The organism is Salinisphaera japonica YTM-1, assembly GCF_003788585.1.
GTDB lineage: Bacteria > Pseudomonadota > Gammaproteobacteria > Nevskiales > Salinisphaeraceae > Salinisphaera > Salinisphaera japonica.
This window is the reverse complement of sequence record NZ_AYKG01000025.1, coordinates 1-43523: the sequence shown is the minus strand read 5'-3', so window position 1 is coordinate 43523 and position 43523 is coordinate 1. Positions and strand designations below refer to the sequence as shown.

Sequence of the window (43523 nt, the reverse complement as noted above, 5' to 3'; positions counted from 1 at the left end):
GGGCTACGCCTCGTCTTGCCGCAAAACAGCGCTTGGCGCGGACTCGTATGAAACCTCAACAGACCCTAGGCTTTGCCGAGCATTTCATCCGCCCGGCGCCGGGGCGGGTCAGCGGGCACTTTGGCGCACAGCGTATTTATAACGGCACACCCGGATCGGCCCATAGCGGCATGGATATCGCTGCCGGTGCCGGCACGCCGGTCGTCGCCCCGGCGGCCGGGCGCGTGGTCTTCGCCGAGCCGGATCTTTATCTTACCGGTGGTACGGTACTTATCGATCACGGGCACGGCATCGGCTCGAACTTCTTGCACTTGTCGCGTATCGACGTGGCCGTGGGGGAAACGATTGATCAGGGACAGCGGCTTGGCGCGGTTGGCGCCTCCGGCCGCGCGACCGGGGCGCACCTGCATTGGGGGATGACGTGGTATGACGTGCGTATCGATCCGGAACAGGTATTAGCGCGATGAGAATGAGCAGCACGCGCGTGTTTTCCGCGATGGTCGCGATCCTGGCGGGCCTGGTCGTGACGAACACGGCATGGGCATTGAGCGCGGGCGGCGCCAAGGCGGCCGAGGGCTGTGAGCGTGCCTTTATGTTCGACGGCGCACCGGTGAGCGCCCAGGTCATCGCGGCGTTCGAGCCGTTCATCAGTGATCGCTCGCCGTCCATCGTCACGGAGATCAACCTCTCCGCGGCCCGGCACAGCAACGAATACGCCGCCAAGACCCAGCTTGGCCCGCGCGGGCAAGTCGTGGCTGATATGCCCGACACGCACTATGCCTATCACGTGGTGGGCTGTGCCCACGACACCTTCGTGCTGGAGACCGAGCGCGCGCCGACCGGCGGCTCGGCCGTGTTCAAATCCGTCCTGTTCGTACGCCTGGACACGCGCCAGGCTTACGGCGCGGCCGGGCGCCACCTCTCGCGCCAGACGTTTGTTTCCGTCACCCGGCGGATTCCCATGGGCGATCGGGATACCGCTGCGGTCACCCTGCAGGGCGATAAACTGCGTATCGGCAGCTCGCGCTACCGCGACGGGCCGCTCGTCATGCGTGTTGCAGGAGAGACCGAATGAGCCAGATCGTGACCACCGAGGCCGGCTTTCTCGAGCAACTCAAGGTCTTTGAAGGCTTTGCCCGGCATATGTACCTGGACACGCGCGCCAACGTGACCATCGGCACCGGCCTGCTACTGGCCAGTGCCGATGCGGCCGTGGCAGCCGGTCTGGGGTTCACGCAGCGCCAGACCGGCGCGCCGGCCACCGATGCCGCAGTGCGCGATGATTACGACCGCGTGGCAGGCGCACCGCCCGCACGCTATCCACCCAGCGAATACCTGCCCTATACCGATCTGGTGGCCTCGCTGGCGGCCTTGAACGATGAACTGGCCGCGCGGGTCGATACCGCCCGCGATGACGCCCGCGCCTACGACACCCGCTTTGATGATTACCCGGCCAGCGTGCGCTATGGCCTGCTGGATCTGGCCTTCAACCTCGGGCGGCCCGGCCTGCTTGAATATCGCCGCCTGCGCGCGGCCCTGCACGAGCGCGATTGGGCAAGTGCCGCCGAAGAATCCTATCGCTACGGGGTACAGGACACGCGCAATCAAGCCGTCGCCCGCTGGATTCGCGCCGCCACCGGCTGACTTGCAACCCGGGGCAGTTGGCGTGCGTAATTACCAGTGGCCTACGACTAACGAATGACGGGTTGTAGACTAGGGTTTTCGGGCGCAGGTTTAGATAAAGATCTGGAACCGGTTCCGGTGCGTCGCGGACGCAACCGGCGCGGCCCCCCGGGCACACGTTAACGATCAGGACAACGACGATGCAGCTCAGAGAAAGCAATATCGAGAAACTCGCCGAAGGTGAGGTGTACGACACCCTGATCGTGGGCGGTGGCATCAACGGGGCCGTATCGGCCGCCGCCCTGTCGGGCAAGGGCGTGAAGACCGCGCTCATCGACCAGGGCGACTTCGCCGGCATGACCAGCATGTGGTCATCCAACCTCATCTGGGGCGGCATCAAGTACATGGAGTCCTACGACTTCAAACTGGTGCGCGAGCTATGTGTCTCGCGCAACCACCTGATCCGGCATTACCCCTCCACGGTGCAGGAAATTCGGTTTCTGACCACCATCACCAAGGGTTTCCGCTGGCATCCGCTGATGCTATGGGCCGGCACGTGGATCTACTGGCTGTTCGGCAACTGCTTCACGCGACTCCCGCGGTTGCCCTCGCTCAAACAGGTCAATAAAGAAGAGCCGGTCATCGATACGAAGCAGGCCACCGGCAGCTTCGAGTATTCCGATGCCTTCCTGCACGACAACGACGCGCGTTTCGTGTGGAACTTCGTGCGCCTGGCCATGAACAGCGGCTGCTCGGCGGTCAACTATGTGAAATCCACCGGGGCCGAGCGCCGCGACGGCCTCTGGCACGTCGAACTCACCGATCAGATGACCGGGCGCAGCTTCACCGTCAAGACCAAGACACTGGTCAACGCCTGTGGCCCGCTGGCCGATCAATACAACAAGCTCACCGAGGAAAAAACCGAGCACAGCCACGTGCTGTCCAAGGGTATCCATCTCATCGTTGACCAGCTCACGCCGAACAAGCGCGTGCTGGCCTTCTTCGACGAGGACGGGCGCCTGTTCTTCTCGATCCCCATGGGCAACCGCACCTGCGTGGGCACTACCGATACCCGCACCGAAGATCCGCATGCCGCCATCACCGACGACGACATCGACTTCGTGCTCGACAACATCAACGCCCGGCTCACGCTCGACAAGCCGCTGGATCGTGACGACATCATCGCCACCCGCTGCGGTGTACGCCCGCTGGCCGTGGAGAACACCGGCGGCAAGGATCGTGACTTCCTGCAGCTGTCGCGCAAGCACGAGATCGATTCCGATATCGATCAGGGCTTCATCAGCATCTTCGGCGGCAAGCTCACCGACTGCGTCAACGTCGGCGACGAAATCACCGATCTCGTCAAGGAAATGAGCATCAACATCCGCTTCCCGCGGTATCGCTGGTACGGCGAGCCTTCCGACACCGTGCGCGACGAGTTCTTCCATCAGGCCCGCCTGATGAGCCTCGACGACTACACCGACGCCACCGCCTCCGAGCCGTTATCCACACGGCTCTGGCGCCGTTACGCCGGCCATGCCATCGGTATCCTGGAAAACATCCGCGAAGACCCGCGCCAGGCCGAAATCCTCATCGAAGGCACCGAATATATCCGTGCCGAAGTCCGCCAGGCCGCCCGCCGCGAGATGATCACCAAGCTCGAAGACTTCCTGCGCCGGCGCTCCAAGATTAGCCTCGTTTCGCGCCAGGAAACCATCCAGAAATCCGACGGCCTCATGGAAGCCTGCGAAATCCTGTTCGGTGAAGACGCCAAAATGCGCTTCGAGGAATACTTCCGCGAACACCCCGTCGTCAACGGCATCGCCAAAGACCCCGCCGCCGGCGTCATCGACGCCGACGACGCCGCCAACGGCGTGGCCCTGGACGAATCGAGCCAGAACAAGAAGGTTGAGGGTGGGTTTGAGACGTTGAACTGGTAACGATCGAGTTGCCAATTCATGTACATTTTCTGACCAAGAATTGTTAAAAGCCGCCTAGCGATTCTGGCTCTTGTCGGAAATATCCATGTCTAACCAATTACAGCGAGACAAGCTCCTCAAACTGCTTCTGGCGCACAAGCCGTTTTTGATGCGGGAATTTGATGTGCGCGATCTGGCTTGTTTCGGCTCGACCGCGCGCAACGAGGCAAAAGCCGGTAGCGACGTTGACGTTCTCGTATCGTTCGACGGGCCTGCCACGTCGAAACGATATTTTGGCGTGCAGTTCTATCTCGAAGACTTGCTTGGCTGCCGGGTCGATCTTGTAACCGACAAGGCGTTACGACCAGAGCTGAAGCCTTTGATCGAAAACGAAGCGATCCGTGTCGAGTAACCACCGCGAATGGCGATTCTATGTGAGCGACATGATCGGCTTTGCCGAAAGAGCCGGTACTTATACCACTGGCTTAAGCCAAGAAACGTTCATTGCGAACAATCTTGTGTACGACGCGACGCTACGCAATCTCGAGTTGATTGGCGAAGCCGCAACACATGTACCGGCGGATGTCCGAACACAGTATCCAGACGTGCCGTGGCGGCTGATCATCGCAACACGTAATCAACTGATTCACGGCTATCTTGGCATCGACAACGATACGATCTGGAGTATTGTGCAGACGGATTTGCCCCAGTTAATTGAAGCGCTCAAGCAAATCGAGTGAGCCGGCCGCGCGGTCGCCCGCCAGGCCGCCAATCGAATCGTGGCCCGGTCGACCAGCCAGAGCAATACGCTAATTTTCAGCCGTAAGTCAGCGCCACACAGACACCGGAAAATTGCCTGATCTAGCGGCTGCCGACCGGGCAATTTCGCTATACGTGCTCTTTAATTTATAAAATACTCAACCGGCATTACCGCGCGTCCAACACGCGCAGTCAGCGCGTCGATGTTTGGCTCTAGCGCCGACTGGCTCCTCGCTGCATAAACCCGCTTCAACGATTCACGCGAACGATTTAATCTTGCGATCATCTTGGCTTCGAGTGCATCTTGGTTCTGGTATTTGTCGAGGCGAGTAGCCCCGTACCATGCGACCGCCTCTGTGCTTGCGAAAATGACAATGGCACACGGGATGGCCGCTGGCCCGCATCCGGGGCTGACTGCTAAGCGAGGCGCCCGTTTAGCTGCAAAGCGCCCAATCGCCGGCGCATATTTTTTGAGTTTCAAGGCGGCTCCGGGCAGCGATTTGATACTGCTGCCGGCCGCTTTAATTCCGTCTTTGGTCAGCAGTGTTTTTGTGGCGGTTCCCCAGCTCTTGGCGTTGGACCACAAACTTTTACTTGCCTGTTTCCCCGAAGCAAGCATTTTTGACCAAGCGGTTTTCATCGAAAACTTGTTCTTGGGTTTTACTTTTTTGACTGCTTTCTTGCCATTGTTGGGGGGCGTTTTTTCAGCGGCTACTTTCCGACGAGAAATAACTGAGCCGCCTGTCACTGCCACTGCAAAACCTGAAGAGACGGCGAACTCTGTCAATGCGCGGGTTCTGCCCAGCAAATCGTCGATCTGGCTTTTCGCGACGATGGTCTCTGGGCTAAACGGCTGCACGGGCCGCGAGTTATTACGAAGCGCGTGGGATTCGAAACGCTCCAGAGATTGTCGTAGGTTGCGCGACCAGTTGCTGGCCTGCGCGAATCGTTCAAAATCAAGCTGATTGACGTAGCCCTGCTCGATTGATTGGAGCTGTGCATCGAGACCTACGGTTGGGAAAAGTATCGATTCAGCTGTTTTCGCACTCACCTGCGGAAGGGCCGATGCGACAGCCGTAAACTTTCCAGACATAGAAAAGTGCTGATCCGCATACTCCGGCACACGCTTGATTGCTGCGTCGAAAACGTCGTCGATACGCTGATTTGTTTGATCGGTCAGTTCTCCGAGAGCACGATTTTGGGTGATAGTGGTTTTAGCCTGCGCCATCGCCAAGGAGGCTTCGAGATCCTTGGGCGATAGTTGATAGACCTTTCCCGACATCGAGAACGTTATCGTCTGACCGGTCATCCAACCCCATGGGTTAGCGACGGCCTGATCCCAAATGAATCCGAACATCAAGGCGGCGGCTACCAGGCAGCTAGCCGCATTGATCAGATGTTGTGACACGCTAGCCCGCGCATCGCTCTTGTGATCTCGAGACGTCGCACGTTGCGTCGCCCAAACGCTGGCTGCTTGAATCAAAAGCAGGGCAGATATGACGAACGCCAGCATTTTGAAGAGCAAAACTATCCAGGCGCCGAGCGTCAGACCTAGGTTGTCTTGCACCAGCGACATCGTTTGAGCGATCCAAATACAAACATAATCCAGGCCGTTGGATAGGCCAGCCAGGAAGCGTATCCACTCAAACTGCCCGATTGCTTGAGACTGGCCGAAAACGAAAGCCTCGCGTGCGGTCAAATTCGTAAGATCCGGGTGTGGCTCAAAAAAGCCGACTAGCAGCAATCCAAGACTTACGGCACCGACGACAGTCCAGTACGTGAGGCGCTTGGCAAAGTATGGCGCTGCATAGACTTTGGTATTTCGTTCTACGACGCGCGTGGTGGTGGGTTCGATGAATACCCATAAGAGGACCGCAAGAACCAGTGCCACACGGTTCGACAGGCTTACTCCTTGGCTCGCAAAAACGAAGAGCGCTAAAGCCGCCGCGGCCGAGAATATCGCTGACAAAGCAAGCGGTAAGAACCGGCCGCGCAATCGGTTTTTTACCGGCGAGCCTTCTTTCAGGACATGCCATCGTATTATTCGCCTCGAAATGGCGCGCCAATACAAAAAGTACGTCATCGGGAGCCAAAGCGCAGTAAGAACGGCGCCGACAACGAACCGATTTCCAATCGCACCGATATAAGCAGTCACGTGCAGGGCTAGTAGCGCCAGGGCCAACCAGAAAAGATAGACGCCGATGCGCGGGCCTTTCTGTACCCATGTGGCGGTGCGCTCACATACGCGATCCTCGTCCGTTCCATCGTTGGAAACGCTTAATGGCGTCTGCGGCGGCTTTTCTTGCGCCCCCGTTTGTATATCGGTGCTCATGTCCCCCCCTGTGTCTAACAATCAGCCTCGCGTCAACATCAAAATAATGTCGACACGCGTTGGCCTGACCAAGCCGCCCCGCTTGAAGTCATGCCGTTCCAGACCGGCCTGGCGAGTTTGTCACAGAATGCGCTGATACTTTGTCATCGCGTGTTCGAGTTTCGCAAAACGGATCGAGACTTTCTCTGCATCCGCACCGCAGTAAACGCGGCGACCGCCGATATAGCCGTGTTCTGCCCGTTAAGCCAAGCGATCAACCAATAAATCCGATATGCGAATGGCGGTGATTAAGCGCTCGTGCGTCTACTTCCCGGGCCAACGCGTCAATCAGTGTGTCGCGGTTGAGTTCGCCACCGGTGATCCATACGTGTCGAAGTGCGGCCGCATAATCGCCGCCGGTGACCTCCTGCAGGCCGTCAATTCGTGCCGCGGCGCGCTTCGACAGATTCGTGTCGCACTTATTTCCTGACAGCACGACACGCAACATTCGGCGGCGCTGGTCGGCGCGCATTGGTTTGAGCGCGGTTTTTACATCAAAGCGTCGCAACGCCGCCGGATCGAGCGTTTCAAACGCATTGGTTGCAAAGATAACGATTGAGCGGGCGTCTTCGAGGCATTTGAGCAATTCATTCACGTGGCTGGTTTCCCAGGACTGTGTGCCCAGCTGCCGATCGCGCAGGAAGGTGTCGGCCTCGTCAATCAGCAGTACGCGGCGCTGACGTGCGGCTTCGTTAAAGCTTTGCCGAATGCGTTGCTCGGTCTGGCCTACCCATGGGCTCAACCAGTCGGAGGCCTGTACGGTGACCAGCTCGCGATCCAGCCGGTAGGCGATGTGGCGGGCCAGGGCGGTCTTGCCGGTGCCCGGCGGGCCGTGAAAACACAGCCGCGCCTCGTCGAGCCGCCGCAACGAGTCAAGCAGCTGCGATAGATCGAGCTCGCAGTTGATGCAGTCGATGTCGAAAGCAGGCAAGCGATAGCCGGGGCGCGGATCAAGCGCTTGGCGGGCCACGCCACGGCTGCCGTTGGCCAGCACGAGCGCGGCGTCTTCCGCCGGTTGTGCCTGGTCGCCAAGCGCATACAACGCATCTCGTGTTCGGGCAAGCTCTGCCGGCGTGATCGACGGCTGTTCGGCCACCCGGTCTAAAAATGTATCGCACAACGAAAACGGGCCGAGTGCGTCCGCGGCTATGCGCCGCCGTGCTGTGCATGGCGGCACGGTCACGTCGATCACCAAATCAAAACGGCGCAGATACGCGGCATCAACGCTGCCGATACCGTTGGCGATCCAGATACACGGCAGCCGCGCGCGCTCCAGAAACTCGTTGAGCCAGCCTTTCTGGCGTTTTTCCGGCTCTGTCAGCGACGGGGCCGGGGTTAAGACCGCTTCAGCTTCATCGAAAACAAGCAGCGCACGGGCATGGTCGGCCAGTGCACTGTGCGCGATTTTCGCCGCCCGCAGGCGATCAGCTCTTTCATACGGCTCGCCTTTCAGGTTGCCGTCCGCAATGGCGAAGGCGTCTGCGCCGACGGCGGCGGCCAACACGCGCGCAAGCTCGGACTTGCCGGTGCCGGTCATGCCGTGCAATAGCAACTGCGGTGGCCGAATGCCGGCGCAACCGGTGCCGGCCAGAAGCCGCCGCGCCAGATCGATGACCCCGCCGAGCCAATCGTAATCGTGCAGCGTAAGCCGGCTTGAGGGTGCCTTGTTGAAAAACGGCGCAAAAACCCGCTCGAAGTCGAAGCGTGGTGTCAGAAGCGCGCTGGCCAGATCCATCGACAGATTCAGGTCGTCGAGCTCTTTCGGATCATCGCGCGGGTTGATCAGCCCGCTATAGACCAGCTGGCCGCGGGGGTAGATCAGCGCTTGTACCTCGCTCAAGTCGCACCCAAGCAGCCGCTCGAGAAGATGCTGAAAATCCAGGGCACTCTTTTCCAGGCCGTGCTGAATAAAGGGCGATCGAATCTTGAGCAACATCTCATCGCTGCCACTTCGAATGCCGATATCCAGCAGATCAAGCGCGGGCGGCGTGAGCGATAACAAGCGGCCCAGTTCGGCCAGGTTGGCCGAAAGCGCATCGTGCGGTATTGGCTCGCCCAGACGCTGCGAGGCTGCAAAATCACCGAGCGCATTTCGAAAGACACGCCGCTGCCACCCCGCCAGTGCAACGCCGCCTTGTCGAAACGCATGCCGATCGTCTGGCGACATATCGCCCGTCAGCGCATCAACCAACGCGCCGTGGCGGGCAGTGCCCAGCAGCATGGCCACCGGCTCATCGTCATCCAGGACACGTCGGTACGGCAGCTGGCCGAGCGCGGCCGTTGTGTCCAGAAGCCGCACCGCCAGCGCCTGGTTCCGCTGAAGGCTGAGCACGGGGCGATCACTCGGAACATGCGCAATTGCAGACATGGCGGTCTCCACAGGGCAGGGAGACGTACTAGACACCGCCAATGCGACACATCGTGTCGTTGTTATGCAATGGCCCGCGCTACTGGCCAAGGGGCGGCCTGGCGTGTGCGCGCGGGATAGTCAACGCTGAACTAATGCGAAGAAGTGCCGCCTCGAATTATCGTCGAACAGAACTATTGGCTACTTATTCCCGATCGGGAATATTGATGCTTGTCGCAGGCGCGGGCAGCTTCGGCTGTCTTGTTCGGCAAGCCAGGCAGGACGCCGGTTTGCCCCAGGCCCGGCTGGCCAACCGGAGCACGCGGGCCCTATCGGATTTGGACGTAACGGGGTCAGTGACCATGCCACACCAGTCGAACCCCGCGGACGCTGCTGATAACTGAAAGCGTAATGCACAGGGCACCGGTTTGTTTCAATGGCCGTCTGATCGAGCATTTCGAAAAATTGGCCGATCAAGGCTGGCTTCGTTCTATATCCGTGCCAAAGTCTGCCGGTGGGGTTGAGCGGTTGAACTGATGGTCAACCTACCGGTGCAGTCGGTGGCCCGAGCCCCTGGGCCATCATGCCTCTAAAGCAAAGTCGATAACGCCTTCTCGGTCTTTATAGTCGACCACGTTCGCTTCGATATCCGTCAGCAAGCCGCGCGCCTCCTCGAACGCTTTGGCGCGTTTGTCGTTACCGGAAGGACCGTCGATAGCGAATAGAAAACGACCATCAAACAGCCCACGTTTACGCAAGCCAGCTATACGAAACTTCCATCTGTCGGCGTGTTCGAGAATAGCGATCGGCGTTGTTTGATCCAGGCTGAGCGGTTTTACAGCCTTGACCGCTTTGCCGTTCCGCTGCTCAACGAATGGAAGCTTCGGCGTTTCGAATTCTTCGTTGCCCAGACGAGCCGGCGTGAAGCGTTCGCTGATATTGACGTCTCTCAGCCACTGGCCGATGCCGCGCGCCAGTGCGGTTTCGCGATGTTCGGGGGTCACAAAACTTCGGCGTACGTAATAGCGATGCAACGTGTTCAGTTGTTGTGCGGGGTCTTCGGCCAGCACCACGCCAGGTTGGCTAAAGCGCACGATACTTTCGCGCGCTCGGATGAGCTCATCGAACAGTGCTTGGGCGTCCACCCGATCAGAAGCAGACGTGTTTTTCTGGCGTGCGATCAGCGTCTGAATTCGTTCAAGCTCGAGTCCGAGTTCTCTGACGGTCTGGCGATATAAACGACTGTCCATATCGTCAAAGAAATTCGTTACGCGCTTGTAGCGCTGGGTCTCGATCTCGAACCCGAAATAAGATTGATCCGCCGCCAGCAGGATAATACCCACGTTCGCAAACTCGCCCGTCTCAAGAAACGGCGCGAAACGCACGATCGCGTATTGGCAAAGAGTGCGGCTCATCGGATCGCCCAGAAACCCTCGGTTCGAAAAGCGCTCAAAAGCGTTTTCATCGCGACCCAATCGAATGCGACGGAGTCGAGTTCATCAGCGTCATGATAGCGCCATTGCGCGGGTATGGCCGCAGTCGCTGCGTCCAATTGCATTATCGCTGATTCTAGACGTGCAGTGTACTCGGCGCGCATGGCCAAGTCATTGAACACTGTTTCTGCTTCATCGCGGAATACGTGGTCAGCTAGAAACTCATCGCGCATGAGTGTGTCATCCAGCGCCACGTTGTGATCAATGATCACCAACTCTTTACTGTCGGGGGCCCAGAAAAGATTGGGATTGCCACCTCTTTCAGTGAGAGAACGATCGCCGTTCTTGACCCACCAATCGAAAACAAGCACGTCGCGTCTTAACGCCGGCGGGATTTCCGCGGCGGACTGCAGCGTGAGCTCACTTACGCGGCGTTCGCGCGAAGCGAATACCGGCCCGTCGCCAAGATCGTCTAGCTCAAGGCTGGCGGGCCCCGCTATGAGCTCCCCCGGCACCCATGCGATATCGAACGATGCGATGGGCAAGCCAAGCGTTCGACCAAGACAGCCGCAGATCCATTCGCGGATCAAAGCGGCCTTGCCCGCATCTCGTCCCTTGACGAAATAAACCGCGCCGTCATCGCCGCGACAAATGAATGGCCGGGTCATGCCGTGTTCCGAGCGCCGCCTGACCTCGGTGATCTCAAGCGTCACGGAACAGATAGCTCTGGATATCGAAGAAGGCCCCGCGTATGTCCTGGGCTGAACCAAGCCGGCGCTTGGCATCCTGCATACCGCCGTAGCGGATCTGCAGGAAATTACCGATCCGTGCCGGTGCCAGTTCGTCGACGCCGCGTGCCTCGTACGCCTGCAGTATGTAATCGAGAAATTCACGCATCTCTGGTTCGTAGCCGGCCAGGCCGGTTTCACGCGCGTGCTGAGCGCGTTCGCGGCGGGCCAGCGGCGCGAGCGTGAAACGCACGTACGCCAGTACGTCGAAGATATCGCTGTCCGGCGCGTCGATCAGCCGCCGCATGTCGGCCAGGCGCTCGTGGTCGTAATCCATTTCGGCCAGCCGGTCGATGAAGGCCGTGCGCTGCTCCGGATCGCTCCAGATCGCGCGCAGCTGCTCTTCGGAATCGACCAGGCCGGACAAGTCGCCAAACAACTGCGCCATGAACTGCTCGGCGGTGATCGGCGTGCCGTCGTGCGACCAGTAGCTGGTGGTCGTCAGGTACTGGATACGCCGCGCCTTGCCGTCGGCCAGTATCACGATGATTTTTTCCGGCGGTTTGTCATCATCATCGCCCGGCAGGTGGTCGCCATCTCTCACGCCATCCCCGCTAGGTTCCGGCGCGTCGGGATAAGGCGCGGGCTTTGGCGCTGGCACTTCAGGCGGCTCCGGCTCGCCGTCCCATTCCGGGTCGCGGAAGTGTTCGTGGGCCTTTACGAAGTCGTAGACCGTAAAGAAATACTTGCCGTCGAAGACCCGCGTACCGCGCCCGATGATCTGCTTGAACTCGATCATCGAGCGGATCGGGCGCATCAGCACGATGTTGCGTACGTTGAGCGCGTCCACGCCGGTCGAGAGCTTCTGCGACGTGGTCAGAATCGTCGGCAGCGTCTTTTCGTTGTCCTGAAACTGGCGCAGAAACTGCTCGCCGCGGGCCCCGTCGGCGGCCGTCACCCGTACGCAATAGTCTGTGGCGGTGCTGGTTTTCACCTGATTGATGAAATCCCGCACCCGTGCGGCATGGGCCTGGGTGGCACAGAACACCAGTGTCTTCTGGCGCTGGTCGATCTCGGCCATGAAGCGTTCCACGCGGCTCCTCTCGCGGTCCTCGATCTCGATCTTCGTATTGAAGTCGCTCTCGGTATACAGCCGGTCGTAATCGATCTCGCCGGCCAGCACCTCGTCCTCGCCCGAGAACGAATAAGTATCCAGCGTGCTTGCCAACTGGCGCACCTTGAACGGCGTGAGATAGCCATCGTTGATGCCGTCCTTGAGCGCGTAGGTATACAGCGGCTCGCCGAAGTAGGCATAGGTATCGGCGTTGGCATCGCGCTTGGGCGTGGCCGTCAGGCCCAGCTGTACGGCCGGGGCGAAGTGCTTGAGGATCTCGCGCCAGGCGCTTTCATCCCGCGCGCCGCCCCGGTGGCACTCGTCGATGATGATGAAATCGAAGAAATCCGCCGGGTAGCCCTCAAACGTGAACTCACGCTCGCCCGGTGTCTTCCCTTCTGTCATGAAGGTCTGAAAGATCGTGAAGAACACGCTCGCGTTCTTCGGCAACTTGCCCTGCTTGCGAATCTCTGCCGGATTGATACGACACAGCGCATCCGCATCGAAGGCCGAAAACGCGTTGAATGCCTGATCGGCCAGAAAATTGCGATCTGCCAGAAACAGAATCCGCGGCCGCCGCGTGGGCTGGCCCGACAGATTCCAGCTTGCCTGAAACAACGTCCATGCGATTTGGAAGGCGATGCCCGTCTTACCCGTGCCGGTGGCCAACGTCAGCAACATGCGGTCACGGCCTTGGGCGATCGCCTCCAGCACGGCCGTGATCGCGTTGTGCTGGTAATAACGCGGCTGCCACTTGCCGCCCGCGGTATGAAACGGCACCGCGCCAAAGCGCTCGCGCCAGTCGTTGTCTTGGGTAAAACACCGGTTCCAGAGCGCAGTAGGCGAGGGAAACGGCAAGCCGATATCGCCCTCCGCGCCGGTCACCATATCCACGCCGTACCAGCGATGGCCGTTGGTGGCATAGGCAAACCGCGCCTTGAGCCGTCGTGCGTATTCCTTGGCCTGCGCCAGTCCGTCCGTATACCCCAGCCCGGCCCGCTTGGCCTCGATAACCGCCAGATGTCGGCCCTGCCGGCTCAGCACGTAATCGGCCGTCAACGTATTGATCCGCCCGGCCTGTGTGATGCGGCCCTGGGCGATGACGTATTCACGCGAAACCTGCGAACCGCCCGTGCCATCCCAACCCGCGTCACGAAGAACGGAGTCGATACGATTGGCGCGGGTGTCGGCTTCGGTTTCTTTCATCGTGTTGGCGTTATTAAAGTTCGCCTGCGAACGTTTTTTCTAACAATGTTTGCCGTAACTGATCGATCCCACGGAGATTTTGATCGTATTGTTTAGAAAGCTGTCTAGTTCGATCTGCTACTTTCGAACAAGCTGCGGCTATAAATTTCTGTCGCTCTATATTTGGAATCGTATGACTCAACTTCCGTTGGGCGGTAATTGGCACCTGATTTCTGGTCGCTTGCTTCATCACGGCCTCGTACTGTCTTCGAAATTGCGTTCCGCGCATCTCGTGTGCAAGAAACTCAGGATCTATTTGGTTCGGGTCACAACGATAGTAAGTAACTGAGGTGCCGAGAATGACCTTAGTTTCGCAAGTGCGAAGTATTGCTACCGGACCGACCGAAGCATTATGCGCAAAGATAACATCCTCATCATGCGCTACGCCTTTTCTCAGTTTTGCTGCGCGCTTTTCAGAAAGATATTTGGCACGGTTAAAGTCTATTTGGCCATCTATGATGCAGTTCGCGGAAATATATGGCACGCCGGAAGATACAAACTCGTCTTTTCGAGGGTAGTCGCTGCCGTGATTCCCGTCGAGGTGACTTTTAATTGACCCGTCGTCAAGAAGCTGCTGAAGGGTCGCTATGCGGCCTTCCGACTGATCGAGTTGCGATTCGACAAACGACTCGAGCAAAGCTGCCGAATTTCCGAGGTTTTCGAGCTCATGAGCGCGAGCGCGGTCGAGCGCGGCGAAGGCCTGATCGAGCACCGCAACGATTCGCTTCTGCTCGTCTAGCCTTGGCAACGGTAGTTGGAACGTTTTTAGATTGGTCGCTGACAGTTCTTTGAATGTCGTTCCCGTGCCGAGGTCGTTTAGCTGTTGCCGGTTAGCAAAAAGGAAGTAGTAGAGAAATCCGATATCGAGATCAGCGCTTGGCACAATACCTCGACAGCCTTGGTTGAAGGCCATCTCAACATCGTTGACAGCTAGGTGACCGATAGGTGCGCGCGTCGACAGGATCAAAGAGTTTGCTGGCACGAGCCGAGCTGACGATTTCGCCAATCCTGTCTCGGTAATGGTTCGTTCAGTCGCAGCGATATGGCGACCCGCCATGCCGCCCATTTCTTTTGGAGTAAGCCACTGAACATCGCCGCCCCAATAATCCTGAACTTTGGATTTCGGCGTTCCGCCGTTGACGACTTGGGCAACGTCGGCGAGCTGCACCTTCGGCCACTTCGCTCTTGATCCGTACAAAAGGTCAGCTTGAGAGCTCACAACATCCCCCGAATCTCTTCCAGAATCCGCGCGGTTTCGGCATCCCGCGCCAGCATGTCGTCGATGATTTCGGCCGGGCTGCGTAGCGGTGCTTCTTCGGGCACATTAGGGTTTTTGACCGATAGATCCCAGGTCGCCGGGTCAATATCGTCGACGGCGACGGTCCAGCTCTGGCTGCTATCGGCCTTGCGCGGTTGTAATTCGATGAACTCGGCCAGGTCGTTGTCGTTCAGCGGGTTGGTCTTGCCGAGCGAACGCCCGGGGTCGAGCTGGTAGTACCAGATATCGCGGGTCGGCTCGCCCTTGTCGAAGAACAGCACGACGGTTTTCACACCCGCGCCCTGGAAGGTGCCGCCGGGGCAGTCGAGCACGGTGTGCAGGTGGCAGGTTTCCAGCAGTTCCTGGCGCAGGGCGACGCTGGCGTTGTCGGTGTTCGACAGGAAGGTGTTCTTGATGACCACGGCCCCGCGCCCGCCGGCGCGTAGCTTGCGGATGAAGTGCTGCAGGAACAGATAAGCCGTTTCGCCGGTCTTGATGGGGAAGTTGTGCTGTACTTCCTTGCGCTCGCCGCCGCCAAACGGCGGGTTGGCCAGCACCACGTCGTGCCGGTCGGCCTCGCGGATTTCCAGCACGTTCTCGCCCAGCGTGTTGGCATGGCGGATAGCCGGCGTTTCGATGCCGTGCAGGATCATGTTCATGATGCCGATGACATACGCCAGCGATTTCTTCTCCTGCCCGAAAAAAGTCTTGTGCTGAAGCGTGTGCCAGTCGCCGGTCGAGAGATCGTCGCGTTTGAGATAGTCGAAGGCTTCGCATAAGAAGCCGGCCGATCCGCAGGCGCCGTCATAGACCGTCTCGCCCAGCTTGGGGTCTACTACACGGATCATGGCGCGAATAAGCGGGCGGGGCGTGTAGTACTCGCCGCCGTTGCGCCCGGCGTTGCCCATGCGACGGATACGCGTTTCGTACAGATCCGAGAGCTCGTGCTTGGCCTGCTGGCTGTTGAAGGTCAAGGTGTCGATGATCTCGATGGCATCGCGCAGGGCATAGCCCGAGCGGAACTTGCTGATGATCTCGGAAAAGATCTCGCCGATCTTGTATTCCAGCGTGTCCACGCCGGTCGCGCTGTTACGAAATGTCTGCAGGTAGGGGAACAGCTCGTCGTTGACGAAGGCAATCAGGTCTTTGCCGATGCGGCCGGTCTGATGGTCGAAGTTGCCGGCCAGATCCTTCGGCGCGGCCCAGTTTTCCCAGCGGAACTTCTTTTCCAGCACGGGGTAGTAGTCACGGCCTTCGAACAGCGCCTCGTCCTCGCGCTCGGGCTCGCGATCGGCAATGTATTTGAGAAACAGCAGCCACGACGTCTGCTCGGCATAATCCAGCTCGGTGGCCATGCCTTCGTCGTTGCGCAGGGCCTTGTCGATGTTGTTGAAGGCGTTTTCAAACATGCGTGGAGCAGCCTGGACAAGCGATAAACGAAAGCCGGCAGTCTACCGGCACGTAGCGTGACTGACGATGTGCGCGGCGCGTGATTAACGAGCTGCGGCGTGTTCGCTTATCGGTCTTTTCTATACATGTTGCAGGCGACGTGTATGGAAATGACCTGTCTGCTATACACGTTGTTCTCGCGTGCGGCGGATGGGGGCAAGCATCGTGAATGATTCAAGACCGACGTCGATTCGTATCTTTCTGGCGGACGGCACGCCGGACGGCCTGCGGTTGATCGATAAGTCCAACTGGACCGGCCGAGCGGTCGTCGTCAGCCGTTCTGAAATCGAACGGGCGTTGGCGCGCCCGGAGCTGGGGCAACCGGGCGTTTATGTACTTGTTGGCACGGCAGAAGACGGCGCGCCGATGTTGTATGTCGGCGAAGCCGATACGTTGGGCGAGCGGCTCAAGCAGCATGTGGCGGGCAAGGAGTTCTGGACGCGGGTTGTGGCGTTCACCAGCACGAACGAGGGGCTGAACAAGGCCCACGTGCGTTATCTGGAGGCGCGACTGCTGCAACTCGCGCGCCAGGCGAATCAGTGGCTGCTGGAGAACGGCAACAAGCCGACGCCGCCGCCGCTATCGGAACCGGACCGCGCGGACGCGGAATGGTTCTTGGATGAAATGCGGCTGATCTTTCCATTGCTGGGCATTGATGCGTTTGCGGCGGCATCTGGCCAGGCCAGAGCGCACGCCGCCGCCGACACAAGCCGCGACGAGCCGCCCATGTTGTATCTGGCCGAGCGTGGCGGTGAAGGTCGAGGGCGGGAAGTCGCAGACGGCTTTGTTGTGCTCGAAGGGGCGCTCGCCCGGGCGGCAGAAGTCGATTCGATCCATGACCATATGCGGGATATGCGACAACAACTGGTCGATCGCGGCGTGCTTGTCACGGATGAACACGCGCTGCGCTTCACGCAGGATTTCCGGTTCAGTTCCCCGTCGCTGGCGGCCGGCGTACTGGTGGGCGGGAGTGCGAACGGGCGGATCTGCTGGAAAGACCGGGCCGGTCGTACTTTGAAGTCGCTCCAGGATGCGCGCGCCGGTGTGGCGTGATTCTCGAGTGTGGCCAATCGATCTATCACCGATTCTTCGGGCACGGCGTTGTGCGAGGCATCACACGAACGCGTGACCCCGGCTACGATCTGGATCGTCATCACGTTGAGTTTGCAGACGGGACGTATCGCGATGTGATCGGCACGCGGGCGTTCTGTTCGCCCGAAGAGGGGGCGCATCTGTATCCGGAATTCGAGCCGGGAGACAGCGTTCATCATCCGAAGTTTGGCTATGGCACGGTCGTGGCAACCAATTTGTCGCCGGAGCCGGGCGCGCGGCTCGAGCATATGATCGATTTCGATCGCGGCATGGGGCGGCGCCTCATCGTGGCGTTGCCGGGCGGGTTGCGAAGTGCACGCGGGCTCGACCGGGAGCGCCGCCTGGGTGTCAGCCCTCCTGCGACAGGATCAGCGTCTCGCATGAGCCCGGCCGAGCGGCGCGAGCGCTTCGATCATCGGCATGACACGCCGGCGTATATCCAGGCAATGCAGGGCAGCGCGCGATTCGATCTGTATCGCCAGTGGCTGTATCGGCACGTTGCCAGGCCCGGCAGCGCGTTCTTTGATCGGCTGGATCCCGCCGACAGCCCGGCCGTATGGCGTTTCATGGAACGACGCTATCTCGATCGCTACGCGCTTTTGTTAAAGGTCTGTTCGGTACCAAGCTCGGCAGGCCTCTGGCCGATCGACTACCCGGGCGGCGCGCTGCGTACGGGTCGCGGGGTCAAGTTCGAGGACTACGGCATTCCCGCGTCTGTCGTTGACGCGCTGGAACAGTGGAGCTGTTTCAAGGAAGACGTGGAATTCGATCACGCCCACGACGGCGGGCCGCGGCCGGATTTCGACGCCCTGGATCGTCGCGGGTTGGCTCTGGCCGGTGAGGTGAAGCGATACGCCGGCGCGGATGTCTACGTCGAGTTTCGGTCGTTTCGTGAGGTGTTATGGGTCGATGGCGACGTTGTCGAGGCCCCGATGCCCGAGATGATCGCGCGTTGTTCATCCCAGCATGATGCGATGTCATAACGACGGGTTGTATCATCACGTCTGGACCGGCGCATCATTGATTCGTCGGCGATCCGTGGCGGCCCTCACGATCCATTCGAGGCGTTTTCCCCGGCATCGGTCGTCGGCGAGTACTGGGCAAGCGTGGTCTCCAAGGTATCGATGATTCGCCGTCGCAGGCGCTCGGGTTTGAGTACCTCGATCCCGTCGCCCAGCCCCAGTAGCCACCACATCAAGGCATCGGTATCCAGCACCGAGGCGCGAATCTCCACGCTGTTCGCCCGGCCGGTGATGGTCTGGTCGTCGCTGATCGGGCGCTCGGCCAGATGGGCGCCAGTCGCCTCGTTGGCATGTAGAACGAGCTCGACGGTGCCTTCGCCCGTCGGATAATTGAAGCCGCCCTCGGCGTGGATGTAATCGTCGAGGTTGAAATCGGCCGGGCGGTAGACCGATTTGTCCACCGGCTCGAGGGTTTTCACGCGATGCAGGGCCAGTTGCACGACGTTGTCGTATTCCCACAGCGGGCCCACGAGATAGAGCATGCCATCGCGGGAGACCAGACCCAGCGGGCTGAATTCGTACTGTTTGATACGGCCGGCGTCGTCGCTTCGCGGGGCGTAGTCGACGGTCACCCGGCGCTCGTGGAGCAGGGCGTCATACATGGTGCGCTGGATGTCGGTGTCCAGCGTCGGCGCCGCCAGCTGTGGGCCGTGGCCGATGACGCGGATCTTGTTCTGCCAGTGGGTCAGCGGTTTTTGGCTGTCGGCGTCCAGCACGTTACGGGCACGCTCGAAGTAAGGGGTAAGCAGATCGAGCGTCGCCGGCGGTAACAGACGCGATAGGTGCTGCTCGGCCAGCCGGAAGGCGAGTGCGGTGTTGGGCTCCAGGCCCGGGATCTCGACGGCGCCGAAATTTTTTGGCCAGTACCAGTGATTCGTGCGGCCTTCGGTGTCGCAGGTGTAACCGAACAACGTGGCCAGTTTGTCGAGGTCCCGCTCCACGGTGCGCGGGGTGACGCCAAAGCCCTCGTCGGCCAGGCGAGTGACGAGGGCGCTGGTCGTGACACGCTGCGGCGCGCGAGGGATATGTCGCAGCATGGTCCACTGCCGGAAAACGGTGTCCGTCATGGTTTGGATGGTCCTTTTGGTTTCGACAGCCAGCGTCGCATCGCGTGTACCGGGTTGTCGGCCGGCGGTGTCCAAAAGCACTGCGAGCGCAGTGCAAAGGCGTTGGGGCGAGGATGTGACAAGCCTCGGCGCGCGAGTCGGCGCAACGCCACGACAGCCGCGTGATGGAGATTGTCTTTTATGCGACACGATTTGTCGCATGTCACCGCAAGAGTGTCATGGTCAGCTTCGGCAGGCACGCATTTCATTCTTGAAGGGGGAACTCATGACGTTAAGACAAACAAGCCGAAACGGTTTTTATGGCGGCGTTTGTGCCGCACTTGTGGCCGGCCTGCTGGTGACGGGCTGTGGCGATGACGATAACGATGGCGATGACGCGGCCAGTGTCCCGGACACGACGGCACCGTCTGCGCCGGCCGACAACACACCGCCGGTGGCCGTGGCCGGCACCGCGCAGAACGTGAAGACCGGCGCCACGGTCACGCTCGACGGCTCGGCCAGCCGGGACGCCGACGATGACATGCTGGATTACGCCTGGACGCTGACCACGCCCGCTGATAGCCAGGCCACGCTATCTGATACGGAGGCGGCCAAACCGACATTCACGGCGGACCAGGCCGGGCGTTACGAAGCCAGGCTGGTCGTGGACGACGGCGCGGCTGAAAGCGAGGCCGATAGCGTCATCGTCACCGCCGCCACGGCCAACAGCGCGCCGGTGGCCAACGCCGGCGACGACATCAACGCGACCGCCGGCCAATCGGTGACGCTCGACGGCAGTGCCAGCAGCGATGCCGATGCGGATACGCTGACCTATGCCTGGACGTTGACGACACGCCCGGATGCGAGCACGGCGACACTGGCCGGCGCCGATACGGTGCAGCCCATGTTCACGCCCGACGTGGCCGGTACATACACGGCCGCATTGACCGTCAACGACGCCAATCTGGACAGCGAAGCCGATTCGGTGACCGTGACGGTGGCCGCGGCCAACAGTGCGCCGGTGGCCGATGCCGGCGCCGATCGGGATGTAGTGGCCGGTGAGCCGGTGGCCCTAGACGGCAGCGACAGCCGTGATGCCGACGGCGACCCGCTATCGTATGCCTGGTCGTTCGTGTCGCGTCCGGACGGGGCCGATGCCAGCCTGTCGGCCACCGACACGGTCGCGCCCGAGTTCACGCCGGATGTGGCCGGTGATTATGTCGTGCAGCTGGTCACAAGCGACGGTGAGGCCGACAGCGCGCCCGACACGGTCGCGATCACGGCGGCCCAGGCCAATGCACGCCCAACGGCTGCCGCCGGTGACGATGAACAAGTCACCGTGGGTGATGCGGTATCACTGGATGCCAGCAACAGCGACGATGCCGATGGCGACATGTTGACCTACGACTGGGTCTTTACGTCGATGCCTGACGATAGCCAGGTCGATCTGGTGGGTGGCAACAGCGTATCGCCGAACTTCACGCCGGATGCGGCCGGCGATTATGTCCTGCGCCTGGTCGTGAACGACGGCCAGGCTGATAGCGCTGCCGAGACCGTGACCGTCACCGCGGCTGAGGCCAACGTGGCACCGGTCGCGGACGCAGGGGCCGACGACAGCGTTAAAACCGGCGTGATGGTCACGCTGGACGGCTCGACCAGCTCGGACGCCAACGACGACATGCTGAGCTACGACTGGCACGTGGTCAGTATGCCGCCGGCCAGCGAGACAGCGCTGGTGAACGCAGCGATGGCTCAGGCCGCATTCACACCGGACGTTGACGGGGTCTATGTCTTTGAGCTGGTGGTCAACGACGGGGAACTGGACAGCCAGGCCGATCGCGTTCAAATCACCGCGGCGACGCCCAACAGCGCGCCGACAGCCGATGCGGGCAACGATCGCCAAGTGGTGACCGGCGAGCGCGTCAACCTGGACGGCACGGCCAGCCAGGACGCTGATAACGATGCGTTGAGCTATGAATGGTCATTCCAGTCCCGCCCGGCCGCGGCCGCGGGCTCGCTTACGGATGCAGACACGGCCAATCCGTCGTTCACGCCTGATGCCGGCGGTGATTATGTCGTACGGCTAACAGTCTCCGACGGTCAGGGCGAGGACGCCACGGATACGGTTCGTGTCACCGCCGTTACGCCGGATATTCAGTTGGCTGAAGATGATGTTTTCGACGGCTTTGAGAGTCGCAACCTGCCGTATCAGGTGAGCGGTGCAAGCGCGACTCGCACGACAGCTGCCTTTTGCGAGCTTGGCGTATATCGCCTCACGGCCACCAACGGCGACTTCACGATCCGCAACCTAGAAGCGGTTAAGACGAGTAGCACGAGTGCGGCCGGGGGCACGCCCAGCTTTGGCGGGCTGCGCGATGGCCAGACCATTCGTGCCGGGCAGAGCGTCACCTTCAGTCTGGACATCACACCCACACGGGGGCGCCAGATCGGCGTGCGTTATGCGTTTGAGATCGCCGAAACCGGGGATACTTTCGTGGCCAATTATCAGGCAGCCTGTAACTAGATAGCGGTGTTCCGCTATCCGCAAGTATAGGCCGGCTTTCATGCCGGCCTTTACTTGCGGTTTTATACGGCCAAGGCCTGTTGCCGTTTCATGGCGGCGTATCGGCCCAGGCAACGAGATCACGCCTGCTTTTAACGCGCTGCGATCGATCCAGAGATGGCGTTCGCGTTTGTATACCCGAACACAGCGATTGGCGATGACGATAGATCAGCTTTGGCAGCCTGGGCGCCTACCAAGAGAGTGTGGTGCCTGATTGGCGGGTGGCGCTTGTCGCGCAGCTCGATACGCTTTGGGAAAACGTGTACCGAGACATGTCTGCGGCGGGCTCGTCGGCGTGGATCTGGCAGATAATCGTCGCGTGCTCTGCCACGCGTCGACTGTACTGTTCGCCCACGTTGTGCTGTCGGCCGGCATGCCGCTGGAGGCAGCGTCGACGGTCGTGTCCGGTCGTTTGAGCCGTGCGATGCCGCGACCGGCCCGCGTGTTCGTGGCCTGCGCTGTGTCGTGCGTGGCCACGGTATTGGTATTTTGGAGTTTCAGTCATTGATCGGCGCGATGGACGATTTCATCGATGCGGACGATATTGAGATGATCGCGACCGATGTCACGCTTGATGAATCGGGTCCGACGACGGTTTCGGCGGTTCTCATCACGCAATCGCCTTGATGGCTGGTGCCGGCCGCAAACAATTGCCGATCATCGGCAGGCGCGATCGCTACGCGCTGTCTATCAGCGCGTCGACGGGCTCGGCGCGACGTAGGGGGCCGGCGATCGGGCTGTCGGCCGCCACGAACAGGTCCAGTCGCAGGCTGGCCCGTGTCATGCCGCAGTAGAGCACCGGCGTGGTTGTGCCGTGTGCCCAGACGGCGGCCTCCACGTCGATCAGAATCACCGCCGGCGCCTGACCGCCCTTGAAGCGCAGCACACTGTCAAAGCGCAGCGCGCCGTGGGTGTGGCGAGATATGAGTTGTGCCACATCGTTATTCCCCTTTACTACCCCACGGCCAGTCAAGCAGTGCTCGCCGGCCAAGTCCACGTTGAGCGCAAGGTCAGGTTTTACGGTGGTCCGGCGATTGGATACGACACGATTCGTCGCACCGCGATGGCTCAATCAATGTATTGAGACAAAACGGTTACTTGCATCGAGGGCGTTGTATGACCTGCCGAGATGATGTTGCCAATCTGCGTCGCTGTATCCGCGTGGCTGCGGCCGGTCGAAGTGGGGACGCGCTGTTGCAGGCGATGGGGTATCGACGCGTCACTGCCGAGCGCCGGGCACGCCTGCGTGCCGTACTGGCCGATGATCTGTTGGGCCTGGAGGCCGGTGGTTTCGATTTTCGTTACGACGCTCGTGGATTCGTGCGTGCGCTATGTGAGGCGCTGGGTATGTTGGCGTCCGATTACGAGGCCGGGCTCAGGGCGATGGAAACAACCGCGGCGCACCGGCGTACGTTCGCGCCCTATATTGCGGTGGACACGAATTTTCGACGTAGTGCGCAGCCTTTGTTCGTTCTGGCCATGCTTGAGTGCCAGCGACGGATCCATCTGCCGCGTGGTCTACGCGATCTGTCGGCCGTAGGCCAGATTCATCAAGCCCGAGACATCGTCGTCGCCCATTACCGCAGTCATGCCGGACGGCTCGAGTTCTGGGGCGATATCACGGTCTATCGATTCTTCTACGAGCCGGGGGCCTGCGTGATCTTTGATACGCACGGCGACATCGAGACCATCGGGCCGGCCTCGGGCCAACACGGTGCGATCAAGACAGCCTCGCTATCCATTGGCGGGCGGGATCTGTCGCAGGCGATCGGCTGATCGCGAACCGAATACACCATATTAGCGGTGCATTCGGTTCTTGAGATTTAGCGCCGTTCGATCTACTCGGCCGAATCGCTGACCGTGGCCTCTTCACGCAGGCCGTCGACGGTCTTGTTGCCGATGCCAGTCACGCGGGTCATATCGTTGAGCGCGGTGTAGTCGCCGTTGGCTTCGCGGTCTTCGACGATGGCGGCGGCTTTGACTTCGCCGATACCGTCGAGCTGAGCCAGTTCGTCGGCACCGGCGGTGTTGACGTTGATAGCCGCGGCGGCCGCGCCGGAGATGAGCGTCAAGGCGACGGCGAGTGCAAGCAGTAGTTTCTTCATGGGTCCCCCAATGTGTTCAGGTTGATTTCGGCCGCTCCCACGCGGCGCAGCTTCAACCTAGAAAATATTGTTTGGAGAGCGCAATAGCGCTGTGGCGGACGTTTGCCTGGGAATACCTAAACCCGGTGGCGAGACAGTAACTTGCGTGCGCGGCGCGAGAAAGTATTCGTTTTCACACCAGGTGCGCAGACGCCCGCGCTGCGCGATAAGCGGTAATCAGTCGATTCGGCCAAGGATGTCGCCTTGGGCGACCGTATCACCTGCGGCCTGGCTGCCGCAGGTGATACGCCCGGCGCGGTGGGCCGTGACTTCGGTTTCCATCTTCATGGCTTCGAGCACGGCCACGGTGTCGCCTTCGGCAATATCGGTACTGTCTTCGACCTGCCATTTGACGAGCCGGCCGTTGATCGAGGCAACGATGGCGCTTGTCTCGGCCTCGTTGTCATCGGCTGAGGTTGCCGCGCCGACGCTATTGCTGTTTGCGTCATGGGCTGCCGCGAACAGGCGGGCCGGCAGGCCCAGCTGTACGGCTTTGCCGTCGAGCTCGATGGTGAAGCGTTGGCGCCTATCATCCGGTGTGGCCTGGGCCAGATACGGCGAGGCCGCTAGTGTTTGGCTGAATGCGGTCTCGATCCAGTGGGTATGGACCGCGAACGCAGACTCATCCACGAAGGCCGGTTCGTCGAGCACGGCCTGATGAAAGGGCGCGACCGTGGGCACGCCTTCGATGGCCAGCTCGGCCAGGGCGCTGCGGGCACGGCGTATGGCTTGCGCACGAGTGGCGCCGTGCACGATGAGCTTGGCGATGAGCGAGTCGAAGTGTTCGGGCACCTGCCCGCCAGAGGCGATACCGCTGTCCACGCGAATGCCGGGCCCCGTGGGGGCCTCGAAGCGTGTGATGGTGCCGGGAAACGGCAGAAAGCCGCGGGCCGGGTCTTCGGCGTTCAGCCGGAACTCGATGGCGTGGCCGGTGGCCGGCGGGTCGTGCGTGACGCTAAGCGGCAAGCCATCGGCGATACGGAGCTGTTCGGCGACGATATCGAGCCCGCTCGTCGCCTCGGTAACAGGGTGCTCGACCTGGAGGCGTGTATTGACCTCCAAGAACGAGATCAGCCCGTCGGGGGCGACGAGATATTCCACGGTGGCCGCACTGGTATAGCCGGCCTCGCGACAGATGGCCTTCGCCGAGTCGTGGATACGCTGGCGCTGGTCGTCGGTGAGAAACGGGGCCGGTGCTTCTTCGACGAGCTTTTGATTACGCCGCTGCAACGAGCAGTCGCGCGTGCCGGCTACGATGATGTGGCCGTGGGCATCGGCGAGGATCTGCGCCTCGACGTGGCGCGGGGTGTGGAGAAACCGCTCTACAAAGCATTCGCCGCGGCCGAAGGCGGCCTTGGCCTCGCGCACGGCGGAATCAAAGGCATCGGCGATATCACGTGCTTCATGCACGATCTTCATGCCGCGCCCGCCGCCGCCGTGGGCGGCCTTGATGATGATCGGCAGGCCGTGCTCTTCGGCAAATGCTTCGACGGCCGCCGCGTTTTCGACCGGTTCATGCGTGCCGGGGGCCAGCGGCGCGCCGACGCGTGTGGCGATCTCGCGCGCGGTGAGCTTGTTGCCCAGGGCTTCGATGGCCTCGGGCGACGGGCCGATCCAGGTCAGCCCGGCCGCGATGACCGCACGGGCGAAATCCGCGTTTTCAGAGAGAAAGCCGTAGCCCGGGTGCACCGCATCAGCGCCCGCGCGCTGGGCGATCGCGATGAGCTTGTCGCCGTCTAGATACGTCTCGTCGCTGGCCGTGCCGTCCAGCGCATAGGCCGTGTCGGCCAGGCGTACATGTAGCGCATCGGCATCGCTATCGGCATAAACCGCCACGCTGGCCAGCCCCATGTCGCGTACCGCGCGGATGATGCGCACGGCGATTTCGCCGCGATTGGCGATGAGCACGGTATTCATGGCGCGGCCTCGTCGTCTTCGGCGGCAGGATCAGTTGCCGGGTCAATCGCGATGAAACACAGACGATCACCCGGTGCGAGCTGGGCGGCCCGGTCGATATCAGCCCGCACGACCACGGCGATGACCGGGTAGCCACCGGTGACCGGGTGATCGCGCAGGAACAGAATGGGCGCGCCGGCGGGCGGCACCTGCAGGGCGCCGGGCACACAGCCTTCGCTGGGTAACTCGTCATCGATGGCACGTGTTAGCGGCGGGGTCGATGCGGCATTGTCGTCAGCCGGCACAAGCCGTAGGCCGACACGATCCGAGTCCGGGCTGATCTGCCAGGTGGTGTCGAGCAGACGCCGACGGCTGGCCGCGTCGAACCAGTCCTCTCGTGGGCCAAGCACGATGCCCAGCGTGGCCGGGCCATCGGCAGGGGTGAACGTCGCCGGCTCCGGTTGGCCCACGGCCTGACCTGGCCGGGGCGGCGCGATCGCCAGCCGGTCGCCGGCGGCTAGCGGAGCCGGCCCGAGCCCGGCCAGCGTGTCACGGGCCCGGCTGCCCAGAACCGGCGTGATCGCCAGCCCGCCGCGCACCGCCAGATAGGTGCGCAAGCCCGCCGCGGGCGGGGCCAGACGCAATGTCTCGCTGTCGTGCAGGGCGAATGGCTGGCCCGGCCGTGGGTAGCGGTTGCCGCGCGGGCTGTCGATCGATGGCTGGCCGGGGGCGCCGGACAGGGCGATGACCGTATCCCCGTGGGCGCGTACGGCCAGCCCGCCTTGTAATGTTTCGATCAGCGCTTTCTCGGGTGAATTGCCGACGAGCCGGTTGGCCTGTCGGGCCGCGGCCCGGTCGGCCGCGCCCGAGGCCGACACGCCGATATGGGCATGGCCGGGACGGCCCAGATCCTGAACCAACGATTGCGGGCCGGGCGAGATGATCTCCAGCGCGGTGGGCGTTCTTGATGGTGTGTTTTCGGCGGCGGCTATCTTGTCGGCGGCCGGGTCATCGACGGTCAGCGCCTCAACCGCGCGATAGCGAATCATATCGCCGGGTTGCAGCAGGGCCGGGCGCTCGCGGGCCAGATCCCACAGCCGGGCATCGGTGCGCCCGATAAGCTGCCAACCGCCGGGTGAGGCTTTGGGATAGACCGCCGAGAACATCCCCGCCAGGCCGACCGCGCCGGCCGGCACACGGGTACGCGGTGACGCGCGGCGTGGCACCCGTAGTTGCGTGTTCTCGCCGATCATGTAGAAAAAACCCGGTGCGAAGCCGCCAAACGCCGCACGCCAGCGTTGGCCGGTATGCGCGGCGATCACGGCGTCAATCGACAGCCCGGTGTGCTCGGCCACATCGGCCAGATCGGCGCCGTCGTAGACCACGTCGATCGTGATATCGCGCCCGGCATTTTGTGTGACCGGCGGTGCATCAATCTGCACGAGTGTTTCGCCGGCCTCTCGGGCATGCCCTGCGGTATCGAAAGACACCAGCAGCGTGGTCGCGGCAGGCACAAGATCGGTCTGCCCGGCTAGAGGCTGGGCCGTTAGATAAGCGTTGACGGCCAGCACGGCGTCCAGCGATTCGCAGACCAGCAGCCGGGCGTGATCGCCGGCCCAGCGTATCTCCGTGGGTGTCATGCGAACGCCGTGATCTCGACGGCCGCCTCGGCGAGTGCCGCGCGCAGGCTGCGCGCGGTGGCCACCGCGCCGGCGCTATCGCCGTGCACGCAAATGCTTTCTGCGGTAACCGACACCCGCGTGCCATCGCGGGCGATGATCTCGCCGTGGCGGGCCAGGTGGATCATGTTGGCGATGATCGTGGCGTCATCTTCGATCATGGCCCCGGCCTCACGGCGCGACACCAGCGTGCCGTCGGCGTTGTAGGCCCGGTCAGCAAAGGCCTCGGCCACGCCGCGTATGCCGTGTTTGTCGGCGTGGGCCAGCACGGCGGCACCTGGCAGGGCCAGAATCGGCAAGTCCTGTCCGAAAACCCGCATCGCCTCGACCACGGCACTGGCGTGGCCGTCGTGATCGACCATCGCGTGATACAGCGCGCCGTGGGGTTTGACATAGGCGATACGCGCGCCGGCCGCGCGGGCAAAGGCCTCCAGCGCGCCCAGCTGATAGAGCACATCATCGGCCAGCTCGCGCGGGGAGCAATCCACGAAGCGTCGCCCGAAACCCGCCAGATCGCGATAGGCGACATGCGCGCCGATCGTCACGCCGGCCGCAACGGCGGCGCGACAGGTCGCGGCAATCGTCGAGGCATCTCCGGCATGAAACCCACAGGCGATATTGGCGCTGGTGACGGATTCGAAAATGGCGGCATCGTCGCCGAGCTGCCAGCGGCCAAAGGATTCGCCGATGTCGGCGTTGAGATCGATAGTGGGCATGACGCGTTGGGGCCTCGTGATCGGATTTGAGACGAACAATCAGGTGGCGAGTCGCTATGCTTGTAATGTCGGTTTATGGCTAAAATGGCCATAAAGGACACTGACCAACGGATCGTTGTTGCCATGAACATCAGTTTTACAGATCAACAGTCCGATTACATCGCGGCACAAGTTGCCTCGGGTGATTACCGTAACGCCAGTGAAGTCGTGCGCGAAGCGCTGCGCCTGCACCGACAATATCGCCAGATGGTCATCAACGATTTACGCGCTCAAATCGAGGCCGGTTGGGACGGCGCTACCAGCGGGCGTAGCGTGCAGGATATCGCTGCTGCGCATTCGGTAGCTGACTATTAATAGTGGCCATACGTTACGAATTATCCCAGGCGGCGGATAACGATATTGAAGGGCTCATCGAGTACACGATGCAACGATTCGGTCGCGCGCAGACGCAGCGATATCTTGCACAGATTGAGCGTCAGCTCGAAGCGCTCATTGCCAATCCAAGGCTTGGGCAAGCAAGAGACGAGATTCGGCCCGCATTGAGATCACGCCTTGTTGGCCAGCATCTCTTGTTTTATCGCATCAAAGACGAGGACACCTTGCGTGTTGTGCGCGTATTGCACACCAGTCGCGATCTGCAGCGATTTGACGAGACCGGTTCGGCTTGACTCAATTGGCCGGTGCGGGCGCCAACATGTTCATCACCAGCCGAATCATCGTGTCCTTGGCGCTGGGCTCAGACTCGGCGACCAGCAGCGTGAGGGCGGCCAGGCCGACGTCGTTAATGATGGCCTCCCCGTCGGCGTTGATCAGCCGCTCGTTGCGATAAAGAAAATCCACGAACAAAAACGCGGCGCTGCGTTTGTTGCCATCAGCGAACGGGTGGTTCTTGATAACGAAATAGAGCAGATGCGCCGCTTTCGCCTCAATCGAGGGGTAGGCGGGCTCGCCGAATACGCTCTGGTCGAGATTGGCCACCAGGGCGTCGAGGCCATCGCCGCGTTCGCGGGCAAAAAGCTCGGTGGCCTCGCCGCGCTCGATCAGATCCGCTTTCAGGCCGGCCAGTGCGCTACGGGCGGCATCGAGGCTTGGTAGCTCACCGCCGGTCTGGGCATGTGGCTCGGTCAGCAGGCCTTCGTCGTAGCGTTGCAGCAGAAGAAACGTCTGAGCATAGCGGGCCGCGATATCGATCAGGCCACGGCTGGCCTGGGTATCGAGTGCCGGGCTCTGGGCGGTCTTGCGAAGCAGTGTCATGGCTGCGTCGAGCTCGTCGGCGTTGGCCTCGAAACGCTGACGAGCCAGTGTCCAGCCCTGGAGCAGATGCTCGCGCAGGATACGGGTGGCCCATTGACGAAACTGCACCGCGCGGCGCGAGTTGACGCGGTAGCCGACCGAGATGATGGCGTCGAGGTTGTAGTGTTTCAGCCGACGGCGGACCTGTCTTTGCCCCTCGGTTCGAACTACTAAGAAATTCTTAGTAGTTGCCTCCTCGTCCAGTTCCACGTCGTTGAAGACATTCTGCAGGTGCATCAGAACGTTTTCCGGCGTCGTGTCGAACACATCGGCCATCTGGCGCTGGGTCAGCCAGACGGTTTCGCTCGTCGTATCGAGCCGGACCTCAATCGTGTCGTCACCGGACTCGAAAAAAAGCAAACTTTGAGCGTTGTCTTCCAAGGTCGGTGCGGTTGCGGACGACGACATGGCTTCCCCCGATTTCAGCTCGATCTAGCCTACCGGAATGACCGTCAGCGATCGCACCCCCTGCGCCCCGCGGACCAGCACGCCCTCGATATCGGCTGTGGCCGATGGGCCGGTATGGAACACGGTGTAGGCCGCCTGCTTGTAGTCATCGCGGGCGTAGGCGCGGTGCATGTTGGTGATGATCTGGGCCGGGTCGAGTAACACGACGAGATGCTGGGCCAGATAGCCGATGGCGTTGACGATCAGCTCGCGCTCGGTGAAGCACACGCTGCCGGTTTCGGCGATGCCGAAGCGGGCCCGCAGCACGGCGGCATCGACGTCGTGCAGGGTGTGCGGGTCATCGTCGCGACGGACCCGGCGGTTGCCGGCGATTTCGGGCACGGTCGAGGCGATGATGGCGTTGTCTGGCAGGCGCTCGGCCAGCACGCGGCGCATGGTGGCGTCCAGCGTTTCATCGACCTTGGGTTCGGCCCAGGTGCCGCCCATTTTTTCCAGCACCTCGATAAAACGAGCGATCAGGCTATCGGTATCACTCGGGTAGGCGTCGTCGTAGGCGGGCACCGTGGGCGCCGCTGCCGCGAAAGCCGGCTTGTTGCGACGAATATCGGCCAGTATTTCGTTACGACCGCGCATCAGCCCTCTCCTGCGGTGTCGCTGTTGTTCAGGCGATGCTTGCGATACCAGTCGTGGAAGGTGCCCTCGGCCGGTACGTCCGGGAAATCACGCACCTGGCCCCAGGCGTTGAGCTTGTTGTAGATGGTCCAGTCGGGCAGATATTTCAGCGCGCTGTGGGCGGATTTCACGGCCGTGCGATACGCCTTGGGGCTGGCCAGCACATCGCCGGCGGCGGCCAGGCTCTTGCGCTTGGTCCAGGGGATCTGGTCGTCCTCGGCCAGTACGCGGCGCCATTCGAAGATTTGCTCGTGGATATTGATCTTGACCGGGCAGACGTTGGTACAGCTGCCGTTGAGCGTGGAGGCAAACGGCAGGTTGGAGTAACGATAGGCATCGATCGAGGGATCGAGGATGAGGCCCAGCGGGCCGGTATAGGTCGCCCCGTAAGACAGGCCGCCCGAGCGCCGAAACACCGGGCAGGTGTTCATGCAGGCCCCGCAGCGAATACATTTTAGCGACGACCAGAACTTGTCCTCGCCCAGCCGCTTCGAACGACCGTTATCGACCAGCACGATATGCATCTCGCCGCCTTCCTTGGGCGCGCGGAAATGCGAGGTGTACTGGGTGATGGGCGAGCCCAGCGCAGAGCGCGACAGCAGGCGGATGAACACGCCCATGTCTGAAAGTGTCGGCACGATTTTCTCGATGCCGATGGATGCCACGTGCAGGTTAGGCACGTTGGCCGAGAGATCCGCGTTGCCCTCGTTGGTACAGACCACGAAGCCGCCGGTTTCGGCCGCGGCGAAGTTGGCGCCCGTCATGCCCGCGTCGGCGTCCAGGATCAGCGGGCGGGTGTGTTGGCGCTGTTGTTCGGTCAGGTAATAGGCATCGTCGTTGTCGGGATCCGAGCCGATGGTTTCGGAAAAGACCTTGGCCACGTCCGAGCGCATCTTGTGCACCGAGGGCACGACCACGTGGCTGGGGTCTTCGGCATCGAGCTGCTGGATACGCTCGCCCAGATCGGTCTCGACGATATCGATGCCCACGCCTTCCATGTAATGACGGAACCCGCACTCCTCCATGAGCATGGATTTGGACTTGATCACCTTCTTGACGCCGTGATCCTTGAAGATCTCGTGGACGATACGGTTGTGATCGGCGGCGTCCCCGGCCCAGTGGACATGCACGCCGTTGGCCGCGGCGTTGTCGGCGAACTGTTCGAGGTATTCATCCAGATGGGTCAGCGCATGGGTCTTGATCTGGCTGGCCAGATCGCGCAGTTCCTCCCACTCTTCGACGCCTTCCATCGTGGCGTCGCGGCGTTGGCGCATGGCCCAGACGCGGGTGTCATGCGAGGCGGCATGTTCGGGCGACTCCAGAAACTGCTTGGCGGCCTTGCGATGATCCTGGCGCTCGCCCGGGCCGGCTTTTTCCGGGCGCGGGGCGGCCTCCTTGGCGGCCTTGGGCGTGTTCTGGCTCTTGACCGGATCAGGCGTGCTCATGCCGTATCTCCATTCAGGATTTCAGCGATATGCTTGAAGGCCACCGGCGCGCCGATGCGCTTGGCACAGCCTTGTTGATGCATCAGACAGGACGTATCGGCCGAGACGATGTACGCAGCACCCGCGCGGCCGTGATCGGCCACCTTGTCATGGCCCATTCGGCCCGAGACTTCGGGCTCGGTGACCGAAAACGTGCCGCCAAAGCCACAGCACTCGTCGGGGCGGTCCGGGGTGACGAGCTCGATACCGTCAACGGCTTCCAGCAGCGTCCGCGGCTTGGAAAAATACCCGCCGCGTAGCTCGCTGGGTTGGCCGTGGCCCAGATTACGCAGCGTGTTACAGGAGTCGTGATAGCCCACGCGGTGCGGGAACTTCGCCCAGGGAAACTCGCGTACGCCCAGCACATCGTGCAGATATTCCACCAGCTCGTAGCTGTTCTCGCGGACGTGCTTGACCGCCGGCGTCTGTTCGATTGCGGTCAGGTTGTCGCGGATCTGATGGATACAAGAGCCGCTGGGGGCCACGATCACATCGTATTTGGCGAAGTTGTCTACAAAAAGTTGCTCGGTGGCCGCGGCCTCGGGGTGGCAGCCGGCATTGACCATGGGCTGGCCGCAACAGGTCTGGTCAAACGGATAATCCACCTCACAGCCCAGCCGCTCCAGCAGCTCGAGCGTGGCGATACCCACCTTGGGATAGAACGCATCGATGAAGCAGGGAATGAACAGGCCGATGGTCATGAAAGATGCTCTAGCGAGATACGCATTGACAGGCTAGCGTCAAAAACCACTTTGACAACACGACTATAGGCGCAGCCCCGCGCTGCATCCGGGCACGCCGCCAGCGGCGTGCCCGATGACGCGTATTCACTCCGGTGCCGGGCCTTGGACCACGCGCACCAAGTCATCCGGGCGGATCCATTTCTTGACCGCGGCCTGTATCGCCTCGGCGTCCAGATTCTTGTAGACCCGGGCTGCGCGATAGGGCGTATCTAGCGGCTGGTCGAGTTCGACGCGGGACAGCAGGCCATAGCCGATTGCGCTGGCGCTGGCCTCGTTCAAGGGAATCTGGCGGATCAGGCCGGCCTGGGCACGATGCAGCTCGGTGTCGGATATGGGCGTCTTGGCCATCTGTACCAGGGCACGACGGATCAGGCGCTCGGCCTCATCGACCTTGTCCGGATCCGAGCCGTAGCGAAAGACCAGCCGGGTACGGGTGCGCGAGGTGTTGAAGCCGGAGCTGACGTAATAGACCAGGCCACGCTCCACACGAAGCTGGCGATACAGACGGCTGGCGAACGTGCCGCCGGTGAGCACCTGATTGGCCATCTTGAGCGCACGATAATCGCCGTCGGTGGTCGTCAGGCCCAGCGTTTCGGCCAGATGCACGGTGTCCTGGGTCTGGGCATCGTCGGGCACATGATGACGCGAGGACTTGTTGGGCGCCACCGGCGGCAGATCAACCTCGGCCGTGTCGTCGGGGGCGTGCCAGTCGCCAAAGCGTTTCTTCACGGCTGTTTTCACATCTGCCGGGTCGACGTTGCCCACGACCACGAGCGTGGTCATGTCCGGCCGGAACACGCGCTTGTAGTAAGCCGTGACGTCGTCATGGCTCAGACCGGTGATCGATTCGGGGGTGGCATGACGCAGGCTCGGGTCGTCCTTGGGAAACAGACCACGGGCCAGTGCCTGGCTGGATTTGAAATCAGGGCTGGCGATCAGGCCGGCCGTGGTGGCGGCCGCGCGCTGCTGGATCGGCTTGAACGCGGCTTTGGGCAGCGCCGGCAAGAGCTCGTTCTCGGCCAGGAGTGACAGGCCGGTGGCGAAATGCTCGGGCAGCACGGTCAAGCTGAAATCCGTACCGGCCGTGGCGCTGGCGCCGATGGCATCGAGCGCGGCTTGATAAGCCTTGCGGTCATGCTTGGTGGTGCCGTACTCAAGCATCTGGGCCAGTACGTCATCCACGCCGGTCTTGTTCTCGGGCTGCTGCAGGTCCGGCGTGTTGCGGATATGCCCATAGACATGCACGGCGTGTACCGAATCCGAGGGCACGGTGATCAGGCGCAGGCCGTTGTCCAGCCGGGTATCGACCGGTTTGATGGACTGCTCGGGGGCGATGATCTCGGACAGCGGTTTGGCCGCCCAGTCGGGCAGGCTCACGTCGTCGACGTTCTCGGGGCTGAACGATTCGGCCCCGCCAAAGCCACCGCCGGATTTCGGCGCGCCCGAGCCTTCGGGCGTAAGCACGGCCAGCACGCTTTGATCCGGCTGAATCACATGTTTGAGCATCGCGTTGACGTCATCGGCCGAGACGTTCTTGATCGCCGCCAGTGACTGCGCCGGGGAAGCCAGGCCGTTGACGGCCACGGCCGAGGACCAGCGCATGGCAAGACCATGGATCGAGTCGCGCTCGGCCACATCTTCGGTGATCAGCGAGCGCTTGGCGGCGGCGATCTGATCGGCCGATATGCCGTCCTTGGCGATACCTTTCAGAATGCCGCGCATCTGCTTGACCAGCCCGTCGGCATCGGCGCCTTTGGGGAACACCACATAGCTCACGCCCAGCCCGGCCTCAGCCGCGGGCAGCGTGCCGAACTGCGCGGCCAGGCTCTTGCCGGAGGCCACCATTTCGGTATAGAGCGGCCCGCGTGGGTTGTTGAGCACTTTGGCCAACACCTCGCTGGTGGCGTTGGCCGCCACCTCGCGCGTGCCCGGCGCACGAAACCCCAGAATCGCATAGCCATAGCCGGCGTCGGTGGGCATGCGGATGGTCTTGGCATCCAGTTTTTCCGGCTCGACCGGCGCACGCTTGGGCACGTCGTGCGACTGGATATCGCCGAACAGTGTCCTGGCCTTGTCGACGATGGCATCAGGTTCAACGTCGCCGGTGACAACCAGCGTGGCGTTGGACGGTGTATACCAGGTGTCATAGAACGACTGCAGACGCTTGGCCGTGGTCTTGTCGAACGACTCACGCGTGCCCAGCGCATCGTGTGAATACGGCGTATCCGTATAAAGCTGGGCGCGCATGCGCTTGATGGCCACCTGGATCGGTGACGACATGGCAGCGTTGACTTCCTGCTCGATCGCGCCGCGTTCCTGTTTCCAGTCGGCTTTGCTCGCGAGGATTCCTTTCATGCGTTCGGCGTGCAGGCGCAGGGCCACATCCGCGAACTGCGAGGGCATGGTGAAGTAATAACTCGTGGCATCGTTGGTGGTGAAGGCATTCACCTGGCCGCCCAGGGCGGCGCCGATGGCGGCGATCTGGGCGGCCGAAAGATCTTTCGTGCCACGAAACATCATGTGTTCCAGGGCATGGGCGGTGCCGGGGAAGGCCGTATCGGCCTCGCGCGAGCCGACCTTGTAGGTCAGCATCGTCGTGGCCACGGGCGCCAGATGATCCGGGACGACCACGATCTGCAACCCGTTGGCCAGGGTCTTCTTGACCACGGTGTCGCCGTTGATCGCGGCGATATCGGTGCCGTCGGCCAGCGCGGCCGGTGTCTTCGGCCCTGCGTCACGCTGCGGTGCGGCGTTGGCCTCGGGGGGCGTCTGGCTCGGCGAGGCCGCTTGGCTTGTGTCATCGGCGCCGTAAACGGCCGTTGCGGCCAGGGACAACGCGCCGATGGCCAGTACGCGGATCGTCTTTTCCATGACTTCGTCCTTCATTAAGCAGCGCATGATGTAGCACATCCGCGGCGGGCTATAACAAACGCGGCCGGTCTATTTCGGTTTGGGGCCGAGTACCTCGACGAGCTTTTTATTACGTGCCGCGCCCTGAAAAATCGTGATCTTGTCGTCGGCGTTCTTGTAGATGATGCCGGGCGTGCCGCGGATGCCCAGACGCTTCATCAGGGCACCGTTGGCCGAAATCTTTTGCCGCAGGTCTGCCGGTACATCGGTCATCGGCTTGATGCCGCCGGATTCATAGTTGTCTTCATGCGCCCGGTACGCCGCGCTCGGGTCATCGGCGGCCAGCAGAGCCGCGGCCTTGGCCGGGCTGGAGGGGCGGATCACGCCCACCGGGATATGGCGCAGCTGGACCTTGCCGGCTTTCACCCAGGGCCGGGAAGACTCGTAAAAGCGATGACAGTAGGGGCAGTTCGGGTCCGTGATGACATAGACCGTACGCGGGGCATTATCCGGCCCGTCGGCGATCCAGTCGGACTGCTTCAACTGTTGCCAAGTGTCCCTGGGCAGGCCCGGCCTGGCATCGGCGATCGACAGCAGCGGGGCGCGGCTCAGATTCTTGCTGTTTTCATCCAGTAGTGTGCCCACGATGACGTGCTTGCCGTCCGGCGTGAGATACAGGGCCACGGGCGTCTGCCCAGCCTTGGCGGCGTAGCCGGTCATGCCTTTGGGAGCATCGATCTTCTTGACCACGGTGATGCCCTGTTCGGTCAGGCTCTGGATTGGCGCGGGCCAGTCGGCGGCGTACGCCAGGCCCGGGATACACAGGCCGAACAGGCAAACGATCAATAAACAAGCGCGCATGGCAACCCTGTAAAACACGACGACAGACAGCCAGCTTGAGCCAGAGCCGCGCCGATGACCAGCGCCGGGTGACGGCGCATTTCACGATGCGCTGGCTTGATTGCCCAACACCGGTAGTATCCAGTTAAAGACTTGTCTGCGTTACCAAGGGCTCTCATGGCCGATGACTCCGATTCGAAGACTCGGGCAACCGGGTTCAAGCCACGCCTGATCGGCGCTTTGTTCGATACCCGGTTTTCTGGGTTTCTAGCCGCGGACATGGTGCCGGTGATCTATCGCTTTGGTATCGGCGTAGCCGCGCTGGCCACCGTTGCCGTCATCGTTTGGGCTGCGCTGCTGTCGTGGATCGCCGGGGCGATCTGGCTGTTCCTGCTGGGCCCGGCGATGTTTCTCACCCTGGTGGTGGGCCTGCGAGTGATGCTGGAGTTCGTGCTGGCGGTGTTTCGTATCAACGCCGAGCTGCACGCCATGGAGTCGCGCTTGGGCGAGGTGGTGCGCGAGCTGCGCGAGGCCGATCAGATCCTCGGGCGCGTGGATTACAACGTCGAATCGGTGGATCGTCGTATCGAGGCCATCCAGCAAGAGTTCCCGCGGCTGGCGTTCTGGCGCAAGGGCGGGGAGAAGAAGCCGCGTTAGCGATCCTGGCCGGGCGTGTCGGGCTGCGCCGGCCCGGGCCGGATGATCATGCGCCCGTCGATACCCAGTTCGATATGCCCGGCCGCGATCTGATCACGGCTTTTCACCAGACGGAACAACATCGGATCATTGGTTTTGCCGGTAGGGGCGACCAGCAGCCGGGCCGGGGCGATCTCCTGGCCGAGTGCGGCAAGCCGCGGCCCTTGGACCCACAGATAGCTGCCCGGCACATCCAGATCGGCCGGCAAGGCCGGCGCGCCTGTTGTTGCATCCCCCTTGAAACAGACCGTCAGGCCGGCCGCGCTCAGGCGCGCCGAAACCGGCCGGCTGTCGATGGCCGGGCCGGGCAGGACAGCACGGGTATCGATGATCACGGTGTCGCCCGCCACGCGTGCGCCGGGGGCCTCGACCGTCAATAACGCATCCAGCGGCGTATGCGCCAGGTCCAGCAGGCCGCCCACCGGCAAGCCCAGGAGATGTTCGTCGCGCACGGTCAGACGGATCAACCCGTCGTCGTCGACGCCGGCATCGGTGGTCGCACTGAAGGCCAACCAAAAGGGCGGCACGCGATGCCAGAGCCGTACGCCGCCGCTGACCTGCATGGCCCCGTCTTCGGGTATGAAATGCACGTCGTTCAGCGCGCGCGGCTCGTAGTTCAGGATGCGATCGTTGAACAGCCGGGTGAGCTGATCCGCAGACAGCCGGGCACAGCCGGCGGTGACACGTATCGAGAAAGAGCCGCCGTCTTCGAGATCAACGAGCGGATGACCGGGGCGGGGCACAAGCTCAGCGGTAAGATCGATCAGGTGCGCGCTGATCGTGTCGCTGACCAGGATATCCACGTTGTGGGCACGCACCGCAACGCGAGCATCCGCGGCGCGCTCATCGGGCCAAACCGCCGTGGCGGCCAACAGACCGAGCACGATGACAATCCCGCGTAGGCCCGGCCTCATCGGGTGGTCTCGTAGGCGCCGAGGCGGGCAATGAAGGTGGCGCGCGCGGGCTGGCGCATCAGCTCAATCGTGCCCTTGGCGAGCTGTCGTCGATAGCCGGGCAGCGATAGGGCCAGCTCGGTACCCGGGGCCGTGGCCTCGAGCTGAATCCGTGGGTCATCGGTATGCAGCGGCCCGATCGCCAGCCGGCCGCCGTGCAACAGCACATAAGAATCGGCCGGGCGGGCCGGCAAGATCTCGGGCAAGCGCTGGCCGTCGTCAAAGACCAGCCGCAGGCCGTCGGCGTCCAGATCGGCATGTTTGATGGCCAGATCAATCGTCGGGGCGGGCAGCAGGGCCGTGATATCCACGATGATTCGGTTGCCGTGCACGGTGAAGGCCGGCGTATCCAGGGTGATGATATCGGCCAGCGCCAGATGGGCGGCACGCATTAAGGCCATCGCGGATTGCCCGTCGACGCTCATTCGGCTCGGGGTGAGGGCCAGATGCGTGTCGTCGAGGCGCGTCAGATCGCCCACCAGATGAAACGGTACCCAGCCCCGGCGCCGGAACTGGCCGTCCAGCACGATCCGATCCCCGCGCTGGGACAGGCGCAGACGACGTATCGCCGCGTCGTCATTGGCAAAACGCTGTTCGACAAGCGCGGCCAGGGTGGCGGTAGCAAGCCGTACAGTGCCGGTATGCACGCGCACGACGAACTGCGACAGATCATCGAGCACAACGGGCGTGCCCGGCGTGCGCGGGATGAGAGTCGCACTCAGGTGCTCGGTATCGATCGCCACGGCCGGGGCCAGCCCGACGGTGGTGTTGTGCAGGGCCACGGCCAGGGTATCGCTGGCCGCGATACAGGACAACGCGTGGACCGGGGCCTTGGCACAATAATCGGTGGCTGGGGGCGGCGGCGGTATCTCGGCCTGGCCGGTCGTGGCGGCCGGCGGACTACTACAGCCGGCCAGTGCGATGATCGCACCGGCCAGGCCGCAGCTGATGCCCGCAGGCCAGCGCACCGATTCAGACGCCGCCGTCCACGTCGAGCAGGGCGCCCGTCGTGAATTCGGCGCGGGCCAGATACAGAATCGCCTCAGCGATGTCCTCCGGCGCGCCGATCCGGCCCAGCGGGATACCGGCCGGGGCTTCCTTGGGCTTGTCCGGCAGGCCGCCGCTGGCATGAATCTCGGTATCGACCACGCCGGGGCGAACCGCGTTCACGCGGATGCCCTCGGCGGCCACCTCACGACACAAGCCTTCGGTAAAGGTATCGATCGCCCCCTTGGAGGCACCGTAATCGACATACGTACCGGCGCCGCCGCCCCCACCGCCGTGGGCAGCAGCCGACGAGATATTCACGATATTGCCGCCGGCGCCGCCGTCCTTGGTCGACATGCGTTTGATGGCCTCACGCGCGGCAATGAACGGCCCGACCACGTTGACCGCCATCATGCGGGATACGCGCTCGGCACTCATTTCGGCCACCGGGGCCGGGTCATCCACGATGCCGGCGTTATTGACCAGACAAGTCACCGGCCCGAGCTGGTCGTCGACTGTTTTGAACAAGGCCACGACGTCGTCCTCGACGGCCATGTCGGCGGCCACGGCGATCGCCCGGCCGCCGTCTTTTTCGATCGCCGCGACCACACGATCGGCGGCCTCGCGGTTGCTGCGATAGTTCACGGCCACGGCGTAGCCGTACTTGGCCGCCATCAAGGATGTGGCGGCGCCGATACCGCGGCTGCCGCCGGTGACGATCATGACTGGATCCATACCTGACTCCTGCCAAAGAGACTATAGACCTAGCCTAAGTCAGGCGTGCAGGCCTGGCCAGCTAACCGGCCCCGCGCATGAACAGCGCCAGCGTCATGGCCGCTGCGATCACGATGATGCCGGCCCGGTGCCATTTCGGGGCGATGACGTGGCCAAGAGCCGCCCCGCCCCAGCCGCCGGTGATCGCGCCTAGCGCCATGAGCCCGGCGATCGGCCACTGTACGAGGCCGAAGGCCGCATAGGTCGATACCGATATCAACGTCAGCGTGGCCGACATCACTGCCTTCATGGCCACCGAGGTCATGAGCCGTGTCTGGCCCAGCAGCCCCAGTACCGCGATCATGATGATGCCCACGCCGCCGTTGAAATAACCGCCGTAGACACAGGTCAGATAGACCGCGGGCACCGCCACCCAGCGGCTGATGGTGATACGGGCGGTCGCTTTCTTCAGCCACGGGCCGGCCACGAACACGCCCAGGGCGACCAGCATCAGCCAGGGCACGATGGCCGAAAACAACGCATCACCCGTGGCCAGTAGCAACAACGCGCCGCTGATGCCACCCGCGGCCGCCAGGGCGATCATCACCGGCAGGGCGATACCCGCCGGCGGGGCCACATCGGCTTTCAGCCGCCACAGCGTGGCCGCGTAGCCCGGTAAGACCGCCGTGGCGCTGGTGGCATTGGCCACGGTGGGCGGCAGGCCATAGAAAATCAGCGCCGGCAGGGTGATGAAGCTGCCGCCGCCGGCCAGGGCGTTGATCGCCCCGGCGGCGAGCGCGGCCAGCATCAAGAGCAATAGATCGATCATCCGGGCCTTGGGAAAAACATTGTGTATTCGGGAATATACGGTTTTCAGGCGAGCGCGGTCAGTCCAACATCAACGCCAACGATTTAACGGTTAAGGGATTACCCCATGCCCAGCTTGTTTGACGGTGCCAGCGCGCGGATCGAGGCCGCGCTCGAGCATGTCGATATTTCCGAGGATATTGCCCAGGGTCTGGCCCAGCCGGATGCCGCGCTCAAGGTCAGTGTGCCGCTACGCCGCGACGACGGCTCGTTTGGCCTGTATGCCGGTTATCGCGTGCGTTACGACAGCACGCTTGGCCCGGCCAAGGGCGGTATTCGTTTTCATCCGGACGTCAACGTGGATGAAACCACGACGCTGGCCTTCTGGATGACCACCAAATGCGCGGTCATGGGCCTGCCCTTCGGCGGCGCCAAGGGCGGTATCTCGGTGGACCCGAAGAATCTCTCGCCGGCCGAGATGGAGCGCCTGTCGCGCGCCTATATCGATCAGGTGGCGGATTTCATCGGTCCGGATACCGATATTCCGGCCCCGGATGTGAATACCAACCCGCGGGTGATGGGCTGGATGGCCGATCAATACCGCATCATCACCCGGGCCCACCGGCCGGATGTCATCACCGGCAAGCCGGTCGAAGTGGGCGGCTCTGCCGGGCGCACCACAGCCACCGGCGGCGGGGCGTTTCATGTGTTGAAGACCATGATGGCGCGCTGGGAGCGCGAGGCCGAGGGCACGACGGTGGCTGTTCAAGGCTTTGGCAATGCCGGCGTGCGGTTTGCTCGCCTGGCCGCTGAGGCCGGTTATACCGTGGTGGCCGTCAGTGACTCCTCCGGCGGAATCCACAACGAAAACGGCCTGGATCTGGACGCGGTAGAAAAAGCCAAGACCGAGCACGGCTCGGTGACGGCCGCCGAAGGCGATCAGATCAGCAACGCCGATCTGATCACCCTCGACGTCGATATTCTGGCCCCGGCAGCGCTGGAATCGGTCATCACCGACGACAACGCCGATCAGGTGCGTGCCGGCGTGATCGTCGAAATCGCCAACGGCCCGGTGGCGGCCGAAGCCGACCGGACGCTGGCCGACAACGATGTGATCGTGCTGCCGGATATCCTGGCCAACGCCGGCGGGGTGACCGTGTCCTACTTCGAGTGGGTCCAGAACCGCCAGGCCTGGTACTGGGACGCCGATACCGTGGCCGAGCGGCTGGAAAAGCGCATGGTCGAGGCCACCAAGGCGGTCGCCGACCGGGCCGAGGCGCTTGGTGCGGCGCATCGCACCGCGGCCTATGTCATTGCCCTGGAGACAATCGACAAGGCCGCCCAGGCCCGTGGCACGAGTGCGTTCTTCCAAGGCGAGACCTGAGCGCGCGGGCAAGCCTTCGAGGCGCTGGGCTGATCCGTGAACAAGACGCCCCGGCCGTGCGTGCCGGCCGGGGCATGACCGCTAGCCGGCTTTCGAGTGGCTGCTCATGAGGCTCGCCACGGTGGTGATCACCAGAATGCCCAGGATGACGCTCAGCGACAGCCAGATGGGGATTTCCGGCACGAGCTCGACGTGTTGGCCGCCGTTGATGAAGGGCAGCTCGTTGGTATGCAGCGCGTGGATGATCAGCTTGATACCGATGAAGCCCAGAATGACGGCCAGGCCGAACGATAGATAGACCAGCCGATTCAACAGGCCGCCCAGCAGGAAGTAGAGCTGGATCAGGCCCAGCAGGGCGAAGGCGTTGGCCGTGAACACGATGAACGGTTCGCGGGTCAGGCCGTAGATCGCCGGGATCGAGTCCAGGGCAAACAGGATATCGGTGGCGCCGATGGCGATCATCACGATCAGCATGGGCGTGATCAGACGCTTGCCGTTGATCTTGGTGGTCAGCTTGTTGCCATCATATTCATCGGTGGCCGGCAGATATTTCTGGGCGGCCTTGACCAGGAAATTGGGCTCGTATTCTTCTTCCTCGTCGTGTGAGGCGCTGGCCAGGCTATACGCGGTATAGATGAGAAACAGCCCGAAGATATAGAACACCCACGAGAAGTTCTCGATTGCCGCGGCACCGAGAGCGATGAAGATCGTGCGCAGGATGAGGGCGATGACCACGCCCACCAGCAGCACTTTCTGCTGATAGGCCTTGGGCACATCGAACGAGGCCATGATGATCACGAACACGAACAGATTATCGACCGACAGGCTTTTTTCGGTGACATAGCCGGCGAAGTACTCGATGCCGTGATCATGGCCCCAGACCGCCCACAGCCCGGCGCCAAAGATCAGGGCGATGACCACATAGAAGATCGACCAGCCGCCGGCCTCTTTGAGCGAGGGCTCGTGCGGGGTGCGCACATGAGCAAAGAAATCGAAGACCAGCAGCGCCAGGATGCCGGCAATCGTCGCCCCCCAGACCCAAATCGGTACATCCATGCGTTGTCTCCCGTGTGTTGCGTATTGGCGGCCGCGCGTGACCGGCGTGATGTCGCGCCGGCACACACCCCGGCAAACCGTGGCCGTTCGGCGTTATCTTACGTGAGCCCGCTGAACGTCGGGCAAGGGGTAATGCATTGAACAAAAACGCTGTATCGACCATCGGCTGGCCGCTAGATACCATCTCGCCCGACTGAAACCAAGCGGCTCACCGAGCGATCTGAGGCTGATA

38 protein-coding genes are annotated in these 43523 nt (G+C 62.2%); 14 read left to right on the top strand and 24 right to left on the bottom strand.

Annotated features, from left to right (window positions below; translation table 11 throughout):
* The 6 genes from SAJA_RS09010 to SAJA_RS08985 form a co-directional block, all read left to right on the top strand.
* Nucleotides 1–467, top strand: a 467-nt coding sequence (locus SAJA_RS09010; RefSeq protein ID WP_148070962.1) for a M23 family metallopeptidase, incomplete at its 5' end; no start/stop codon positions are given.
* A gap of 2 nt (nucleotides 468–469) precedes the next feature.
* Nucleotides 470–1075 (top strand): hypothetical protein, encoded by a 606-nt coding sequence (locus SAJA_RS09005; RefSeq protein ID WP_123658340.1) that lies wholly within the window; start codon nucleotides 470–472, stop codon nucleotides 1073–1075.
* Nucleotides 1072–1644 (top strand): lysozyme family protein, encoded by a 573-nt coding sequence (locus SAJA_RS09000; protein WP_123658339.1) that lies wholly within the window; start codon nucleotides 1072–1074, stop codon nucleotides 1642–1644. Before SAJA_RS09005 ends, SAJA_RS09000 begins: the two co-directional genes overlap by 4 nt.
* 179 nt (nucleotides 1645–1823) lie before the next feature.
* A complete protein-coding gene (locus SAJA_RS08995) occupies nucleotides 1824–3563 on the top strand; it encodes a glycerol-3-phosphate dehydrogenase/oxidase (RefSeq protein WP_123658338.1) in 1740 nt (579 codons plus the stop codon).
* Nucleotides 3564–3648: 85 nt separating this feature from the next.
* Nucleotides 3649–3954 (top strand): nucleotidyltransferase family protein, encoded by a 306-nt coding sequence (locus tag SAJA_RS08990; RefSeq protein ID WP_123658337.1) that lies wholly within the window; start codon nucleotides 3649–3651, stop codon nucleotides 3952–3954.
* Nucleotides 3955–3985: 31 nt separating this feature from the next.
* Nucleotides 3986–4282, top strand: a complete 297-nt coding sequence (locus SAJA_RS08985) for a HepT-like ribonuclease domain-containing protein (protein WP_123658342.1) — start codon at nucleotides 3986–3988, stop codon at nucleotides 4280–4282.
* Between the two features lie 161 nt (nucleotides 4283–4443).
* Here SAJA_RS08985 and SAJA_RS08980 read toward each other — a convergent pair whose 3' ends face one another.
* The 7 genes from SAJA_RS08980 to SAJA_RS08950 all read right to left on the bottom strand — a co-directional run bounded on the left by SAJA_RS08980 (nucleotide 4444) and on the right by SAJA_RS08950 (nucleotide 16206).
* On the bottom strand, nucleotides 4444–6633 hold the full coding sequence (locus SAJA_RS08980; protein ID WP_123658336.1) for a hypothetical protein: 2190 nt from the start codon (nucleotides 6631–6633) through the stop codon (nucleotides 4444–4446).
* A gap of 253 nt (nucleotides 6634–6886) precedes the next feature.
* Entirely contained in the window at nucleotides 6887–9040 is a 2154-nt protein-coding gene (locus SAJA_RS08975; protein WP_123658335.1) for an AAA family ATPase, read from the bottom strand.
* 560 nt (nucleotides 9041–9600) lie between these two features.
* Nucleotides 9601–10434: a DUF3037 domain-containing protein gene (locus tag SAJA_RS08970; RefSeq protein WP_123658334.1), complete on the bottom strand. Its 834-nt coding sequence runs from the start codon at nucleotides 10432–10434 to the stop codon at nucleotides 9601–9603.
* Nucleotides 10431–11165 carry a HipA family kinase gene (locus SAJA_RS08965; RefSeq protein ID WP_123658333.1) on the bottom strand — a complete coding sequence of 245 codons (735 nt, stop codon included), beginning with the start codon at nucleotides 11163–11165 and terminating at the stop codon, nucleotides 10431–10433. The genes SAJA_RS08970 and SAJA_RS08965 overlap by 4 nt, the downstream gene beginning before the upstream one ends.
* Nucleotides 11155–13500 (bottom strand): EcoAI/FtnUII family type I restriction enzme subunit R, encoded by a 2346-nt coding sequence (hsdR, locus tag SAJA_RS08960; protein ID WP_123658332.1) that lies wholly within the window; start codon nucleotides 13498–13500, stop codon nucleotides 11155–11157. Before hsdR ends, SAJA_RS08965 begins: the two co-directional genes overlap by 11 nt.
* A gap of 13 nt (nucleotides 13501–13513) precedes the next feature.
* Complete coding sequence (locus SAJA_RS08955) at nucleotides 13514–14758, bottom strand: restriction endonuclease subunit S (RefSeq protein ID WP_123658331.1); 1245 nt, start codon at nucleotides 14756–14758, stop codon at nucleotides 13514–13516.
* On the bottom strand, nucleotides 14755–16206 hold the full coding sequence (locus SAJA_RS08950; RefSeq protein WP_123658330.1) for a class I SAM-dependent DNA methyltransferase: 1452 nt from the start codon (nucleotides 16204–16206) through the stop codon (nucleotides 14755–14757). Before SAJA_RS08950 ends, SAJA_RS08955 begins: the two co-directional genes overlap by 4 nt.
* 271 nt (nucleotides 16207–16477) lie before the next feature.
* Here SAJA_RS08950 and SAJA_RS08945 point away from each other — a divergent pair, with 271 nt between their 5' ends.
* Nucleotides 16478–17299, top strand: a complete 822-nt coding sequence (locus SAJA_RS08945) for a GIY-YIG nuclease family protein (RefSeq protein ID WP_221180180.1) — start codon at nucleotides 16478–16480, stop codon at nucleotides 17297–17299.
* Nucleotides 17300–17349: 50 nt separating this feature from the next.
* Nucleotides 17350–18321: a hypothetical protein gene (locus SAJA_RS08940; protein ID WP_123658328.1), complete on the top strand. Its 972-nt coding sequence runs from the start codon at nucleotides 17350–17352 to the stop codon at nucleotides 18319–18321.
* A 65-nt stretch (nucleotides 18322–18386) separates the two neighbouring features.
* On the opposite strand, the gene SAJA_RS08935 is transcribed toward SAJA_RS08940, so the two are convergent.
* On the bottom strand, nucleotides 18387–19427 hold the full coding sequence (locus SAJA_RS08935; RefSeq protein WP_184999827.1) for a helix-turn-helix transcriptional regulator: 1041 nt from the start codon (nucleotides 19425–19427) through the stop codon (nucleotides 18387–18389).
* 265 nt (nucleotides 19428–19692) lie between these two features.
* Between SAJA_RS08935 and SAJA_RS08930 the strand changes: the two genes are divergently transcribed.
* A complete protein-coding gene (locus SAJA_RS08930) occupies nucleotides 19693–21930 on the top strand; it encodes a PKD domain-containing protein (RefSeq protein WP_184999826.1) in 2238 nt (745 codons plus the stop codon).
* A gap of 715 nt (nucleotides 21931–22645) precedes the next feature.
* Here the strand turns inward: SAJA_RS08930 and SAJA_RS08925 are convergent.
* Nucleotides 22646–22906, bottom strand: coding sequence for an ATP-binding domain-containing protein (locus tag SAJA_RS08925; RefSeq protein ID WP_184999824.1), 261 nt, complete (start codon nucleotides 22904–22906; stop codon nucleotides 22646–22648).
* Between the two features lie 179 nt (nucleotides 22907–23085).
* Here SAJA_RS08925 and SAJA_RS08920 point away from each other — a divergent pair, with 179 nt between their 5' ends.
* Nucleotides 23086–23745: a hypothetical protein gene (locus SAJA_RS08920; RefSeq protein WP_123658324.1), complete on the top strand. Its 660-nt coding sequence runs from the start codon at nucleotides 23086–23088 to the stop codon at nucleotides 23743–23745.
* 62 nt (nucleotides 23746–23807) lie between these two features.
* Here the strand turns inward: SAJA_RS08920 and SAJA_RS08915 are convergent, their stop codons facing one another.
* From SAJA_RS08915 to SAJA_RS08900, 4 genes are all read right to left on the bottom strand, one after another.
* A complete protein-coding gene (locus tag SAJA_RS08915) occupies nucleotides 23808–24074 on the bottom strand; it encodes a ComEA family DNA-binding protein (protein WP_123658323.1) in 267 nt (88 codons plus the stop codon).
* A gap of 216 nt (nucleotides 24075–24290) precedes the next feature.
* Nucleotides 24291–26030: an acetyl/propionyl/methylcrotonyl-CoA carboxylase subunit alpha gene (locus tag SAJA_RS08910; protein ID WP_123658322.1), complete on the bottom strand. Its 1740-nt coding sequence runs from the start codon at nucleotides 26028–26030 to the stop codon at nucleotides 24291–24293.
* Nucleotides 26027–27649, bottom strand: coding sequence for a 5-oxoprolinase subunit B/C family protein (locus SAJA_RS08905; protein WP_123658321.1), 1623 nt, complete (start codon nucleotides 27647–27649; stop codon nucleotides 26027–26029). Before SAJA_RS08905 ends, SAJA_RS08910 begins: the two co-directional genes overlap by 4 nt.
* Complete coding sequence (locus tag SAJA_RS08900; RefSeq protein ID WP_123658320.1) at nucleotides 27646–28404, bottom strand: LamB/YcsF family protein; 759 nt, start codon at nucleotides 28402–28404, stop codon at nucleotides 27646–27648. The genes SAJA_RS08905 and SAJA_RS08900 overlap by 4 nt, the downstream gene beginning before the upstream one ends.
* Before the next feature lie 75 nt (nucleotides 28405–28479).
* Here SAJA_RS08900 and SAJA_RS08895 point away from each other — a divergent pair, with 75 nt between their 5' ends.
* Nucleotides 28480–28758, top strand: coding sequence for a type II toxin-antitoxin system ParD family antitoxin (locus SAJA_RS08895; protein ID WP_221180179.1), 279 nt, complete (start codon nucleotides 28480–28482; stop codon nucleotides 28756–28758).
* A 2-nt stretch (nucleotides 28759–28760) separates the two neighbouring features.
* Entirely contained in the window at nucleotides 28761–29072 is a 312-nt protein-coding gene (locus tag SAJA_RS08890) for a type II toxin-antitoxin system RelE/ParE family toxin (RefSeq protein ID WP_184999823.1), read from the top strand.
* Between the two features lies 1 nt (nucleotide 29073).
* On the opposite strand, the gene SAJA_RS08885 is transcribed toward SAJA_RS08890, so the two are convergent.
* The 6 genes from SAJA_RS08885 to dsbG all read right to left on the bottom strand — a co-directional run bounded on the left by SAJA_RS08885 (nucleotide 29074) and on the right by dsbG (nucleotide 36715).
* Nucleotides 29074–30105 carry a virulence RhuM family protein/type II toxin-antitoxin system death-on-curing family toxin gene (locus SAJA_RS08885; protein ID WP_123658318.1) on the bottom strand — a complete coding sequence of 344 codons (1032 nt, stop codon included), beginning with the start codon at nucleotides 30103–30105 and terminating at the stop codon, nucleotides 29074–29076.
* 24 nt (nucleotides 30106–30129) lie between these two features.
* The gene (locus tag SAJA_RS08880; protein ID WP_123658317.1) at nucleotides 30130–30738 is read right to left on the bottom strand and encodes a LutC/YkgG family protein; all 609 of its coding nucleotides are present in this window, start codon (nucleotides 30736–30738) and stop codon (nucleotides 30130–30132) included.
* Entirely contained in the window at nucleotides 30738–32222 is a 1485-nt protein-coding gene (locus SAJA_RS08875) for a lactate utilization protein B (protein WP_123658316.1), read from the bottom strand. Before SAJA_RS08875 ends, SAJA_RS08880 begins: the two co-directional genes overlap by 1 nt.
* Complete coding sequence (locus SAJA_RS08870; protein WP_123658315.1) at nucleotides 32219–32962, bottom strand: (Fe-S)-binding protein; 744 nt, start codon at nucleotides 32960–32962, stop codon at nucleotides 32219–32221. Before SAJA_RS08870 ends, SAJA_RS08875 begins: the two co-directional genes overlap by 4 nt.
* 126 nt (nucleotides 32963–33088) lie before the next feature.
* Nucleotides 33089–35875, bottom strand: coding sequence for a M16 family metallopeptidase (locus SAJA_RS08865; RefSeq protein WP_184999822.1), 2787 nt, complete (start codon nucleotides 35873–35875; stop codon nucleotides 33089–33091).
* A 69-nt stretch (nucleotides 35876–35944) separates the two neighbouring features.
* Entirely contained in the window at nucleotides 35945–36715 is a 771-nt protein-coding gene (gene dsbG / locus SAJA_RS08860) for a thiol:disulfide interchange protein DsbG (protein ID WP_123658313.1), read from the bottom strand.
* Nucleotides 36716–36871: 156 nt separating this feature from the next.
* On the opposite strand from dsbG, the gene SAJA_RS08855 reads away from it, so the two are divergent.
* Nucleotides 36872–37351 (top strand): DUF4282 domain-containing protein, encoded by a 480-nt coding sequence (locus tag SAJA_RS08855; protein WP_123658312.1) that lies wholly within the window; start codon nucleotides 36872–36874, stop codon nucleotides 37349–37351.
* On the opposite strand, the gene SAJA_RS08850 is transcribed toward SAJA_RS08855, so the two are convergent.
* From SAJA_RS08850 to SAJA_RS08835, 4 genes are all read right to left on the bottom strand, one after another.
* A complete protein-coding gene (locus SAJA_RS08850; RefSeq protein ID WP_123658311.1) occupies nucleotides 37348–38304 on the bottom strand; it encodes a hypothetical protein in 957 nt (318 codons plus the stop codon). The genes SAJA_RS08855 and SAJA_RS08850 overlap by 4 nt on opposite strands.
* Nucleotides 38301–39311 carry a hypothetical protein gene (locus SAJA_RS08845; RefSeq protein ID WP_123658310.1) on the bottom strand — a complete coding sequence of 337 codons (1011 nt, stop codon included), beginning with the start codon at nucleotides 39309–39311 and terminating at the stop codon, nucleotides 38301–38303. The genes SAJA_RS08850 and SAJA_RS08845 overlap by 4 nt, the downstream gene beginning before the upstream one ends.
* 4 nt (nucleotides 39312–39315) lie before the next feature.
* On the bottom strand, nucleotides 39316–40065 hold the full coding sequence (locus SAJA_RS08840) for an SDR family oxidoreductase (RefSeq protein ID WP_123658309.1): 750 nt from the start codon (nucleotides 40063–40065) through the stop codon (nucleotides 39316–39318).
* Between the two features lie 61 nt (nucleotides 40066–40126).
* The gene (locus SAJA_RS08835; protein ID WP_123658308.1) at nucleotides 40127–40873 is read right to left on the bottom strand and encodes a sulfite exporter TauE/SafE family protein; all 747 of its coding nucleotides are present in this window, start codon (nucleotides 40871–40873) and stop codon (nucleotides 40127–40129) included.
* A 105-nt stretch (nucleotides 40874–40978) separates the two neighbouring features.
* Between SAJA_RS08835 and SAJA_RS08830 the strand changes: the two genes are divergently transcribed.
* On the top strand, nucleotides 40979–42235 hold the full coding sequence (locus SAJA_RS08830; protein WP_123658307.1) for a Glu/Leu/Phe/Val family dehydrogenase: 1257 nt from the start codon (nucleotides 40979–40981) through the stop codon (nucleotides 42233–42235).
* A gap of 81 nt (nucleotides 42236–42316) precedes the next feature.
* Here the strand turns inward: SAJA_RS08830 and SAJA_RS08825 are convergent, their stop codons facing one another.
* Nucleotides 42317–43291, bottom strand: coding sequence for a TerC family protein (locus SAJA_RS08825; RefSeq protein WP_123658306.1), 975 nt, complete (start codon nucleotides 43289–43291; stop codon nucleotides 42317–42319).
* Between the last annotated feature and the right edge of the window lie 232 nt (nucleotides 43292–43523).

What these genes read in the sequence shown, in the direction of transcription:
- SAJA_RS09005 (WP_123658340.1), top strand. Translation starts at nt 470, where the DNA reads ATGAGCAGCACGCGCGTGTTTTCCGCGATGGTCGCGATCCTGGCGGGC.
- SAJA_RS09000 (WP_123658339.1), top strand. Translation starts at nt 1,072, where the DNA reads ATGAGCCAGATCGTGACCACCGAGGCCGGCTTTCTCGAGCAACTCAAG.
- SAJA_RS08995 (WP_123658338.1), top strand. Translation starts at nt 1,824, where the DNA reads ATGCAGCTCAGAGAAAGCAATATCGAGAAACTCGCCGAAGGTGAGGTG.
- SAJA_RS08990 (WP_123658337.1), top strand. Translation starts at nt 3,649, where the DNA reads ATGTCTAACCAATTACAGCGAGACAAGCTCCTCAAACTGCTTCTGGCG.
- SAJA_RS08985 (WP_123658342.1), top strand. Translation starts at nt 3,986, where the DNA reads ATGATCGGCTTTGCCGAAAGAGCCGGTACTTATACCACTGGCTTAAGC.
- SAJA_RS08980 (WP_123658336.1), bottom strand. Translation starts at nt 6,633, where the DNA reads ATGAGCACCGATATACAAACGGGGGCGCAAGAAAAGCCGCCGCAGACG.
- SAJA_RS08975 (WP_123658335.1), bottom strand. Translation starts at nt 9,040, where the DNA reads ATGTCTGCAATTGCGCATGTTCCGAGTGATCGCCCCGTGCTCAGCCTT.
- SAJA_RS08970 (WP_123658334.1), bottom strand. Translation starts at nt 10,434, where the DNA reads ATGAGCCGCACTCTTTGCCAATACGCGATCGTGCGTTTCGCGCCGTTT.
- hsdR (WP_123658332.1), bottom strand. Translation starts at nt 13,500, where the DNA reads ATGAAAGAAACCGAAGCCGACACCCGCGCCAATCGTATCGACTCCGTT.
- SAJA_RS08950 (WP_123658330.1), bottom strand. Translation starts at nt 16,206, where the DNA reads ATGTTTGAAAACGCCTTCAACAACATCGACAAGGCCCTGCGCAACGAC.
- SAJA_RS08935 (WP_184999827.1), bottom strand. Translation starts at nt 19,427, where the DNA reads ATGACGGACACCGTTTTCCGGCAGTGGACCATGCTGCGACATATCCCT.
- SAJA_RS08930 (WP_184999826.1), top strand. Translation starts at nt 19,693, where the DNA reads ATGACGTTAAGACAAACAAGCCGAAACGGTTTTTATGGCGGCGTTTGT.
- SAJA_RS08920 (WP_123658324.1), top strand. Translation starts at nt 23,086, where the DNA reads ATGACCTGCCGAGATGATGTTGCCAATCTGCGTCGCTGTATCCGCGTG.
- SAJA_RS08915 (WP_123658323.1), bottom strand. Translation starts at nt 24,074, where the DNA reads ATGAAGAAACTACTGCTTGCACTCGCCGTCGCCTTGACGCTCATCTCC.
- SAJA_RS08910 (WP_123658322.1), bottom strand. Translation starts at nt 26,030, where the DNA reads ATGAATACCGTGCTCATCGCCAATCGCGGCGAAATCGCCGTGCGCATC.
- SAJA_RS08905 (WP_123658321.1), bottom strand. Translation starts at nt 27,649, where the DNA reads ATGACACCCACGGAGATACGCTGGGCCGGCGATCACGCCCGGCTGCTG.
- SAJA_RS08900 (WP_123658320.1), bottom strand. Translation starts at nt 28,404, where the DNA reads ATGCCCACTATCGATCTCAACGCCGACATCGGCGAATCCTTTGGCCGC.
- SAJA_RS08895 (WP_221180179.1), top strand. Translation starts at nt 28,480, where the DNA reads ATGGCTAAAATGGCCATAAAGGACACTGACCAACGGATCGTTGTTGCC.
- SAJA_RS08885 (WP_123658318.1), bottom strand. Translation starts at nt 30,105, where the DNA reads ATGTCGTCGTCCGCAACCGCACCGACCTTGGAAGACAACGCTCAAAGT.
- SAJA_RS08880 (WP_123658317.1), bottom strand. Translation starts at nt 30,738, where the DNA reads ATGCGCGGTCGTAACGAAATACTGGCCGATATTCGTCGCAACAAGCCG.
- SAJA_RS08875 (WP_123658316.1), bottom strand. Translation starts at nt 32,222, where the DNA reads ATGAGCACGCCTGATCCGGTCAAGAGCCAGAACACGCCCAAGGCCGCC.
- SAJA_RS08870 (WP_123658315.1), bottom strand. Translation starts at nt 32,962, where the DNA reads ATGACCATCGGCCTGTTCATTCCCTGCTTCATCGATGCGTTCTATCCC.
- SAJA_RS08865 (WP_184999822.1), bottom strand. Translation starts at nt 35,875, where the DNA reads ATGGAAAAGACGATCCGCGTACTGGCCATCGGCGCGTTGTCCCTGGCC.
- dsbG (WP_123658313.1), bottom strand. Translation starts at nt 36,715, where the DNA reads ATGCGCGCTTGTTTATTGATCGTTTGCCTGTTCGGCCTGTGTATCCCG.
- SAJA_RS08855 (WP_123658312.1), top strand. Translation starts at nt 36,872, where the DNA reads ATGGCCGATGACTCCGATTCGAAGACTCGGGCAACCGGGTTCAAGCCA.
- SAJA_RS08850 (WP_123658311.1), bottom strand. Translation starts at nt 38,304, where the DNA reads ATGAGGCCGGGCCTACGCGGGATTGTCATCGTGCTCGGTCTGTTGGCC.
- SAJA_RS08840 (WP_123658309.1), bottom strand. Translation starts at nt 40,065, where the DNA reads ATGGATCCAGTCATGATCGTCACCGGCGGCAGCCGCGGTATCGGCGCC.
- SAJA_RS08835 (WP_123658308.1), bottom strand. Translation starts at nt 40,873, where the DNA reads ATGATCGATCTATTGCTCTTGATGCTGGCCGCGCTCGCCGCCGGGGCG.
- SAJA_RS08830 (WP_123658307.1), top strand. Translation starts at nt 40,979, where the DNA reads ATGCCCAGCTTGTTTGACGGTGCCAGCGCGCGGATCGAGGCCGCGCTC.
- SAJA_RS08825 (WP_123658306.1), bottom strand. Translation starts at nt 43,291, where the DNA reads ATGGATGTACCGATTTGGGTCTGGGGGGCGACGATTGCCGGCATCCTG.